The organism is Pseudanabaena sp. PCC 6802 (assembly GCF_000332175.1).
Taxonomy (GTDB): Bacteria; Cyanobacteriota; Cyanobacteriia; order Pseudanabaenales; family Pseudanabaenaceae; genus PCC-6802.
Map to the genome: position 1 here is coordinate 674,278 of NZ_KB235910.1, position 57,671 is coordinate 731,948.

General features: G+C 47.7%; 50 protein-coding genes, 1 tRNA gene and 1 pseudogene (1 of these 52 running past the window's edge). 36 read left to right on the plus strand and 16 right to left on the minus strand.

What is annotated here, in order from left to right; translation table 11 throughout:
• Positions 1 to 149 (plus strand): annotated as a pseudogene (locus PSE6802_RS32465) (IS256 family transposase); the annotation flags it as partial.
• Here the strand turns inward: PSE6802_RS32465 and PSE6802_RS31705 are convergent.
• The gene (locus tag PSE6802_RS31705; RefSeq protein ID WP_225902636.1) at positions 138 to 1,127 is read right to left on the minus strand and encodes a transposase; all 990 of its coding nucleotides are present in this window, start codon (positions 1,125 to 1,127) and stop codon (positions 138 to 140) included. The pseudogene PSE6802_RS32465 and the gene PSE6802_RS31705 overlap by 12 nt on opposite strands.
• An 88-nt stretch (positions 1,128 to 1,215) precedes the next feature.
• Between PSE6802_RS31705 and PSE6802_RS0103425 the strand changes: the two genes are divergently transcribed.
• The 6 genes from PSE6802_RS0103425 (at position 1,216) to PSE6802_RS0103450 (ending at position 8,886) form a co-directional block, all read left to right on the plus strand.
• Entirely contained in the window at positions 1,216 to 1,524 is a 309-nt protein-coding gene (locus PSE6802_RS0103425; RefSeq protein ID WP_026103028.1) for a DUF5991 domain-containing protein, read from the plus strand.
• Positions 1,525 to 1,825: 301 nt separating this feature from the next.
• A complete protein-coding gene (locus PSE6802_RS27575; protein ID WP_019498664.1) occupies positions 1,826 to 3,430 on the plus strand; it encodes a protein kinase domain-containing protein in 1,605 nt (534 codons plus the stop codon).
• Between the two features lie 50 nt (positions 3,431 to 3,480).
• Positions 3,481 to 5,127, plus strand: coding sequence for a protein kinase domain-containing protein (locus PSE6802_RS30735; protein WP_019498665.1), 1,647 nt, complete (start codon positions 3,481 to 3,483; stop codon positions 5,125 to 5,127).
• 163 nt (positions 5,128 to 5,290) lie between these two features.
• Positions 5,291 to 6,616 carry a DNA cytosine methyltransferase gene (locus tag PSE6802_RS0103440; RefSeq protein ID WP_019498666.1) on the plus strand — a complete coding sequence of 442 codons (1,326 nt, stop codon included), beginning with the start codon at positions 5,291 to 5,293 and terminating at the stop codon, positions 6,614 to 6,616.
• The gene (locus tag PSE6802_RS0103445; protein WP_019498667.1) at positions 6,609 to 7,424 is read left to right on the plus strand and encodes a hypothetical protein; all 816 of its coding nucleotides are present in this window, start codon (positions 6,609 to 6,611) and stop codon (positions 7,422 to 7,424) included. Before PSE6802_RS0103440 ends, PSE6802_RS0103445 begins: the two co-directional genes overlap by 8 nt.
• Positions 7,425 to 7,677: 253 nt before the next feature.
• On the plus strand, positions 7,678 to 8,886 hold the full coding sequence (locus PSE6802_RS0103450; protein ID WP_019498668.1) for a glycosyltransferase family 2 protein: 1,209 nt from the start codon (positions 7,678 to 7,680) through the stop codon (positions 8,884 to 8,886).
• Between the two features lie 73 nt (positions 8,887 to 8,959).
• On the opposite strand, the gene PSE6802_RS0103455 is transcribed toward PSE6802_RS0103450, so the two are convergent.
• The gene (locus tag PSE6802_RS0103455) at positions 8,960 to 9,664 is read right to left on the minus strand and encodes a LuxR C-terminal-related transcriptional regulator (RefSeq protein WP_019498669.1); all 705 of its coding nucleotides are present in this window, start codon (positions 9,662 to 9,664) and stop codon (positions 8,960 to 8,962) included.
• A 99-nt stretch (positions 9,665 to 9,763) separates the two neighbouring features.
• Between PSE6802_RS0103455 and PSE6802_RS0103460 the strand changes: the two genes are divergently transcribed.
• Both PSE6802_RS0103460 and PSE6802_RS0103465 read left to right on the plus strand, forming a co-directional pair.
• Positions 9,764 to 10,441 carry a DJ-1/PfpI family protein gene (locus PSE6802_RS0103460; RefSeq protein WP_019498670.1) on the plus strand — a complete coding sequence of 226 codons (678 nt, stop codon included), beginning with the start codon at positions 9,764 to 9,766 and terminating at the stop codon, positions 10,439 to 10,441.
• A gap of 1 nt (position 10,442) precedes the next feature.
• The gene (locus PSE6802_RS0103465; RefSeq protein WP_019498671.1) at positions 10,443 to 10,844 is read left to right on the plus strand and encodes a DUF6220 domain-containing protein; all 402 of its coding nucleotides are present in this window, start codon (positions 10,443 to 10,445) and stop codon (positions 10,842 to 10,844) included.
• A gap of 43 nt (positions 10,845 to 10,887) precedes the next feature.
• Here the strand turns inward: PSE6802_RS0103465 and PSE6802_RS0103470 are convergent, their stop codons facing one another.
• Positions 10,888 to 12,201, minus strand: coding sequence for an IS4 family transposase (locus tag PSE6802_RS0103470; protein ID WP_019498672.1), 1,314 nt, complete (start codon positions 12,199 to 12,201; stop codon positions 10,888 to 10,890).
• A gap of 365 nt (positions 12,202 to 12,566) precedes the next feature.
• Here PSE6802_RS0103470 and PSE6802_RS0103475 point away from each other — a divergent pair, with 365 nt between their 5' ends.
• The 3 genes from PSE6802_RS0103475 to PSE6802_RS0103485 all read left to right on the plus strand — a co-directional run bounded on the left by PSE6802_RS0103475 (position 12,567) and on the right by PSE6802_RS0103485 (position 16,827).
• On the plus strand, positions 12,567 to 14,561 hold the full coding sequence (locus tag PSE6802_RS0103475) for a DNA polymerase III subunit gamma/tau (protein WP_019498673.1): 1,995 nt from the start codon (positions 12,567 to 12,569) through the stop codon (positions 14,559 to 14,561).
• Positions 14,562 to 14,617: 56 nt separating this feature from the next.
• Positions 14,618 to 16,414 (plus strand): serine/threonine-protein kinase, encoded by a 1,797-nt coding sequence (locus PSE6802_RS0103480; RefSeq protein WP_019498674.1) that lies wholly within the window; start codon positions 14,618 to 14,620, stop codon positions 16,412 to 16,414.
• Between the two features lie 92 nt (positions 16,415 to 16,506).
• Positions 16,507 to 16,827, plus strand: coding sequence for an ISAzo13-like element transposase-related protein (locus tag PSE6802_RS0103485; RefSeq protein ID WP_162139194.1), 321 nt, complete (start codon positions 16,507 to 16,509; stop codon positions 16,825 to 16,827).
• A 271-nt stretch (positions 16,828 to 17,098) separates the two neighbouring features.
• Here the strand turns inward: PSE6802_RS0103485 and PSE6802_RS0103490 are convergent.
• Positions 17,099 to 17,171, minus strand: a tRNA-Ala gene (locus PSE6802_RS0103490).
• Between the two features lie 144 nt (positions 17,172 to 17,315).
• On the opposite strand from PSE6802_RS0103490, the gene PSE6802_RS0103495 reads away from it, so the two are divergent.
• The 8 genes from PSE6802_RS0103495 (at position 17,316) to PSE6802_RS0103530 (ending at position 25,888) form a co-directional block, all read left to right on the plus strand.
• Positions 17,316 to 17,759 carry an ATP-binding protein gene (locus tag PSE6802_RS0103495; protein WP_019498676.1) on the plus strand — a complete coding sequence of 148 codons (444 nt, stop codon included), beginning with the start codon at positions 17,316 to 17,318 and terminating at the stop codon, positions 17,757 to 17,759.
• Between the two features lie 454 nt (positions 17,760 to 18,213).
• A complete protein-coding gene (locus PSE6802_RS0103500) occupies positions 18,214 to 20,421 on the plus strand; it encodes a RelA/SpoT family protein (RefSeq protein WP_019498677.1) in 2,208 nt (735 codons plus the stop codon).
• Positions 20,422 to 20,860: 439 nt separating this feature from the next.
• Positions 20,861 to 22,348, plus strand: a complete 1,488-nt coding sequence (gene gltD / locus PSE6802_RS0103505) for a glutamate synthase small subunit (RefSeq protein WP_019498678.1) — start codon at positions 20,861 to 20,863, stop codon at positions 22,346 to 22,348.
• 111 nt (positions 22,349 to 22,459) lie between these two features.
• Positions 22,460 to 22,669, plus strand: coding sequence for a hypothetical protein (locus PSE6802_RS0103510; RefSeq protein ID WP_019498679.1), 210 nt, complete (start codon positions 22,460 to 22,462; stop codon positions 22,667 to 22,669).
• Positions 22,670 to 22,931: 262 nt separating this feature from the next.
• Positions 22,932 to 23,213, plus strand: a complete 282-nt coding sequence (gene clpS, locus PSE6802_RS0103515) for an ATP-dependent Clp protease adapter ClpS (RefSeq protein WP_019498680.1) — start codon at positions 22,932 to 22,934, stop codon at positions 23,211 to 23,213.
• Complete coding sequence (locus PSE6802_RS0103520) at positions 23,210 to 24,022, plus strand: CPBP family intramembrane glutamic endopeptidase (RefSeq protein ID WP_019498681.1); 813 nt, start codon at positions 23,210 to 23,212, stop codon at positions 24,020 to 24,022. The genes clpS and PSE6802_RS0103520 overlap by 4 nt, the downstream gene beginning before the upstream one ends.
• A gap of 48 nt (positions 24,023 to 24,070) precedes the next feature.
• Positions 24,071 to 24,916, plus strand: a complete 846-nt coding sequence (locus tag PSE6802_RS0103525; protein ID WP_019498682.1) for a hypothetical protein — start codon at positions 24,071 to 24,073, stop codon at positions 24,914 to 24,916.
• Between the two features lie 132 nt (positions 24,917 to 25,048).
• The gene (locus PSE6802_RS0103530) at positions 25,049 to 25,888 is read left to right on the plus strand and encodes a SirB1 family protein (protein ID WP_019498683.1); all 840 of its coding nucleotides are present in this window, start codon (positions 25,049 to 25,051) and stop codon (positions 25,886 to 25,888) included.
• Positions 25,889 to 25,898: 10 nt separating this feature from the next.
• On the opposite strand, the gene PSE6802_RS0103535 is transcribed toward PSE6802_RS0103530, so the two are convergent.
• Positions 25,899 to 27,524 carry an MBL fold metallo-hydrolase gene (locus PSE6802_RS0103535; RefSeq protein ID WP_019498684.1) on the minus strand — a complete coding sequence of 542 codons (1,626 nt, stop codon included), beginning with the start codon at positions 27,522 to 27,524 and terminating at the stop codon, positions 25,899 to 25,901.
• Positions 27,525 to 27,755: 231 nt separating this feature from the next.
• Between PSE6802_RS0103535 and PSE6802_RS35605 the strand changes: the two genes are divergently transcribed.
• The 3 genes from PSE6802_RS35605 to PSE6802_RS0103550 all read left to right on the plus strand — a co-directional run bounded on the left by PSE6802_RS35605 (position 27,756) and on the right by PSE6802_RS0103550 (position 29,645).
• Positions 27,756 to 28,589, plus strand: coding sequence for a septal ring lytic transglycosylase RlpA family protein (locus PSE6802_RS35605; protein WP_019498685.1), 834 nt, complete (start codon positions 27,756 to 27,758; stop codon positions 28,587 to 28,589).
• Between the two features lie 44 nt (positions 28,590 to 28,633).
• A complete protein-coding gene (locus PSE6802_RS0103545; protein ID WP_019498686.1) occupies positions 28,634 to 29,071 on the plus strand; it encodes a peroxiredoxin in 438 nt (145 codons plus the stop codon).
• A gap of 121 nt (positions 29,072 to 29,192) precedes the next feature.
• A complete protein-coding gene (locus PSE6802_RS0103550) occupies positions 29,193 to 29,645 on the plus strand; it encodes an acyl-CoA thioesterase (protein ID WP_019498687.1) in 453 nt (150 codons plus the stop codon).
• A 234-nt stretch (positions 29,646 to 29,879) separates the two neighbouring features.
• Here the strand turns inward: PSE6802_RS0103550 and PSE6802_RS0103555 are convergent, their stop codons facing one another.
• Positions 29,880 to 30,437: a hypothetical protein gene (locus PSE6802_RS0103555; protein ID WP_019498688.1), complete on the minus strand. Its 558-nt coding sequence runs from the start codon at positions 30,435 to 30,437 to the stop codon at positions 29,880 to 29,882.
• 403 nt (positions 30,438 to 30,840) lie between these two features.
• Between PSE6802_RS0103555 and PSE6802_RS0103565 the strand changes: the two genes are divergently transcribed.
• Complete coding sequence (locus PSE6802_RS0103565; protein WP_019498690.1) at positions 30,841 to 31,515, plus strand: DUF2301 domain-containing membrane protein; 675 nt, start codon at positions 30,841 to 30,843, stop codon at positions 31,513 to 31,515.
• 226 nt (positions 31,516 to 31,741) lie between these two features.
• Here the strand turns inward: PSE6802_RS0103565 and PSE6802_RS30740 are convergent, their stop codons facing one another.
• Positions 31,742 to 36,679 (minus strand): PAS domain S-box protein, encoded by a 4,938-nt coding sequence (locus PSE6802_RS30740; protein WP_019498691.1) that lies wholly within the window; start codon positions 36,677 to 36,679, stop codon positions 31,742 to 31,744.
• A gap of 470 nt (positions 36,680 to 37,149) precedes the next feature.
• On the opposite strand from PSE6802_RS30740, the gene PSE6802_RS0103580 reads away from it, so the two are divergent.
• Positions 37,150 to 37,587 carry a Spy/CpxP family protein refolding chaperone gene (locus tag PSE6802_RS0103580; protein WP_019498693.1) on the plus strand — a complete coding sequence of 146 codons (438 nt, stop codon included), beginning with the start codon at positions 37,150 to 37,152 and terminating at the stop codon, positions 37,585 to 37,587.
• 178 nt (positions 37,588 to 37,765) lie between these two features.
• Here PSE6802_RS0103580 and PSE6802_RS0103585 read toward each other — a convergent pair whose 3' ends face one another.
• Positions 37,766 to 39,061 (minus strand): type IV pilus twitching motility protein PilT, encoded by a 1,296-nt coding sequence (locus PSE6802_RS0103585; RefSeq protein WP_019498694.1) that lies wholly within the window; start codon positions 39,059 to 39,061, stop codon positions 37,766 to 37,768.
• A gap of 343 nt (positions 39,062 to 39,404) precedes the next feature.
• On the opposite strand from PSE6802_RS0103585, the gene map reads away from it, so the two are divergent.
• Complete coding sequence (gene map / locus PSE6802_RS0103595) at positions 39,405 to 40,259, plus strand: type I methionyl aminopeptidase (RefSeq protein WP_019498696.1); 855 nt, start codon at positions 39,405 to 39,407, stop codon at positions 40,257 to 40,259.
• Positions 40,260 to 40,301: 42 nt separating this feature from the next.
• Here map and PSE6802_RS0103600 read toward each other — a convergent pair whose 3' ends face one another.
• The gene (locus tag PSE6802_RS0103600) at positions 40,302 to 40,733 is read right to left on the minus strand and encodes a hypothetical protein (protein ID WP_019498697.1); all 432 of its coding nucleotides are present in this window, start codon (positions 40,731 to 40,733) and stop codon (positions 40,302 to 40,304) included.
• A gap of 251 nt (positions 40,734 to 40,984) precedes the next feature.
• On the opposite strand from PSE6802_RS0103600, the gene PSE6802_RS0103605 reads away from it, so the two are divergent.
• From PSE6802_RS0103605 to PSE6802_RS0103615, 3 genes are all read left to right on the plus strand, one after another.
• The gene (locus PSE6802_RS0103605) at positions 40,985 to 41,773 is read left to right on the plus strand and encodes an ATP-binding cassette domain-containing protein (protein WP_019498698.1); all 789 of its coding nucleotides are present in this window, start codon (positions 40,985 to 40,987) and stop codon (positions 41,771 to 41,773) included.
• A gap of 104 nt (positions 41,774 to 41,877) precedes the next feature.
• A complete protein-coding gene (locus PSE6802_RS33100) occupies positions 41,878 to 42,048 on the plus strand; it encodes a hypothetical protein (RefSeq protein WP_156815394.1) in 171 nt (56 codons plus the stop codon).
• Between the two features lie 74 nt (positions 42,049 to 42,122).
• Positions 42,123 to 42,338 (plus strand): Nif11-like leader peptide family natural product precursor, encoded by a 216-nt coding sequence (locus tag PSE6802_RS0103615; RefSeq protein ID WP_019498700.1) that lies wholly within the window; start codon positions 42,123 to 42,125, stop codon positions 42,336 to 42,338.
• 324 nt (positions 42,339 to 42,662) lie between these two features.
• Here the strand turns inward: PSE6802_RS0103615 and PSE6802_RS27595 are convergent, their stop codons facing one another.
• A complete protein-coding gene (locus PSE6802_RS27595; protein WP_019498701.1) occupies positions 42,663 to 43,265 on the minus strand; it encodes a pentapeptide repeat-containing protein in 603 nt (200 codons plus the stop codon).
• Between the two features lie 154 nt (positions 43,266 to 43,419).
• Positions 43,420 to 46,026: a bifunctional aconitate hydratase 2/2-methylisocitrate dehydratase gene (gene acnB / locus PSE6802_RS0103625; RefSeq protein WP_019498702.1), complete on the minus strand. Its 2,607-nt coding sequence runs from the start codon at positions 46,024 to 46,026 to the stop codon at positions 43,420 to 43,422.
• 354 nt (positions 46,027 to 46,380) lie between these two features.
• On the opposite strand from acnB, the gene PSE6802_RS0103630 reads away from it, so the two are divergent.
• Positions 46,381 to 46,719, plus strand: a complete 339-nt coding sequence (locus PSE6802_RS0103630; RefSeq protein WP_026103033.1) for a P-II family nitrogen regulator — start codon at positions 46,381 to 46,383, stop codon at positions 46,717 to 46,719.
• Positions 46,720 to 47,045: 326 nt separating this feature from the next.
• The gene (locus tag PSE6802_RS0103635; RefSeq protein ID WP_019498704.1) at positions 47,046 to 48,428 is read left to right on the plus strand and encodes a PrsW family glutamic-type intramembrane protease; all 1,383 of its coding nucleotides are present in this window, start codon (positions 47,046 to 47,048) and stop codon (positions 48,426 to 48,428) included.
• Positions 48,429 to 48,473: 45 nt separating this feature from the next.
• On the opposite strand, the gene PSE6802_RS0103640 is transcribed toward PSE6802_RS0103635, so the two are convergent.
• From PSE6802_RS0103640 to PSE6802_RS0103650, 3 genes are all read right to left on the minus strand, one after another.
• On the minus strand, positions 48,474 to 48,968 hold the full coding sequence (locus PSE6802_RS0103640) for a Dps family protein (protein ID WP_019498705.1): 495 nt from the start codon (positions 48,966 to 48,968) through the stop codon (positions 48,474 to 48,476).
• A gap of 240 nt (positions 48,969 to 49,208) precedes the next feature.
• Positions 49,209 to 49,472: a ParB N-terminal domain-containing protein gene (locus PSE6802_RS0103645; RefSeq protein ID WP_019498706.1), complete on the minus strand. Its 264-nt coding sequence runs from the start codon at positions 49,470 to 49,472 to the stop codon at positions 49,209 to 49,211.
• A gap of 197 nt (positions 49,473 to 49,669) precedes the next feature.
• Positions 49,670 to 50,422 carry an SDR family NAD(P)-dependent oxidoreductase gene (locus tag PSE6802_RS0103650; protein WP_019498707.1) on the minus strand — a complete coding sequence of 251 codons (753 nt, stop codon included), beginning with the start codon at positions 50,420 to 50,422 and terminating at the stop codon, positions 49,670 to 49,672.
• A 284-nt stretch (positions 50,423 to 50,706) separates the two neighbouring features.
• Here PSE6802_RS0103650 and ftsY point away from each other — a divergent pair, with 284 nt between their 5' ends.
• The 4 genes from ftsY to PSE6802_RS0103670 are packed head-to-tail and all read left to right on the plus strand — an operon-like array spanning position 50,707 to position 54,359.
• Positions 50,707 to 52,356 carry a signal recognition particle-docking protein FtsY gene (gene ftsY, locus PSE6802_RS0103655; RefSeq protein WP_019498708.1) on the plus strand — a complete coding sequence of 550 codons (1,650 nt, stop codon included), beginning with the start codon at positions 50,707 to 50,709 and terminating at the stop codon, positions 52,354 to 52,356.
• A 32-nt stretch (positions 52,357 to 52,388) separates the two neighbouring features.
• Positions 52,389 to 53,759: a PP2C family protein-serine/threonine phosphatase gene (locus tag PSE6802_RS0103660; RefSeq protein ID WP_019498709.1), complete on the plus strand. Its 1,371-nt coding sequence runs from the start codon at positions 52,389 to 52,391 to the stop codon at positions 53,757 to 53,759.
• Between the two features lie 47 nt (positions 53,760 to 53,806).
• Positions 53,807 to 54,061 carry a hypothetical protein gene (locus PSE6802_RS0103665; RefSeq protein WP_019498710.1) on the plus strand — a complete coding sequence of 85 codons (255 nt, stop codon included), beginning with the start codon at positions 53,807 to 53,809 and terminating at the stop codon, positions 54,059 to 54,061.
• A gap of 10 nt (positions 54,062 to 54,071) precedes the next feature.
• Positions 54,072 to 54,359 (plus strand): BolA family protein, encoded by a 288-nt coding sequence (locus PSE6802_RS0103670; protein ID WP_019498711.1) that lies wholly within the window; start codon positions 54,072 to 54,074, stop codon positions 54,357 to 54,359.
• Here PSE6802_RS0103670 and PSE6802_RS27600 read toward each other — a convergent pair.
• Positions 54,356 to 54,805 (minus strand): VOC family protein, encoded by a 450-nt coding sequence (locus tag PSE6802_RS27600; protein ID WP_051050558.1) that lies wholly within the window; start codon positions 54,803 to 54,805, stop codon positions 54,356 to 54,358. The genes PSE6802_RS0103670 and PSE6802_RS27600 overlap by 4 nt on opposite strands.
• A gap of 41 nt (positions 54,806 to 54,846) precedes the next feature.
• Positions 54,847 to 55,485: a Uma2 family endonuclease gene (locus PSE6802_RS0103680; protein ID WP_019498713.1), complete on the minus strand. Its 639-nt coding sequence runs from the start codon at positions 55,483 to 55,485 to the stop codon at positions 54,847 to 54,849.
• Between the two features lie 92 nt (positions 55,486 to 55,577).
• On the opposite strand from PSE6802_RS0103680, the gene polA reads away from it, so the two are divergent.
• Positions 55,578 to 57,671, plus strand: the 5' portion of a protein-coding gene (gene polA / locus PSE6802_RS0103685) for a DNA polymerase I (protein WP_019498714.1). Its footprint extends 717 nt past the window's final position; the window shows 2,094 of its 2,811 coding nt (coding positions 1-2,094); it begins with the start codon at positions 55,578 to 55,580; its stop codon lies off the right edge, out of view.

A 57,671-nucleotide genomic window follows, 5' to 3' on the forward strand; every position in this document is an offset into this window, starting at 1 on the left:
AGGCTGTCTTCCCCGATGAGGAATCTGTCTTCAAGCTCATGTTCTTGGCCATGCATAACATTGCCAAGCGTTGGACTCGCCCCCTTAAGGATTGGAAGGCAGCGTTGTCATATTTTGCTATCCTATTCCCAGGACGTTTAAATTACTGACCTTATTTCTCGCTTACACAAAAATCTGAGCACTCTCAAACGCTTGCGTCCATAGCGTTTCAGCCGTATCACTTTCGTAAATGCCCACATGGTCTTACTTTGACCATTACGACAGGCGATCGTCACAGCCCGAAAGCTCTGAGGATGCTGAGACCGTAACAGGGTGGCGACAGCATCAACTCGTTGCCACTGGTTATCCCAAAGGATATGTCGCGATGATTCAATTTCGCTGACCCAGTGCTTGCCCTTACTTTCAATCAAACGCGTCAACTCCAGGGTCAATACGCCGTTGTCAAAAGCATAGTGGGCGTTGGGGAACTGTCCCTCTGTTTCCAGTTGTTCCACGAGGTCTCGCACGATTTCCGTGCGTTTACGATACTCCAGCCGATTGCTCTGGTAGCTGATTAACTCGCTCAGACGCGCCATTACCTGCGCCATCTCCGTGTAACTCTGTTGTGCGCTCATCTGCAAATATGCTTTCTCTGCCTCCTGCCAATTCGGTGGTTGCACTACCACGTCTAACCCATCGATATACTCCCGATTTGAGATTACTGCAGTCACCACTGTTTGGTAGTTGCTCATGCGATGCTCTACATAATCGTAACTGCGTTTGACTCCAAAGATTTCTTTGCCCCGTTCGTGATGTGCCAACGTCCAATCCAGGCTGATTACCTCTTTCCCCTTGCCTTGATGCTCCGATGATAATGTCTCCCGATGCTTTTGCATTAACTCTTCGCTATCCCACCCTGCCTCAAACACTGCCTCGTGCATTGCCCGTCGGCTCACGGCTTCTCCCTCTGGCCACACTATTTGGCTGTGGATCCCTTGTAATGTCTTGTTGGGACTTAGAATCAAACCATTGACATATCGACTGACGTGGTTAAATCCCTCTTCGCGACAAAACACGCTGCGATATGCCTGCATCCCTTTAGCTATGGTTGGTGCTACTCCTACCAGCCTGAAAAAAGGTAATAACATTGGCAAAACAAGGCTTTTTCGTCGTTTATTCCTTCATCTTAGCCTTTTGTTGCCCTTTTTAGACCTTACCTGCTTAACCTTCCAAGTCGTGAACTACAAGATCGCGATCGCTAAGCGCGGCAATAGCTATGTTGCTGATGTCGATCGCGATGGTTTTCAAACCCTGGAGCGCCTATCAGCAGAAGTACGCTCCACAGGGAGCGATCGCATAGGGCTTTATTTCACCAACTATCGACCGGATAACGTACGGGAAATTTACAAGCCTGGCGAGCTGTTGCTACAACTAGAAAAGTTACCGAATAGTCCTACTAAGGTAATTTGGGCTGGTATGCTCGGTCTATTACAGCAACAGGAATTGGTTCCGACGGATTTGGTCTTTGTGGCGCAGAAACCCTGAAACTAAGTTGGGGCTAAAACCAATCCAAATTGTTTGCTGAACCGTAGGAATAATAGAATGCAATTTAAATAAACTTAGCAGGCTGACGTTTTTTCATACTGCGATCGCTCTATCTCAAGCATTTCAGAAACTAATCGCCTAGAGTGAATGTAGTAATACCAAATCCGCGTTAATTATCCCTAATATTGACTGGCGACTAAAGTCGCGGCTGCACGAGCAAAGTTTGCCTGTGCGGACTTCCAGTAAAAGGGGGCTAAACAAGATTTGGTATAAACCCAAATTAACCTGGCACTGACTATTTATGATTGGCACCATACTACGAGGACGCTACGCAATACTGCAACAACTAGGAACTGGTGGGTTTGGCGAAACCTATGTAGCTGAAGATCGCGACTTACCCGGATCGCCTAAATGCGTAGTTAAGCGGTTAAAACCACAGTCTAAAGATCCCTTTGTCTGGCAGACGGCAAAACGCCTGTTCGATACCGAAGCGGCAGTACTATATCAATTAGGCAGCCACGCTCAGATTCCCAGACTAATGGCACACTTTGAGGAAGATCGGCAGTTTTATCTGGTGCAAGAGTTTATCGAGGGGCGGGATTTAAGCCAGGAGTTGTTGCTCGGCGTGCAGTGGAGCGAGGGGCAGGTGCTGACATTTCTGCGAGATACCTTGGGAATTTTGGAATTTGTCCATCAGCAAAATGTGATTCACCGCGATATCAAGCCCGCTAATATTATTCGACGCTTTAGCGATGGCAAATTAGCGTTAATTGATTTTGGTGCGGTCAAGGAAATCCGATCGCTAATGACAACAGTGCAGGTACAGTCTGGCAGCTCGGTTGCAGTCGGCACGCCCGGATATATGCCTGGCGAGCAGGCTATAGGCAAGCCCCGCTTTAGTAGCGACATTTACGCTTTGGGCATGACGGCAGTGCAAGCTTTAACGGGTATGCCCCCAGAGCGTCTCAAGGAAGACATTACCACGGGCGAACTGGCATGGCGACAGCACGCCCAGGTAAGCGAGGCTACAGCAAAGGTAATTGACAAGATGGTGCGATCGCATTTTCGCGATCGCTATCAGTCCGCCAGCGAAGTTCTCAGCGACCTGGGACAAAAGGTATCTGAAACGGCGGTAGATAAGCCTCAGCCGTTTAGACTAGTGCCTATCCTGGCAGGTTTGGGCATCATCGGTACGGTAATTGGTATAAGTTTCGCTGCGCCTAGATTTGTGGCGCACAACATCCAGCCCACTCCTCCGGTTACCACAACCACCTCAGCCGCTCCTAACCCTACTCCCACAGTAACTGCACCTACTACTTCGCCCAAGGCCGATCCTGCGACCGATGCCATCATCGATCGCGGAGCAGATTTATGGAACAACCGCAAATATGCCGAAGCCCTGGTTGAGTTCGATCGAGCGATCGCGCTGAACGATAACTACGATCGCGCCTGGAGTTGGAGAGCTTCTGCTCTAAATTCCCTCAAACGCTATGAAGAGGCAATTAACGCCGCCGATCGCGCGACTGCTTTGAATGCCAGCAATGCCTATGCCTTATCCAATCGCGGCTTTGCCCTTGAAAAACTCAAGCGTTACGACGAAGCATTGGCAGCCTACGATCGAGCGGTAGAAATTAATCCTAATCTAGATTTTGCGTGGAAAGGGCGTAGTACCCAGCTTATTTCTCTAGAGCGTTATAACGAAGCGCTGGAGTCTGCCGATAAAGCGATTAGACTGAATGCCAAGGATGCCTATGCTCTTGTCAATCGCGGTTTTGCCCTCGAAAAACTGCAACGCCATGACGAGGCGCTGAAAACCTATGAGCTTGCTGTGGGGATCGCACCAAACGATGCTGTTGTAGTCGGCTACCGCGATCGCCTGGAGCAAAGGTTAAAAACTAAAGGCTAAAAACTAAAGGTTTTAAATGTTGTAAATTGAAATAAACGTCACTGACTATTATGATTGGCACTATACTTCGAGGACGCTACGCCATACTTCAACAACTAGGCACTGGCGGGTTTGGCGAAACCTATATTGCTGAAGATCGCGACTTACCTGGTTCGCCTAAGTGCGTAGTTAAGCGTTTAAAACCGCAGTCTGCAGATCCATTTGTCTTGCAGACGGCAAAACGCCTGTTCGATACCGAGGCAGCGGTGCTGTATCAACTGGGCAGCCACGACCAGATCCCCAGGCTGATGGCGCACTTTGAGGAAGATCGACAGTTTTATTTGGTACAAGAGTTTGTGGAGGGGCGAGACTTAAGCCAGGAGCTTTTACCAGGTGTCCGTTGGAGCGAGGGACAGGTGCTGGCATTTCTGCGAGATATCTTGGGGATTTTGGAATTCGTCCATCAGCAAAATGTGATTCACCGCGATATCAAACCCGCTAATATCATTCGCCGCTATAGAGACAGCAAATTAGCCCTAATTGATTTTGGCGCGGTGAAGGAAATCCGATCGCTGGTGACAACAATTCAGGCGCAGTCTGGCAACTCAGTTGCGGTCGGCACGCCCGGATATATGCCTGGCGAGCAAGCGGTGGGCAAGCCTCGCTTTAGTAGCGATATTTACGCTTTGGGCATGACAGCAGTACAAGCTTTAACAGGTATGCCCCCAGAGCATCTCAAGGAAGACATTACCACTGGTGAAGTGGCATGGCGACAGTACGCCCAGGTAAGCGAAGCAACTGCCAGGGTTATCGATAAGATGGTGCGATCGCATTTTCGAGATCGCTATCAGTCAGCGCGTGAGGTACTCAGCGACCTGGGACAGACGGTGGGAACAACGACAGTAGAGAGAACCCAACAACCCTTTAAGCTCGTACCTGTACTGGCAGGCTTGGGCATTATCGGCACTGTCATAGGTGCTGGTTTAGCCGCCCCTAGATTTTGGACGCAGGCCAACATCCAACCCCCCATTACGCCAGTTACAGCATCCCCTTCCCCTTCTCCTAACACTCCAGTTACTCCCGTTGCCGTCACCCCAACACCTACTCCCATATCTTCGCCGACTGCTCCACCAGTCAAGGCTGATGCTGCTACCGATGCCATCATCGATCGAGGTGCAGATCTGTGGGATAACCGGAAATACGCCGAAGCATTGGTTGAGTTTGATAAAGCGATCGCGATAAATGGTAATTACGATCGCGCCTGGAGTTGGAGAGCTTCGGCATTAAATTCCCTCAAACGCTATAACGAAGCATTGGAGGCGGCAGACAAGGCGATAAGCTTGAACCACAACAATGCCTACGCTTTATCCAATCGCGGCTTTGCGCTCGAAAAACTCATGCGTTATGACGAAGCGTTGGCAGCTTACGATCGAGCCGTAGAAATTAACCCCAATCTCGATTTTGCTTGGAAAGGACGTAGCGCTCAGCTTAATTTTCTAGAGCGCTATAACGAAGCGTTGGAAGCAGCGGATAAAGCGATTAGCCTGAATGCCAAGGATGCCTATACTTTTGCCAATCGCGGTTTCGCGCTCGAAAAACTGATGCGAGAAGATGAGGCGCTGGAGGCATACAAGCAAGCCGTGCGAATCGCTCCAAACGATGCTTTCCTAGCTGGTTACCGAGATCGCTTGGAACAAAGGTTAAAATCTAAGGGCTAAAATCTAGAACTCTTAAGGTGGTGCAGTGCCCACCTGCGTATGGGCGACGCTCGACTTAGCGATCGTCGCCATCAGCCTTTAAAAAAGCTGAAAGCTGACCGCTGAAAGTGATTTGCTGGTAAGCTATTGCTAAACATGAGCTAGTTGTTGGGAAACAAAAGACATGAAGCGACCGATCGCCATAGATTTGTTTGCTGGAGCAGGAGGGCTAAGCCTCGGATTTGAGCAAGCGGGATTTGATGTCGTCGCTGCGGTTGAAATCGATCCTATCCATGCCGCCATTCATCAGTTTAACTTCCCTGAATGCGTGGTAATTCCTCGTTCAGTTATTGGTTTGACTGGCAATGAGATTCGCAAAGCGGCCAGGATTGGTAATCGCAGAGTTGATGTCGTATTTGGTGGTGCACCGTGTCAAGGGTTTTCGCTCATGGGACAAAGAGCGCTTGACGATCCTCGCAATGCATTAGTCAGAGAGTTTGTGCGCATTGTCTCCGAACTCCAAGCTAGTTACTTTGTGTTTGAGAATGTCAAAGGGTTAACTATAGGAAAGCACCGTCAGTTTCTTGAAGAAATTATTACAGCTTTTGAGGAGATTGGATATAATATTCTCCTCCCTTGGCAAGTCCTTAATGCTTCTGGTTATGGAGTTCCACAAGATCGTCAACGTCTCATTTTGATGGGGGCACAAAAAGGGAAACAGCTTCCATCCTATCCAATTCCTACTACACGCGCAGCGGGTAGCACTAAAGGTGATCTACCTATGGGGCCATCCTGTTACGATGCATTATCTGACTTACCAGAAGCCGAAGAGTTTATTGCGTTGATTAACAGTGATGAAGTAAAGACTAATGCTTGGGGCAAGGCAAGCAAATATGCCCGCATAATGCGCTGTAATGATGAAGATGCCTGGAGTTATGGATACAAACGCAAATGGGACTCTAAACTTCTAACTTGTAGTATGAGGACTGAGCATACTCAAATTTCACGTTTGAGGTTTGCTAAAACTGAGCCAGGGAAAGTCGAACCTATATCAAGATTTTTCCGACTACCTAGCAACGGGGTATCAAATACACTACGGGCAGGTACAGATTCAGCGCGCGGGGCGTTTACGAGTCCAAGACCAATTCACTACGATCGTGCCCGTTGTATCACCGTGCGAGAGATGGCGCGCTTGCATAGCTTTCCTGACTGGTTTAGATTTCATGAGACTAAGTGGCATGGAGCTCGTCAAATTGGGAATGCTGTCCCCCCAGCTCTAGCTCGCGCTGTTGCAACTCAAATTATACAAGCAATGAATGTCAAGCCAGAACGTCCAGAACTCATATTAAAGCTAGGCGATCTGCCACTGTTGCGACTAGATATGTCCCAGGCATCGAGTTATTGGGATATTGTTGTACCAATTGCTAAGCGAGATCGTAAAAGCGGAGTAACGAAAAGGACACAGGAAGAAATAGAAATGAGCAGTATTAACGAGGCTGCATATGGCTAAACGCCTAGGGGAAAAGCAGTCAAGATATAAATCTCTAGTAAGCAAAGTTTTTCTAGATCGCTACAGAGAAGGTCTAACAGAGGTTCCTTTCATGCGTAGTGACTTGGAATCAGCGGCGCAGGATTTAGGGATTGAACTGCCTAAGAATATTGGAGATGCGTTGTACTCTATTCGTTATCGAACGCAGATGCCAGACGAAGTGTTAGCAACCCAGCCCGAGGGTAGGGAGTGGATTATAGAGGGCAAAGGAAAGGCAAGTTATGCGTTTAGTCTAGTTAGCATTAATCGTATCGTACCAAATGAGGCACTAGTAAAAATAAAGATTCCTGACGCAACTCCAGAGATAATTGGCGCTTATGCGCTTTCAGATGAACAAGCTTTGCTTGCTAAGGTTCGCTACAATCGATTAATCGATATCTTTCTCGGAATTACAGGTTACTCACTCCAAAACCATCTACGCACAACAGTTAAAAAAATAGGCCAGATTGAGATCGATGAAATCTATGTAGGAATTGATCGGCAGGGACGACAGTATATTTTACCAGTGCAGGCGAAGGGAGGGAACGATCAGCTATCAGCGGTGCAAACCAAGCAAGACATACATTGCTGTCAGCAAAAATTCTCAAATCTTATATGTCGTCCTATCTCTACACAATTTATGGCAGATGATGTAATTGCGATGTTTGAACTTACATTAGATGACGACCAAGTGAGGATTATTGATGAAAGACACTACAAATTGGTTCCAGCTAATCAAATTTCAACTGACGATCTAAAGTCCTACTGGCACAGAAATAATCCTCTTTAGACTAAATTTTGAGATCGTATTGGGTTATCCAAAAAGATTATAGAATCATTCTATCCAGCGTTATTACAGCTAGCTATAGTTGTCGCCACTAGGTTCGGGACGGAGTGCATGGATGGAACACCCCAGTGGCTCTAGGAGGAAACCCCAAGATCGCCCTGCCTCACCTGTGTGGCACAGCCCTTGTCTTAACAGATTTGTCTACAGCTATATAACTGCGGTCAAGGTGAATTGCTTTACAATAGTTAATAAAAACATGTACTTAGCCTTGCTCCTGCTTATTTGCTTATCTCTGTTTGCCTCACTGGTCGCGATCGCCATATTCAGCAAACGCTTGCAAGCCTCTATGGCTCAAGCCCCTAATCTAGCGCCCGTGGCGAGCGACGTACGCGATACCTCATCGATCGGCGTAGTCATCCCTGCCTATAACGAAGAAATTAATATTCGAGACTGCGTGCAGTCAGTTTTGCAGAGCGATCTAGCCGATCCTACCAAATTAGAGGTTTGGATTGCCGATGACGAGTCTCAAGATGCCACTGGCACGATCGCTCGGGAATTAGCGGCGATGGATGCAAGGGTCAAAGCGATCGCCGTACCCCCGCGTCCAAAGGATCGAGTATGGCGCGGCAAGAATTGGGCCTGCGCTAATGCAGCTCCCCATGTGACGAGCGAATATTTATTATTCATCGATGCGGATGTACGGCTAGAGCCAGGTGCGATCGCGGCGGCGATCGCTGAATCAAAAGCACATCAGAGCGATCTATTTAGCTGCGCGCCGGAAATGATTTGTGGTTGTTTTTCGGAGTGGCTGGTGCAACCAATTATGATGAGCATCCTGGCGGTTGGATTTAACTTTGAAGCGGTTAATGATGCCAGAGATCTAGAATCTGCCTTTGCGGCTGGCCCATTTATGCTATTTAAGCGGAATGCCTACGAAAAAATTGGCGGACACCGCGCGATTGCTGGCGAGCTAGTTGAGGATTTAGAACTCGCACGGTTAATCAAAAAGAGCGGTTTAAGATTGCGCTATATTCTGGGGTTGGGATTAATTAAAGTGCGGATGTATCAGTCATTTGCGGCGCTATGGGAAGGGTGGACCAAGAATTTCTATATGGGGTCGCAACGCAATCTGGGAGCAACGCTGTACTTCGCCTTAGCCATGACTTTGATATTTGTCATGCCCTGGTTAGGGTTAATCTCATCAACTATCGGTTATCTATTATCGGTTGATGACGCGAAGGGATTCTCACTCCTGGCGATCGCGATGTCATTAGTTGCGATCGGGTTGCAATATTATTTGCGTTCCAGTGCCGCTAGAAGCTTCAAACAACCTTTGCGTTACTGGTGGTTGGGGTGGCTGAGCGGTGCCCTCGTGGTGGCGATCGCGATCGCATCGGTTATTAAAACTGAAACGGGTTGGGGTTGGACGTGGCGGGGACGCTCTCTGGCAGTGCCGACCAAATAGAGCAAGCGATGCCATTCTTTCTTACAGGATTTCAGGCCGATGGTTCACAGCAAATTCTGTTACCCATCTGTTCTCATTGTACCTGCCTAAGTCCTGATTCTGGTGTAGAGAGTTGTGCAACCATTTCTGTACGCGACGAAACTCTAAGTTTACGAAACATTCGCTTCAAAGCCTGCTTGACAGAATTCTCGGTAATCCAAAGTTCATTCCCGATCTCTGCGTTGGTTCGCCCTGAAGCAACCAAGTTGGCAATCTGTAACTCACGCGGCGTTAATCGATGGGTACTAAACGGTTGGTGCGGAGGTTTTGAAGTTACGCTTTGTGCGAATCGCACGGTTGCAGTCCACGCGGATAGATGCAAACAAATAGCACTCAGATCGGCTAAATCTTGGGCATCAAAGGCAGGCATCGATCTTTCGCGGGTACATCCCACTGAACCAACGACTTGACCGCGCTCGACGATCGGTCCTGCCATCACATGCCAGTGATCCGGACGCGGACAGATTAATTTCCAAGTCTTGGGCGTGGTCACCAATCCTTCATGGACGGGAGTATGACGTTCTGCGATATAACGCGCCACAGGATTATGTTCCAAAGATAGGGCAAGGTTGAGAATGGGTTGAAACTTTCGATCGGCTTTTAGCCGATCGAAGAAAAAGATGCCCGAGCGCTTGGCAGCAAAGTACTCCCCAAGTTTTGGTGCAAGGTGCGATCGCAAATCATCCTCATCCTTTGCTTGATAAATTTCTTCAAATAACAGCTTCAAGGAAACGATCATAGTGGTGAAAAGAGTACTCGATCGAGTACTAGGCATGCTGGGTTGCTATCCCTAGTATAAGGATAGCTTCAGTTCCAATTGCTACAAGGAGATTAATTTATGACTGACTCACAAAAACACATCATTGGTTTGGTCTTTTATCCTGGCATGACATCACTGGACATTGTAGGTCCCCATCAAGTTTTTAGTGCGCTTCCCGGTGTCGAACTGCATCGGATCTGGAAAACGCTAGACCCGATTACATGCGATGACGGATTGGTAATTTTGCCGGATACCACCTTTGCAAATTGCCCGCCCCTGGACGTGATTTGTGTCGGTGGCGGTTTAGAGCAACGTTCAGTCGTAGACGATCCAGAGGTGCTGGAGTTTTTCCGCAAACAAGGCAGCACTGCCAAGTTTATTACTTCTGTGTGTGGCGGGTCGGAGTTTCTGGCGAAGGCAGGGCTGCTACAGGGTTATCGAGCAGCCACGCACTGGGGAATGCGCGAACAACTGATGGCAAATCTGGGTGTTGAGGTTGGTACCGAGCGCGTCGTTGTCGATCGCAATCGCATCACGGGTGGAGGCGTAACAGCCGGGATCGATTTTGGTTTAACGATCGCGAGTATCCTTTACGATGAGGAAACCGCCAAGATTGTGCAATTATTACTGGAGTACGATCCCGCTCCTCCGTTTGATGTCGGTTCGCCCGAAAAAGCGGGACCTGAGTTGGTCAAGAAAGCAGTGTTATTTATGCAGGGGTTGTCAAGTTTAGAACTTGCAAAATCAGCAAGCTGACATGACTATAACTTCGGAAACAGAAGGGGATGTTGCTGCTGCAAGCTGGGTAAAACTTGGGTTTTACGCGACTTCCATCCTCTTTAACGTTTGTCTAATTGCTCAGGTATTAACGGTTGGTGTTGCCTACTTCAGCGATCCGGCTTGGTGGACTGTTCACGTGTGGCTCGTGCGAGGGTATGGTGGCCTGTCGTTAATATTGCTGGCAGGGTCATTAATTGCTCCATTCTCAGACAGAGTTCGCTCGCTCGCCGCAAGTCTACCTGTGCTGCTTGGACTTCAGTTTTGCAGCATTCATCTCAAAACTTCGCTTCACTTAGAGGTACTTCATCCTCTGATTGGCTTCATATTATTCTATGTTTCCTCAAGCCTCGTACACCGTGTATCGCGTGAGTATATATAGCTATAGCCAATAGGCTTAGGACAGGGGGTGTGGGGCAGTGGTGTCAAGTTAAGGCATCCGCCCAGATGTCAAGGGAGTGCGCCTGAATCTGTCGCTGTCGTTTCCGCTTTGATTTAACCAGGCCAAAGGATTTGGCATAAGTGACCAGGAATGTTACAAGGTCGGTTGCACGACCTTGTTGACGAGCACGGGAAAAGTGATAGAAACTGCGGAACACCATTTCCACTGAAATGCATTCAAGGGGTTGGCGCAAGGCAACTGCGACTTGAGCGCAGAGATCCATCAGTAGCACGTAGAAGATCCAAGTACTATAAAGCTGAATTTTGACGCCATTGCTACCGCAGACCCACAAGTATGATAAACCTAACAATCGCTTCGTGAGCAAGAAGGCATCTTCAATCTGCCAACGCCGTCGATAGAGGTCGCAGACTTGTTGAGGGGAGAGGCGAGTCGGTTCCAGGACATTGGTAAGATAGGTGTACCAGGTTTTGCCCCACAAGACGGAGACCAAGCGCAGTGGATGGGTACAGGGATTAGAGCGATACTGTCCTAATTCGATCAGTTCATCGCGATAGAAATTGCCCTGACTCAGAACGCGAGTGACTTTGTAGGCGCTCTTTTGCCGCAAGCGGGTGACAAACCATTTCTGGGTTTCGGTGAATGTATCAAACCAGACGAAACTAAAAAACCCTAAGTCAAACACCAACAGCCCATCCACGGGCAATCGCTCCAACAGTTGCTGACTCCAGGTTTTATCATTGGCGTGTTCATCTGGGGTGTACCAAATCCCTAAAGGACGCAAACTCCAGGCATCCACCAACGCCATCATCTTACCCCCTAAGGGGAATTTCTGGTTGCGCAGGCGCTCCAGCTTCTTTGCTAACGCTTCGAGAACCGACCCATCTGCCATGGCCACGGTTGTAAAGCTTGCCTGTACCTGTCCCCATGCCTGCGGCACCAGCGCTGAATTTGCGGACACGGGCAACCGCATCAGTACTTGTTCCCACATCTGCACAAACAAAGCCGCAGGCAGCGTACGCAAGCGCTCTGACAGGGCTTGCTTCGTCACTCGCTTTGCCTCCACCCATAACAAGCCATCCTGTTCCAGCAAGCGCAGCACTTCACTTAGTCCGCCGATCTGTCGATACACTAGGCTCAACACGATCGCACACATCACGGGCAACGTTAACACTCGCTCGCGCAACTGTCGAGTTTTGTCTCGCACCGTTTTGAGATTAGCAAATGTCCCTGGACTCAACCAATCCCGCAGTCGCGCTTCTAACTCTTCATTGCTCGGCGCGGGCACGCTCACTCGTCGCCGCAAATCTGGATTCCCATATCGATGTTTTGCCTTCATAGGGGTAACCACAAATAGGTCTGATTTCAGCCTAAATCCGTTTGAGCTACCCCTTGACAATGACTATCTTTTCTTAACTTGACACCACTGGGGTGTGGGGGCGCAGCCCCCACACCCCCTGTCCTAACAGATCTGTCTACGGCTATAAAACATTGAGGTGAATGGCGAGCTATAGCGTTTTTCAATTGAGAACAGGTTTTATTGACGGGGTAAAAGGGGGCCACCCCTTCTTGGGGGCATTGCCCCCAAACCCCCTTCTCGTTTTCATCTGAAAACCGCTATATGCATGATGGCAATGGAATTGCGATCGTAAACTAGAAGAAGCATAGATACTGTATAAGGCAGTCTTTGAGCGAATTCGCCATATGGGTTATGAGCCTTTACACCATAAATACCGCCCGCAAACCTTTGCCGATCTGGTTGGGCAAGAAGCGATCGCCACGATCCTAACCAATGCGATCGAAACACAGCGCATTGCGCCTGCCTATTTGTTAACTGGGGCTAGAGGCACGGGCAAAACCTCCACCGCTCGGATTATGGCAAAATCGTTGAATTGTCTCAGTTATGATGCGCCCACCCCCACACCTTGCGGTCAATGCGAACTATGCCGCAGCGTAACCATCGGTAATGCCCTCGATATTACCGAAATTGATGCCGCCAGCAATACAGGCGTTGATAATATTCGCGAGTTGATCGAACGCGCCCAATTTGCCCCAGTTCAGGCTAGGTATAAAGTTTATGCAATTGACGAGTGTCATATGCTTAGCACGGCAGCATTTAATGCTTTACTCAAAACTTTAGAAGAACCACCCGATCGCGTTGTTTTTATCCTCGCCACCACCGATCCGCAAAGAGTATTACCTACGATTATTTCGCGTTGCCAAAGATTTGACTTCCGGCGCATACCACTTGGGGCAATGGTGGGACATCTGCAAAAGATTGCCGATCTCGAACGCATTGCCATTAATCCCGAAGCGATTACTCTGGTAGCACAGATCGCTCAGGGAGGTTTGAGAGATGCGGAAAGCCTCCTCGATCAGCTCAGTCTCACTGAAGGTGAAATTACAACCGAGGCGGTATGGGATTTAGTCGGCACCGTTCCAGAACGAGATCTGTTAACGCTGCTAGAAGCAATCGCTCAGGATAACTCTATCCAGGTGCTGGAACAATCCAGGCAAGTAATGGATCGAGGTCGCGAGCCATTAATCGTATTGCAGAGTTTGGCAGGAATGTATCGCGATTTATTGATTGCCAAAACTGCCAGCGATCGCCGCGATCTGGTCGCTCTCACCGCCGCCAGTTGGGATAGATTGCAACAACTCGCAGCGATATTTCCCATTTCTAATATTTTGGCTGGACAACAGCATTTACGCAGCGCCGAAGTACAGGTTAAAAATACCACTCAGCCGAGATTATGGTTGGAAGTAACTTTATTAGGTCTTTTACCATCAGCACGTGCGGTCGCAAGCGATTCTAGTAACTCTAAAGCGATCGCGCTACCATCCCCCCCATCAGGGCAGGCACAGAAAGGGCAGACACAAGACTCTGCCCCTGCAGCAAACCATCCCCCCGAAAACCAATCCCCGATCCCCAACTCCCAACCCCCAGTACTCCAACCTCCAACCCCCGCTCCCACATCAAAAGTCGATGCGGTCAATTCCGAGCGTGCCAGCAGTGCAGAGATTCCCCAAACGGATTCCGAGCCACCAGTATCCATATCGCCAGATTCCACGGCTGCCATCCCCGCTAGCCAGACCGAGACTGAAGAACCTCTACCTCTCGCTCCCGATCTAGAAGCCCTATGGCAGGAACTGATGCTCGCCTTACCCCCTGCGCCCAGGGGGTTGCTGGCCGAACATGGCAAATTTATCGAAGTAACCGAAACCAAAGTCAGAATCGGATTAAAAAACATCACATTTAAGAATATCGCAGAGACCAAACGCGATGACGTTACCAAATCCTGCGAAAAAGTGTTTAACCGCCCCATACAGGTAGTATTTGAAGCGATTGGAGCCAAAGCGATCGCCAGGAAAACCATGCCCGCCTCCCCCTCTGCAACGCCCGCTAACCCACCACCCCCATCGTCCCCATCAGGGCAGGTACAGAGAGAACGGGCACAGGGAGGGCAGGCACAAGGCACTGCCCCTACGCCCTTACGTCCACCAACCCCCAATAATCCTCCCAATAATCTAAATCCCAACCAAACCCCAGCCCCCAGCCCCCAGCCCCCAGCCAATCCTCAACCAACCTCCTTCACGCTAAAATCCCCCGAGGAACGAGCCATTCAAAATATTGCCGAATTTTTTGGCGGACAGATTATCGACCTTGACAGCGAGCCGGATGCAGGGAGTAAAGCATAATGCCGAAGTTACTGGCAGGTATGAGCTAAGATACTTAGCAGTCAACCTTTGTTGTTATGATTTCTACACTCTTAGATAACCGCTACCAAATTATTCGAGTATTGGGTACGGGTGGCTTTGGTGAGACTTTTTTAGCTGAGGACACCAAAATGCCCTCCAGTCGCTATTGCGCGATCAAGCAACTGAGAGCGATCGCCGATAATCCCCAGGTATATCAACTACTTCAGCAGAGATTTTTACGCGAAGCAGCCGTGCTGGAAGAGTTAGGTGAAGGTTGCAGCCAAATTCCCTGCTTATATGCCTACTTTACTGAGAACGAACAGTTCTACCTGGTGCAGGAATGGATTGAGGGGCAAACTTTGTTGGAAAAAGTAAAGTCTGAGGGCAGACAGAGTGAAGATTTCACGCGACAAATCCTGATTGACATTCTGCATATTTTGAACTACATCCACAGTCGTGGGATCATCCACCGCGATATCAAACCAGATAACATTATTCTACGCAACTGCGATCGCCAGCCAGTTTTGATCGACTTTGGAGCCGTGAAAGAAACTGTGGGTGGGGGAGCAATACCTCACGCGACAAAATCAATTATTATTGGTACGCCTGGATTTATGTCTTCAGAACAGTCGATGGGCAGACCGACCTTCGCCAGCGATCTCTACGGTCTGGGCATGACTGGCATTTACCTGCTTACAGGTAAAATGCCGAGGGATTTAACTACCGACCCTGAAACTGCCGAAATTGTCTGGCGGGGGCAAGCACCTGGCATCAGCGAGTCACTAGCGCGAATATTGGAGAAAGCCGTGCAGTTTTATCCTCGCGATCGCTATGGGAATGCCAAAACCATGCTGAGCGATTTGGAAAATGCTAGCGAGCCTGGCTTTGTGCCCTTACCTTCACAGGTGCCAACTATGGCAATACCGATTTCAAGGAAGAGCCAGAGTACTGGTGTGGCATCGCGTCAATTTACGCCAAAGCTATTAGTGGCTCAATCCGCATCCAGTCCCGTACCGAGTAGAGCTAGAAGATCTAAGCAGAAAATCGCGATCGCCACTTTTCTCAGTTTAGGCATCCTGTTTGGTATTGGTGCGGCGATCGTCCTGCCGTTTCTGAGAACGCTCCAAACATCAAATCCTATCGCTCAGCAAAATCCTACAATAAAACCAGTCAAGCCCATTGCGATCGCGCCTACTTCTTTCTATTTCCTCGCTGATTCTGCCTATGCGGACGAGAGCAGTGCCAAGCGCCATGTCGAAGCTCTGAAAGCGGACGGATTCGATCGAGCTGGAATATTTAAGTTATCCGATTATCCCAATTTAAAACGGGGAAAAGCAAATACTCAGGTATACGTGGCGAAATTCCAAGATCGAGATAGCTGTATCGCGCAATTGGAACTTTACGTCACTCGTCATCCTAACGCTTACTGTGCCCTGGCCAGTACCGATCCTACCAGACCGATTGAGAAAGTAGCAGGTAGTTCGGTGCTGCCCCCCAAACCAGAGCCAGTTATAGCTCAAGCAAGTACATCTCCCGAGCAGGCAGTGCGAGAATACTACGATCTGATTAACCGACAAAACTACGCGATCGCGTGGGAGAGGTTGTCACCTGGCTTTCAACAAGCGAGGGCAAAACATGGATTTAAAGGTTCTTATCTATCCTGGTGGGGTGAAATAGAAAGAGTGGAAGTCAGTGATGCCAGCCTGGTGTCTCGCGGCGCGGATCTGGCAAAAGTGAATGCCGAACTGACTTATTACAAGAAAAACGGCGATATCATCCCCGAATCTCTGCAAATCTTTTTACGATGGGATACATCTCATGGTTGGCTATTTGATGATACAAGAGTAAGATAATCTAGCGCTCGGCAACTGACTATTAGCAGTCTGTTTCCCCAAAATTGCATCAACCGGAGAAAACTAATGGAATCACAGATAAAACTATTGCTTTGGCAATAATAGGAATCGAAATTCGCATTGCCCACTACCCTCCCTATACCTCCAAGTACAATCCCATTGAGTACCGCTTATTTCCCCATCTCTCTCGTGTGTGTCAAGGTGCGATCTTTGAGAGTGTCCAGACTGTTCAAGACTTAATGGCAAAAGCAACTACTCGCACAGGACTGAATGTATTTACGACCATACTCGACAAGAGCTATCAAACGGGGCGAAAAGTGGCTGAAGACTTCAAATCCAACATGAAGATTGTCTTTGATGAATTCTTGCCGCAATGGAATTATACGGCAAAGCCAGAATTACAAGTTATTTAATCCACGTTCCTAAGCAACCGCCCTGCCAGTAGCGTTATCGTCAACACCCACCGCTAGGGTGTAGCGCTTGCCCTGCCAGTGCCATCGCAGTCGTAACCTGCCTTCGTGGTTTTCTATAGTTACCTTCATTTCGGGGTAATTTTCGGGGTAATTTTACTAACCCAAACAACCCTTAAAAGCCTATTTTCGTTAGCTTATTGACAGCAAAAACGACCTTCAAGAGTTCTTTGCAACTCCCAAAAGTCTTATCTGTAAACGGTTCCCCAACCGATGGAGCTAAGCGGATTCGAACCGCTGACCCTCTCAATGCCATTGAGATGCGCTACCAACTGCGCTATAGCCCCAATTAAACCAGCTTATGTACGATCTCATAAATCTGGTATTTGTGTCAAACTTTTATTTATATTTGACGTACTGTAGTATTTTTTCCTATATCTGTGGTTAGAATGGTAATATAAAGTCAGCACTAACCTAGGAGTTAAGGTCGCGTGATCGTCACACCTCTCCGCCCAGTAGGGCAAACATGGAGTACTCTCAGTTTTGCTTCCACTCTATACCTAAAACCAGTTCTCGATCTCTTACTTGCTGAAGTCCCCCAAATTTGGCAAGCGGAGCTCCGCCTAGGGCTACAAGAAGCCCTTGTTAATGCAGCTAAGCACGGAAATCACCTCGATCCTGCTAAGCAGGTAATCGTGAAGTTTTCAATTGTAGCTCAGCAGTATTGGTGGGTTATTACCGATCAAGGATCTGAATGCGGCTGTTATGAAGTTGTTAACACTGAGTATTCCGAGGTTCCCTGTTTTGAATCTGAGTGCGGTCGAGGCTTTTATATCTTGCGGCAGATATTCGATCGCGTGCAATGGGACAATTCCATGCACGAACTACAATTGTGCAAGCAAATACCCCGCTATAGCGCTCCGACTATTTGTTAATAGTTTGCGCCCATGAATTTCGTTAGTGGGCGCTAGCGAGTAAATTCGCGTCGGCAAAAGCAAAGCCTGCCTCCGCAGGCTATATATACCAAGGATTCTGGCCATCCGCACAGGCGATTTTCTTTCTTGTAGCTGCGATTGCTCTTCGAGAAGCCGCTTTGCATGCCTCTAAAATAATAGCAATTGGAACGGTAACCACGACAGATCGAACGGGCTGAAGGGGTAGAGCCTCTTCGCGGGGGCGCTGCCTCCACCCCCCATCCATAACCACAACAATTTAAATTGGCATAAGCTAGGTTGTCGCGATCGCTTTGTAGGGGATTATTCCAACCTTGAATTAAATTGGTAGAGATCGTCTTTAGTAATTTTTGCTAAGTTTAAGATAGGATTATGAAAATACTTAAAGCAACTTTAAGTATTCTATAATAATTTATTTTTCACTAGAAGCTAATACATGAGCCCTGTTGCCTGTCTGACTGATGTAAGTGCTTGGATGCCAGCTTGGCTAAGGGAATGTTGGGAAAAAGTAGAAGCTAGCGACCCAGAGGCTTTGGAGAATAGTGGGTTGGTCTGTCGGGCTTTCCATTTTGCCCACCAACTGCATGAAGGACAGTGTCGCGCTTCCGGCGAACCGTATATCATGCACCCCATTGAGGTCGCTACCATATTACGCAATCTGGGGGGGAGCGAGGCCACGATCGCTGCTGGGTTTCTGCACGATGTAGTTGAAGACACAATTGTTACTGCTGACGAAATAGAGGCAAAATTTGGCTCAGAAGTACGTCAATTGGTCGAAGGGGTGACCAAGCTCTCTAAATTTAACTTTGAAAGCAAAACTGAGCGTCAAGCCGAAAATTTTCGCCGCATGTTCCTCGCCATGGCGCAGGATATTCGCGTCATTGTGGTGAAACTGGCAGATCGCCTGCATAATATGCGAACGCTAGAATACCTCAAGCCCGAAAAACAGATAACGATTGCCCGTGAGACCAGAGATATATTTACGCCTTTAGCAAACCGCTTGGGGATTTGGCAGATTAAGTGGGAAATGGAGGACTTGGCATTTAAATACCTCGAACCCGAGCAATATCGGCAAATGCAGAGCTTAGTATCGCAAACGCGTAGCAGTCGCGAAGATCAAATTGAGCGGGTAATTGAGGCTCTGCGATCGCGGCTCAACCAGGCTGGTTTCTGTGATTTTGAAATTAGCGGCAGACCAAAGCATTTGTATAGCATCTATAAGAAGATGCAGCACCAGCAAAAGGGATACGACGAGATCTACGATGTATCGGCAGTCAGGATTATTGTCAATACCAATGAGGAATGCTACAGGGTATTAGCGATCGCCCATGATTGCTTCCGCCCAATTCCAGGGCGCTTTAAGGATTATATTGGCTTGCCAAAGCCCAATCGCTATCAATCTTTACACACCACGGTGATTGAAAGCAACGGTCAGCCTCTAGAAGTACAGATTCGCACTTGGGAAATGCACCACATTGCGGAGTACGGCATTGCGGCACACTGGAAATATAAAGAAACCAATTCCAGCCAACCGGGAATCAAGAGCGAGGATGAAAAGTTTGGCTGGCTGCGGCAGCTAGTGGACTGGCAACGAGAGCTTAAAGACGACCAGGAATACATTGACTCCCTCAAAGAAAACCTATTTGATAGTGAGGTTTATGTATTTAGTCCTAAAGGCGATGTTTATTGTTTGCCACGAGGTGCTACGCCCGTAGACTTTGCTTATCGCGTCCATACGGAAGTAGGCAATCATTGTGCGGGTGCGTTGGTAAACAACCGCATGGTACCCCTGGATCGTCAGCTACACAATGGCGATATTGTCACGATCCTGCGTCAAAATAACGCTCATCCCAGCCTGGACTGGATTAATTTTGTCGCGACCAGTAGCGCCAGAAATCGCATCCGGCAGTGGTTTAAGCGATCGCACCGCGATGAAAATATCGCACGGGCGCGAATGATGCTGGAAAAGGCGCTGGGCAAGAACAGTCTAGAGGCTTTGATTAAGTCCGAGCAAATGCTGAAAGTGGCGGAGCGCTGTAACTATCACAGCGTCGATGATATGCTCGCAGCGCTGGGGTATGGCGAAATTTCGCTCAACATGGTCGTCAATAAACTGCGTGAAAATCAAGTTGCCAGCAATCTTACCGTTAAGCTCCCAAATCAACCATTAGCAGTTAGTTCTAAGGCTCCCATTCTGGGCATTGATGGTATGTTGCATCACATCGCGGGCTGTTGCAAGCCTCTGCCCGGCGAGCCAATTATTGGTGTGGTCACCCTGGGTGGTAGTAGGGGAATTTCCGTGCATCGTCAGGACTGTAGCAATCTCGATACTATCCCCGGCGATCGCCTCATTCCCGTGAATTGGAATAACGAGGAAAATGACAACCGACCGCTCACCTATCCAGTCGATATCCAGGTGGAAACTATAGATCGAGTGGGAGTACTCAAGGATATTCTGACTCGTTTGTCTGACAACAAAGTGAACGTGCGTCAGGCTCAGGTAGAAACTCAACCTGGTAAAGCCGCTTTAATCAATCTCAGCGTTGATGTTAGGGATCGCCAACAGTTTGAGAAAATTTGCAGTCAAATTACTAAAATGGGCGATATTCTCTCCGTGCGTCGCTTGATTCAATCAGACAATTGATGATGAATGCAAGGACATACACTAAGCTAGCAAGACGGTACGACCTGATTTATCTAGGTATCTTCACATTTGGTTCGGTTGACTATGCGATCTGCGATCTTGATTTTATAGCTATAGCCAATAGGCTTAGGACGGGGTGCAGCCCCCCACACCCCCTGTCCTAACAGATCTGTCTACAGCTATATTAGGTTCGTATGGGGATTCTAGTATTACAGAGATCTCCGGGACGGGTTTACAGTCGTCCGTGTTGGCAGGAGTCAGTAAATTTATTAGCAGACCTGAACACGGCGAAAATGTCTTTATATTTATTTAAGGCGATCGCAGCTTGCACTCAGTGCTTCCAGAATCGTTGGCTGGTAAGATCCAATGCAGTTTAGGCGATCGCTAAAACATCCAGGGGCATGGAGAAATAACGTAAATTTGTAGGTAAGACAGGATCATGGGCAAACCAACAGGCTTTATTGAATATCTACGGGAAGTAGCAGCAGAACTTTCACCACGCGATCGCATCCGTAACTGGGATGAATTTCACCTGCCGATGCCAGAAGAAAACCTGCGCAATCAGGGCGCTCGTTGCATGGACTGCGGTACGCCATTTTGTCATACGGGTACGCTCATCAGCGGTATGGCCAGCGGTTGCCCGATCAATAACCTCATCCCCGAATGGAACGACCTTGTCTATCGCGGACTGTGGCGCGAAGCGCTGGAGCGGCTGCACAAAACCAACAACTTCCCCGAGTTCACCGGACGAGTCTGTCCTGCTCCTTGTGAAGGCTCCTGCGTTCTGGGTATCCATAACCCACCCGTGACGATTAAGAACATCGAACATTCAATTATTGACAAAGGTTGGGAAGAAGGCTGGGTAGTTGCCGAACCACCCGCCAAACGAACTGGCAAAAAAGTCGCGATCGTAGGTTCTGGCCCTGCGGGATTGTGTGCCGCCGCTCAACTTAACAAAGCCGGACATTGGGTTACAGTCATTGAACGTGAAGATCGCCCTGGCGGTCTTCTGATGTACGGCATTCCCAACATGAAGTTAGATAAAAAAAAGGTTGTCATGCGTCGCCTTGAAATCCTGGAGAAAGAAGGCGTAAAGTTTGAATGCGGCATCGAAGTTGGGAAGGATTTGCCCGTTGCCAAATTAATGAAAGAATTTGATGCGATCGTGTTATGTACTGGCGCTACCAAACCGCGTGACTTGCCGATTGAAGGGAGGCAACTGCACGGTATTCACTTCGCGATGGATTTTCTCACGGCAAATACAAAATCACTATTGGATTCCAAACCCAGGCAGGATTTCATTTCCGCTCAAGATAAGGATGTGGTAATTATTGGCGGTGGCGATACTGGCACGGATTGCGTGGGAACTTCAATTCGTCATGGTTGTCGCAGTCTCGCGCAACTGGAGATCATGCCACGACCGCCGATGGAACGGGCAGCAGATAACCCCTGGCCGGAGTGGCCGAAGGTCTATAAGCTCGATTACGGTCAGGAGGAAGCTGCTGCTCAGTTTGGCGCTGACCCGCGCTCCTACGTTACCACAGCAACTAAGTTTGAAGGTGATGCCGATGGTAACGTTGCCGCAGTCCATACTATTCAGGTCAAATGGGAAAAAAATGAGAACGGTCAGTTTGTCCCGCAACACGTACCAGGCACCGAGAAAGTTCTACCAGCGCAACTCGTCCTTCTAGCAATGGGATTTCTCGGCCCCGAACAACCGCTACTTGATGCGCTCAATATCGAACGCGATCGGCGCACTAATGTCAAAGCTGAATATGGTAAATATGCTACCAATATTCCTGGTGTTTTTGCTGCGGGCGATTGTCGTCGAGGTCAGAGTTTAGTAGTTTGGGCTTTTAATGAAGGACGCGGTGCGGCACGCGAATGCGATTTATACCTGATGGGCAGTACCGATCTACCTTATTGAGAAAGCTCGCTTAATAGAATTTAATGCCTAGACGCAAAAAACCTCTGTAAAAACTGTCAGAATGGCTACACTAGATATAGATTCCTGAAATTTAGACATAAGGAAACTTCCATGCAGATTTCACCTCAAACTGCCTACGATAATCTCTCGTTGTTAGACAGCGTAGACGTATCCCAAAGTGCCTTTTATCGTCAATTAGCCCAGGAAGTGCTGGCCGATCCCGATATTAGTCTTTCCTGGCGGCAGGCGATCGCAGATCGCCTGAATCGGGCAAATCATCAGCTAGCTCACCGGCCAGCAACTGACGAAGACAGTTATTGACTCATCTGGCAAATGAGTAAAAAAACTTAGACAATCTCAACTAAAGTTTATATAATGGGAGGAAGAAAGTACTATTTCAAGTCCATGTTCGTGGCTGAAATGAGTCAAGATTGTCAGCCTAGTTAAATTGCGATCTAAACTTTACCCCTTAACAATTCCGTCAAGGGATGTATTGTTGCGACCATTGAAGCAAATCTAGGATGGAAATCGCCATTAACTTTCATAAAACCCTTAAATTTGCCAGATTCGGGAGTTTGCAACTATGTCTACAGAAACTATAGAACGTACTTCAACCACCCGTAAAATTGCACCGCGCTATCGAGTACTGCTGCATAATGACGACTTTAACTCGATGGAGTATGTGGTGCAAACGCTCATGCAAGTGGTAAACGGCATGACGCAGCCACAAGCAGTGGACATTATGATGGAGGCACATACCAACAATTGCGCCCTGGTGATTACCTGCGTGATGGAACACGCCGAGTTTTATTGTGAAGGGCTGCAAAGCAAAGGGCTGATCAGTACGATCGAACCAGAATCGTGAACGTTACTAAAATAGCCAGCTATGCAGCCCCAGCCCGACTGGGGCTATTTTTGGGCACTTTATTAACGATCTGGTTGCCGATCGCTGCCCCCCTTTATCTAATCTGGGGCGAACCCACTGGCACGGGTTTGGCCATCCTGTTGTATATCGAATTCATTGCCCTGATCTGGTGGTGGGGCAGAAATGTCGAGCAAAAGGCGCGCCCCTATGCCTATTACGGACTGGTATTTAGCTGGCAAAACTGGCAGGAATGCGCGATCGGTATTGGCTTGGGCGGAGCGAGTTTGAGCTTGCTGATGTTGCTAGAGTTAGGTTTGGGATGGTTCAGTTGGCGAACTGGAGCAGACTGGCAGCACGCGATCTTACCTGGGCTACTCACGAGCATGGGCGTGGGCTTTGCCGAAGAGCTACTGTTTCGGGGTTGGTTGCTAACGGAATTAGAGAAGGACTATGGCAACGGGCGATCGCTTGTCCTTAACAGCAGTATCTTTGCCCTACTGCATCTAAATTTTGCCAAGTTGGTAGAAAGCTTCGCAGTCATGGGCACACAGCTCCCAGGATTACTTCTACTAGGCATGGATCTAGTCTGGGCAAGGCGATCGCGATTCGGCAGGCTGGGGCTGGCGATCGGTCTGCACGGCGGACTCGTGTGGGTATACTACGTTATCAACACTACAAAACTATTGGTACCGACTAAAGCGGTTCCAGAATGGGTGACTGGTATTGGCGGCAACCCGATTGCTGGCATGATGGGAATATTGTTTTTAGGGGCGATCGCATTTATCCTAAACATTCTAAAGAGAGCATAGGACTTTTAGCGTAAGATATTTAAGTTGGGCTCTAGTTGCTTCGTCTCCATGACTGTTACTAAACTGACGATCGCCGACAAACAGGAAATAGTGCGCTTGTATTGCGAAACCGAGACAACTACAACTCAGTTGTCGGAGCAGTATGGTATAAGTGCAAGTACAGTATTGAGGCTATTGCAGGAGTTTTTAGCCCCAGAGGAATACAAACAGTTGGTTAAGCAAAAACAGTCAAGATCGAAGCGAGTTATGAAAGGGCACAATTCTATAGAAGAAACCAGTCAACTGAACTTGATCGACTCAGATCTGGAGCTTATGCCCATCTATGAAGATTTACCAACCCGAGCAGCCGATTTAGATTCCGAGCGTGCCAGTACAGTAGCGAGTAGCTTAATACCAAGCGATATAGCAGATATAGAAAATATTGCGCCAGATGAATTAGCAGCAGAACTAGTTGGCGATGAGTTTGATGATGAGTCAGAGCTGCTTGATGAAGATGATGAAGACGAAGAGGAAGATGAAGATAGTGCTGAGCTAGGTGATATCACTGCTGTTCTAGACAGCGCTCATGTCAAAATCGATCCTAATCTCACTATTGCAATTCTGCCACTGGTAGAGGCAGATTTGCCCGATACCTGCTATATCGTGATTGATAAAGCCTCAGAAATTGTTGCCAGACCGTTACAAGATTTTCGGGATCTGGGCAAAATACCGCCCCACGAGCAACAGGCACTGACAGTTCCAGTATTTGATAACCATCGTATTGCCCGCAGGTTTTCCAGCCATAACCAGCGTGTAGTTAAGTTCCCTAGCGATTTAATTTACAGTACCCATAACAGATTAGCCCAGAAGGGGATTACACGAATGTTGTTTGACGGTCAAGTGTTTGCTTTGTAAAAGCTTGAGTAAAAGTTCCGGTAACAATTTTGCGAGAAATGTAAAAACCTCTCAAATTGCCAGACAACCGGCTGTTTGCGATCGCTAGATTCTTTGAACCACATAATACTGGCCCCCGACAATATGACTACCATGTCTACCTTGAGTCTATCCCCTGCCCAGCAAAAATTTTGGTATGTTTCTCGAATCCCTGACTCGGAATTAACGATCGCTCATTTAGTGGAGGCAGGTTTGGCAATATCTTGGGAAGAGTACCCAAACATCGATCTGTCTAGCTATCGTGAAGTGCTCGATCGCATGGCAGCAGATCTACAGCTAAGGATAAAAAGCATAAACTATCCTTTAAAAGCGATCGGTGAAATTAATCGCTATTTATTTGAAGAACAAAATTTCAGGGGCAATGAAAATAACTACTACGATCCGCGCAATAGCTTTTTGACAGATGTGATCTCTCGTCGCCTGGGCATTCCAATTACGCTGTCGATCGTGTACATGGCAATCGGCGATCGCATTGGTTTTCCCTTCGAAGGCGTGAGTCTACCAGGACATTTTATTATTCGACCGCAGCGTTCTGATATTGAAGTATTCATAGACCCCTTTAACAAAGGTGAGATTCTCTTTAAAGAGGACTGTGCCGCCAAGATAGCTCAAATTTACGGACAGCAGGCGGAACTGAGGCCGGAGTATCTCGAGACGGTGGGCGTGCGCCACATTTTAGAAAGGATGCTGATGAATCTCAAGCTGATCTATCTCAATCAGCAAAAGTTCCATAAAGCGTTAGCTGTGGTGGAAAAAATCCTCATGTTATGGCCGAACGAATCAAGTCAGGTACGGGATCACGGTCTATTGTGCTATCAGTTAGAGCGCTATGTCGAAGCCCGTAGCGATCTGGAGACCTATATAGCTCTCAGCCCCCACGCCCAAGACTCTCAACTGATTCAAGCCCTAATTGATGAGATGAAGCAACTGTAAAACTAAGAACTCATCTTTTAAATTTGTCGGCATCAGCCTGAAAAGCAGGACAATAACCGTCGGCATTCACCCGCAACCAGCGCAAAGGCGATTCTCGATTTTGGCAATGTTGGTCTCTGTAGAAGCGACAGTTAACGCACGATCGTACGCTAGAAGTTGCGGATAAAGTTTCCGCATTTAGTAACTCGCGTTGACTAATACCTCGAATCACCAGGTTATCTCCCTGCCACTTTGCTTCCACCAGACCTGTATCTGCGAAATTGAGCCAACGTCGATCTTCCGTAATTTCAATAGGTAAAGTCAGCATCACAGTAGAATCTAATTCCGCCAGCTCGCCTTCATAGGGAGAGAGAACTTCAGCATCTTTGCGATCGCTCCCCGCGACCGCAGCATTTAGACTGCTACCAACAGGAAGTTCTATTTTTTTGCCCGCAGAGGCGCAATGCACGTGGTAGCGGTTACTTAATTCTTCTAGATTCGCTAAATCTGAAAGGCGACTGGGGCTGCCGTGTACGAATACTACATGCTGCGGTTTGAGATTATGGATTAGTTGAGCCGTACCAGCAACATCACTATGTTCCGCTAGTAGATATGTTTGATAGATAATGCGATCTGTTTCCAAATCTACCCGTAGTGGCATCATATACTCCTCATCCGCGCAGTCAAGGACTAGCCATTGGTGTGGGGTAGATTGCAGCCAGCTATACCAATCCGTATCGCGATCGGCAAGAACAACGCTTGGCTTACCAAGATCTGTAAGATTGGTGCTGGCCAGGTGCCCGATGCGAGGGCGCACTTTGTAATCCCAAAATAGCGACTGATGCTGGGCAAAATTCTGCACGGAATTGGGCAAATAGTCCAGAATTTCTAAATATCGATCGCACCCTAGCCCCACCTGGTTGTCAACCCAAATATCGATATCTTTACCCGTGAATTGATGGTGACTGCGCAACAGCATTAGTATTTCCTGCCCCAACCCTAGTTTTGGCACGGGTAACAGGACAGAGCGCTCCGCCGCGAGCGCCTGCAAAATTGTGGCAACTAACAGATTTTCCTGTTTGCGTCGATGTGGATGCCGATCTACTCCGAAACTCCCCTCAACGATTAAGACATCCGGCATTAGACCGCGAAAATGCTCTATCGACAGTCCCTCCGTTAAGCGCGAATTAGACAGGAAAAAGTCGCCCGTGTACAGGATCGTGTATTTGCGATCGGAGGCTTCATAACTCAGCAAAAAACTAGCCGCACCGGGCAAATGACCGGAAGGCAAAATTTGCACGAACAGGTCGGGTTGAATTTGATAGGGTATGCCCCAAGCTAGAGGAACGAGAAATTCATCTGTGGGTAAATACGGTGCCGACCAGATTAAAGGTAGTAATTTGGCAGTAACCTCACTGGTGTAGATGGGCATTTCAGGCGCGATCGCATGCAAGCTTGGGATGCTGCGCCCGTGATCGTTATGGGCATGACTGCACATCAGTCCAGCCCAGCGGACGCTTTTATTCACTGCAATTAGATCGCGAAGATCCTTTAGCCCGCAATCCAGCAGCAGCCAGTATGGCCCTAACCGCACTTGCAAGCATATACCTTCACTATGCTGCCCCACCCCAAAGGGTAGACATTCTAACTCAGCCACGCATTTTGGGTATTGACGCAATACCTTAGAGCTTCATCTTAAATAATTTAATAATTAAGACCAAAACATTATACACGGGGGATTGCAGCATGTTTGCAAACCATTTATCGATCCCCAATCGATCCCCGATTTTACTTAACTATACCTCAGGGGTGATTTTTCACCCCTTTCGATCGCCTACCCTTTTAGAGAACCAAAGTAACTTTTACCTAGCAATAACTGAAGCATTTCATGGGTACTATAGCAATGATATGGGTGGCCTCAATTGGCTCTCTTTTGCCCATAAACCTTAATACGATTACATCTATTTCTTCGATCTCCTCACTAAAGTCCGCACCTGTAATCGCTAACAATATCAGCAAAATCGCGCTTGCAATTAATGAGGTTAACCCTCAAAAAATCTTTAACAAACATGCAGTTAGGGTAACTCCAACCACATTTAATGATTGGAATATTTGGGTAAATAACAAACTGATAATCAAGCTCAAAAATCCCGTAGAAGCAGGCATAATTGCTGCTCAGATCGATAAATTATTAAAGCTCCCGAACTTCGATCCCGATCGGATTCAACCCTTGCAAGAGGATGGAAAAGATGTGGTTCAGATAGCTAAGATCGGCAAGAAAGGTTTACTCAAATTTCCAAGTAAATTAGATATTTCAGGTGCGCAGCTAATTAAATTTGTAAATAACCTGCGTGTTGCTACTGGTGCAGAACCATTGCAGCTATTTGAAGTCCATGGTAGGGTCTACGAGCTTGCTTATACCAGTCAGAGAATAAAGGGTTTAGCTTCCTGGTACGGCCCATATTTTCACGGACGCATGACAGCAAATGGCGAAATATTCGATCAGCACGAGCTGACTGCAGCGCACAAAAGCTTACCGTTTAATACCCGTTTAAAGGTAACCAATCTGGATAATGGCAGATCTGTAATTGTTCGCATTAACGATCGCGGGCCATATTATGGCGATCGCATGTTAGATCTTTCAATGGCAGCCGCCGAAGAGATCGGCTCCCATAGCAGCGGAGTTGTACGGATCGAAGCTGTTGTATTGGCACAAAACTAATCGGTGTTAAAATTGTCCCTAGTAAATTAAGTACTTATACTTTTATGGCTCTATCGGTTGGCGACACAGCCCCTGCTTTCACCGCCAAAGACACGAATGGCAAAGTGACTTCCCTATCTGACTTTGCTGGTAAAACAGTGGTTCTGTACTTTTATCCGAAGGACGATACACCTGGTTGTACGAAGGAAGCTTGCAGTTTCCGCGACTCCTACGCTGAGTACAAGGGTAAAGACATTGTGGTGCTGGGGGTAAGTGCGGATGACGAATCCTCGCACCAGCAGTTCGCGGAAAAGTTTAATTTGCCGTTTCCTTTATTGGCTGATGTCGATCGCTCGATTATCAAAGCCTATGATGTCGATGGAGGCGGCTATGCCAAGCGCGTTACCTACACGATCGATCCCACAGGTACGATCTCCCATGTTTATACTTCGGTAAAAACCGAAACCCATGCCAGCGATATCCTCGCCGATTTGGGTCTGTAATAATTCTGGCGGTCATAACTCGATCGCTTGCATGACGGATAGGGGGCAGACACATAGGTCTGTCCCTGCATCATGTATGGGGTATGGTGGTTTAATGTCATGCATGAATGAACCAAATTGAATGCCATTTACTTTTTTGCGGATCGTCTGTTTTAGGGATACCGATGCGGCAGGGGTTGTGTATTTTGCCAATGTACTATCTATGTGTCATGAAGCATACGAAGCTTCTCTAGCGGCAGCAGGTATAGATCTCAAAACCTTTTTCAGCCCGACACTCCAACCAAATCCGATCGCTATTCCCATCGTCCATGCCAGCGTAGATTTTCGGCGACCCATGCATTGTGGCGATCGCCTGTCGATCGAATTATCTCCGCAACAACTAAGCGAGCATTCGTTTGCCATAGACTACGAGATTTGTGCTCAGAGCGATCGAGCAACTGATGAAATACCGAACGCACAGCGACAAGTTTTAAGTAAAGCTACAACTCGCCACACTTGCATCGATCCTGTGGCAAGATCGAAACAAGATCTACCGCCAGAAATTAAACAATGGCTGCAACGTTGGTCTGAGTAATAATGATGCCAGACTGCAAGCCTTCTATTTGTCTCATCTTAAGCGGGTTTAGATTGTCATTATTTGAAAAGAATTGACATGATTGTAACTGCGATCTATTATATTGATGGATGCAGCAGACATGTCAAGTACATGACATCCCGTTACCTTTTAAGGTCGAGGCAAGCCCGGTAAAGACGTTCTGAATACCAAAAATAAAATTTTGGCGAAGGCTCCTTAAGGAGCCTTTGTTATTCACAGCTTTGGCAATTTCTTATTTTTCAATAAATTATTAGCGATGACGAAAAAGCTGACTTTCTTTATTCTGCCTATACCTTCATATCTAGGATAAGCACTTTGTACATGTAATCTCAGCTTTTTACTTTCCTTGAATACACTGAAAACAACGAAATAATCAACCTCAATACCCTTCGAGTCTACAACTTTTGTAGTTGCAAATTTGCCATAACCTGCATGACATACTAAAGTTGTGCTCTCCCCTAGCGCTTTGATAATGTTAGGTAACTGTTTCGAGAGGTGATATCTCTCAAAATTAAAAGGTCTAGTCTCTCTTGGTGAACTATACGTCAATAGCTGTAGCTCTTCTTCAGTAAGCTCACTCGATTCTTTGGTGAAGCAGTGCAAGCTGTAGGTCACTATAAATTTGTAGGTAATTGGGTTTTTCTCATCTCTATCATCAAGATATTCAGCCCAGTGGGCATTTAGATGCGATAAATCGTAAATTACTTCCCTTAATGTAAAATTTCTCCAACATTTAATTTCTGTTACGACAGTATTAAATCTTTCACCCATGCGCGCATAATATAACTAAAATAATTGTAGTGGCGATGTATTGCCAATTCTCATTAAAAATGCTGCATAGGTTCGGTAAATTTTTTGTAGCAGACTATCGATATCTACTGTGGGGTAGCAAAAGCTAATTGCATCTAACACGCAGTTTAGCAATCTAAATGAATGCTTTGGGATTTCATGGCAGTTCAATTTAGAATGGTTACTTGCCCTATTGTTGATATAGCGGTTTTCAGATAAAAACGAGAAGGGGGTTTGGGGGTTCCCCGCTAGATCCACTGCCGTGTTCCACCCCTTCACCCCATAAACTAAACCCTTTCTCAATTGAAAAGCGCTATAAGTCTTAGTTCTTCTTTCTTTGAGTGAAAGCAAATAACCAATAATTATTATTGATGAGGCACAAGAGATGAACGCATCGAAGCAAAATAATATGGAATCGCAAGTTTATCAGGGGCAGTTTGGCGAGTTCACAATTACCGGTAGCGATCGCCGCGATGTTGTCATCTATCGAGCGGCATTGGCAGTAGCTGCACTCTGTTTTAGCAGTGGTGGCCTGCTCTTTCTGTGGCAAGCTGATGGGGTAGATGTAAATGTATTGCATTTACTGACCTGGTTGTATGGTCTATTTTGCATTGCTTTAGGGGTAGCGCTGGCAAAAATTCATATCTACTTAGCGGCTCTGCATAAAGCACTCCAGGCATTTTGGCTAATTGGGTGTATATCGTCGATCGCTCTCGTTTTTACTAATCGCGAACCTTTGGCGATCGCTGTCTACCAAAATCCCACGATGCTTTTGGGCATAGGGTTCACGTTTGCAGCGCTCACGGGAATTTATTTTAAGGAAGCATTTTGCTTCAATCGCTCTGAAACCAAGATTCTCACCGTCCTCGTACCATTCTTGCTGCTAGGACATATGAGCGGGATGCTTTCAGTAACTTGGGAACGCATACTCTTAGCCACCTGGATCGCTCTATTTTTGGTCTTTGCTTTCCGTAAAGTAATTCAGGCAATTCCACCAGATATTGGCGATAAATCGGTTTTCGCCTACTTGAAGGAACAAAAAAACTCGGTTGCGACCTAATCCAAAGGAAACCTCAGCAGATCTGGAACGATCAATAATATAGCCATGGACAGATCTGTTAGGACAGGGGGTGTGGGGGCTGTGCCCCCACGCAGGGGTTTCACCCCTGCACCCCGTCCTAAGCCTGTTGGCTATACTATATATGCTAATTGTCGCTTCAATCTCCAGATCGTCTTGGAGATGTCGTTTGGGAGTTTTGCCATAAATACAGTTTGTGGAAATCGCCTTATGGGATCTGGGCAAAGTTACAACCTTCTCCTACAAAGGCTTGCACGTAGTTGAGGGATTCTTCTAGCTTTGTCAATAAAGCATCAGGGTTGTCTAGTGCCTGCTGACGAGCTTGTTGTTCTAAGGACTCCGCAGGGATTTTCATGCTTGCAATCCCCAGGCTAGCACTAGAACCTTTAATCAAATGAGCCTCCTGTTCGATCTTGGTGTAGTCATTAGCAGCGATCGCAGCTTTTAGCGCCTCAAAATGGAGTGGAATCGTCTCAACAAACGCCTGAAGCAATTCTTTTTGAAATTCCTCATTACTGCCAGAGACTAGATCGAGATAATTCCTATCGATCGTTATCTGCGCCCTATCGACAGGAACTCCTTCTTGTGCTAAGGCAACAAGCACAGGTTCTTCGATATGCTCCTCTATCTCTATGCCATTTGCCCCGTCAGAAATATTGCCTGACAAGATTGTCGTTTCCCATTCTGCCAGCTTAGCCGCTAACTCCTCTTTGCGGATAGGCTTGCTGAGGTAGTCATTCATGCCAGCTTCAAGGCATCTGACCCTATCCTCTTTCATCGCATTAGCCGTCATTGCCACAATTACAATATTTGACTGCGGACGATCTAGTTGACGGATTTGACGTGTAGTTTCGTACCCATCTAACTCTGGCATTTGGCAGTCCATCAAAATCAAGTCATAATTAATGCGATCGAGTGCTGCTAATACCTCTTGCCCATTGGCCGCGATATCAGCTTTGTAGCCTAGATTTCTCAACTGATTGATGGCAACTTTTTGATTAGTTAAGCTGTCTTCAGCCAGCAAAATTTTAAGGTTGGATATGTTTCTAGTCGTTTGGGGCGATCGCGCCACAGGCTTTACCCGATCTTCCGTGACAAGTGCTGCGGAGTCTGAAAGTAAGTGCTTCAGGCAATCTTGCAGGCGCGATCGTTTGACAGGTTTCAGGAGATAGGCGGAGAAACCAAGCTTCCGCCAATGTTCGATCGCTCCTCTCTGTTGTAGCGAAGCCATCATTACGAGTTCGATCGACTGTAACTGTGGGTCAGATTTAATTTGAGCGCTTAGCGTTTCGCCATCCATATCGGGCATATGCATGTCGAGGATAGCAAGATCGTAGGGATGACCTGAATCCGCTGCTTCGCGCAGGCGAGCAAAAGCTTCAGAGACATTATTGGCGATATCCACTTGCATTTGCCAATTTGATAGCTGATAGTGCAAAATCTGACAGTTGGTGTGACTGTCATCCACCACCAGAACTCTCTTATCTTTGAGTTCTACTTCACTAAGTTTGGGATCGCCTAAATCTTGCTGAACTGGTTGCTTGCCCAATGGAACAGCAAACCAGAACCTTGAACCTTGACCTAAAGCGCTCTCAATTCCGATCTGTCCGCCCATCAGTTCGACTATCTGCTTGCAGATGGCTAACCCCAGGCCAGTGCCGCCATACTTGCGGGTCGTAGAAGCATCCACCTGGATAAATGGCTGAAACAACTTTTGTTGGGCAACGGGCGAAATCCCAATGCCAGTATCCTGCACAGAGAACTCAACTATGGCAACATCCGCCGCCTCTGTCTGTAATTTGGCGCTAATTACCACCTCACCCGCAGCAGTAAATTTGATAGCATTGCTAACCAGATTAACAATCACCTGACGCAGTCTGCCAATATCCCCCCTAACTCCCAATGGCACCTCGTGATAAATTATCGTATGTAATTCTAAGCCCTTAGCTTGAGCCGTATTAGCCAGCATATCCGCGACTTCGTCAATGCAGGCGTTCAAGTCAAAATCAAGTACGTCCAATTCCATCTCGCCTGCTTCGAGCTTGGAGAAGTCAAGAATCTCATTGATTAGAGTTAAGAGATTCTCTCCGCTACCTCTAATCGTTTCTGCAAAGTCACGTTGTTCTGAGTTAAGAGCTGTATCCAGGAGTAACCCAGTCATCCCCAGGACTGCATTCATAGGAGTGCGGATTTCATGGCTCATGGTAGCAAGGAAAGCGCTTTTCATCTTTGTTGCCGCTTCGGCCTCACGGCGTGCCTGTTCTAACTCCATGTTTTGCCGCGCTAGTTGCTGGCGACGTTGGATTTCCTGCTCCAGCAGGCTAGCTTGATCGAGTGCAATGCTAACCTGGGTAGCCAGTTGACTGAGAATATCGATCTCAAAGCTACGCCAGTGACGCGGGTTAGAACATTGATGCACGATCAGTAACCCCCACAAAACATCACCTTCTAAAATTGGCACGACCAAATAAGCCTTTACCTGAAAGCGATCGAGCAGGTCTCGATAGCAGGGAGAAAGGTTAGTTTGCGCAACATCATCGATCGCTACTTTTTTCCCCCGTTGATATTTTTGCCAGGCTCCCTCATGAAAGCAAGTATCTTTAACATTTGCTTCTAACGCAGATGTCAGGCCACTGCCAACAGATTCCACGACCGCTCGACCATTCCATTCGGAATCGAATTGATAGACAAGTACGCGATCTGCTTGCAGGAATCGGCGTACCTCTGTCACCGTAGTGTTCAGGATCTCTGGAATGTCAAGGGATTGACGAATGCGCAGCGTAATCGCGGACAATAATACAGATCTCCAGTTTTGCATCCGCATTTCGTTCTCAGCTTGCTTGCGTTCTCTGATATCGCGTACGACCGTGGCCATACAGATTGGTTCTTTAGTTTTCGGATCTTCTACCAGAAAAGCAGTTTGCTGCACGTCGATCGATTCACCAGTTTTAAAGTGCTGGATCTGCATTTCACCTTCCCAAAATCCTTTTCGCCTGATTGCAGGTAAAACCTGTTCGACAAACTTTTCTTGCATATTTCTAGGCAGGTAGGCTGCAATTTCTGTGGGAATCTCAGTTGTATTATCCAATCCTACTAAATTACATCCTGCCGTATTCAGGAAAGTCACTTCCCCATCCAGAGATGCCATGGAAATAAAGTCTTTGCTATTTTGAATGAGAGAGACAAATTTCTGCCGCTCTGATTCAGCTAATACGCGTTGAGTGATGTCATAGAGCGTACCAGATACGCCAGTGACAGTCTCATTTTCATCCCAGGTTAGGCGCACTTGAACTTCAAACCAGCGAATTTCCCCAGTTTGAGCTAGGAAGCGAATTTGATGGCGGAATTCGTATCCTTCTTGTTCGACAAAGGATTTAAAGCAAGCGAAAACAATAGGACGATCTTCAGGATGGATGTAGTTAAAGAGTTTATTGCCAAGAGTCTCAATCAAAGAAAAGCCCAGAATCTCTGTCCAAGCAGGATTGAGAAATGTCCAGTTGCCTTCTAGATCGGTTTGAAAGATGACCTCTTTTACACTATCGACAACCGAGCGATACTTCCGCTCGCTCAGTTTGAGCGCTTTTTCCGAGTGCCTGCGCTCGGTGATATCCTGCCCAGTACCGATAATATACTCGATCGCCCCATCTCGATCGAGCAGTACTGCATTTGACCAGGCGATCAAGCGGCGATCGCCCTTGTTAGTTACCCAATAGGTTTCATAGGAATTGGGAAAATCACCTGGCTTGAGATTAGAAAATACAACCTTGACTGAATCGGCTTCTTCAGGCAGTAAAAGCACATCCCAGAAGTATTTATGCCGCACCTGGGCAAACGTATAACCTGTAGTGAGCTCGCAGTTACGATTGAAGCGGACAATTCTGCCTTTCAGGTCGAGTACGACTACCAAAGAAGCTGCTGCATCCAGGACAGTAGCAGTAAAATCGCGCTCCTGCTCTAGATGGTTCTCAGTTGCCTGTCTCTTGATAACTTCTTTATATGTGAGATAGAAAACTCCTACTAATATGCCAAACTCTAAGATCAAGCCAGCTAACGATTTAATAACTGCCTCATTATTCTCTTTAACAATACTACTTTCCCAGGCAATCAGCTCGCGTTCCTCTGCTGCGTATGTTTGAGCTATTTGTTGGCGCATAAAAACGGCTGAAGATCTCAGGTCGTAAATTGCCAACTTTTGCCTCGCTGCTTCCAAACCGCGCGTTTGTTTAAGTACGACCAGGTTTTGGATCTCAGCGTCCAGTTCCGAAATTAACCGTGTGAGATTGCCGATCGCGCCCTTTTGTTGTGCAATGGCTGCTGTGTTTTGTTCTAGCGCCTGAGTAGTTTGTCGGATTTTAGCAACAAGCTGTTTGTAATCGTGTAGCAGATCTTCTCGTCCGTCCAAAACATAGCGATGTCTGAGCAAGTCGGCCTCCCTCAAATTTTGGAGAACGCTATCGATCTGCTCCAAAGTTTTATGCTTGTTTTGAAATTTGAGGGATGTGTCTGCCAAATCAACAAGGTTGCGATAAGCAAAAAAACTGACGGCAGCAAAGACTGACGTAGCAAGCCCAATCCCCACGGCAATTTTAGCTAGGAAACGGGAATTTTTTTGGGGAGAATACTCCCGTTTGAGCGCCGTGCGATCCAGTTCCGAAAGATCCCGACGCTGTGCCAACCGATATGCGATCTGGTGTGCTAGTAGCTTCAGCGAGTTAATTTGTTCCGGAGTTAGTTCCCTTGGAACGCGATCGATTACACAAAGCGTTCCTAAGGCATGACTGTCACTCGTGACTAGCGGTACGCCAGCATAAAAACGAATATGTGGGTTGCCAGTAACGAGGGGATTATTGGCAAAGCGCCGATCTTGCCATGTATCAGGAATGATAAAAACATCGGACTCCAGAATGGCATGAGCGCAGAAAGCAATATCTCTTGGCATTTCCGTTGCTTCTAAACCGACTCTGGACTTAAACCATTGTCGATCGCGATCGATCAAACTCACCAAAGCGATCGGGGTTTGGCAAATGGAGGCAGCAAGTTTGGTAATATCATCAAAACCATCCTCGGGAGCGGTATCCAGAATCCTGCACCGTAACAGGGACGCTAGTCGCTCGGATTCATTGTTAGGTTTAGGTGCAGAAGTCATAGCCAGTCTTAGTTTCTTAGCTATTTATACGCATGGCCTTAGAATTCCCCAAGGCTATTAGCTATAACTATAGCTACAGCCAGCCAGATCTAACACAGAGTGCAGAGGTAGCCCCCTGCGCGAGCGCACAGCCCCGCCCCCCTGAACTAGCACATATCTGTCTGTGGCTATAGATCTTATAGCGGTTTTCAGATCGGAAAGAGTAGGGGGGTTGGGGGCGTTGCCCCCAAGAAGGGGTTCACCCCTTCACCCCGTCCCCAAAAACTGTTCTCAATTGAAAAACGCTATAACTATTAGCAAAATTAACATTTACAAACCTGATTATGGCAGATCTAACAATGCGATCGCTACTACTGCGATCGAGATCGCTTGCCTACGGAGAATTCGCAATTAATATGAACCTTTGAAAGTTTACTAGTGTCTAAATCTAACGTAAGCATTCACGCATACTCCAGATAGGAACTTAAACTATGTTTCGTAATTTCAACCGTGGTTTGGCAATCGCAATTTTATCGGTAGCGGCGGCGGGGGTTGCTATCCCCACTATCGTTGCGGCTCAATCTTCGCCTTCACCTACGTCTCCATCGCTAACCAAGCCGCAGCGACGCGGTGGCATGTGGGAGCAACTCAATCTCTCCGAGGCCCAAAAGCAACAACTTAAGACAGTGCACGATAACGCCAAAAAGGAGATTGAAAGCGTACTGACAGAAGAGCAACGTGCTAAACTCGCTGAGACCAGACAATCGGGCAATCGTAAGGGGGCATGGCGATCGCTCAATCTCACAACCGATCAAAAGCAGAAAATTAGCGACATTCGCAAGCGTTCTAAGGAACAAAGCCTGGCGATCTTGACTTCAGAACAACGCACTCAACTAGAACAGATGAGAGCGAACCGCCAACCCAAATAATCTCAGCGTCAACGAACTCCATTCAGAGTTCGTATTCCTTCAGAAGGATACGAACTCTATCCAGTACACCAACACAAAAGTTTTGGAGGGGGGTAGAGGGGGTGAAACCCCCTTCTGGGGGCAAAGCCCCCATTCCCCCATGTTGCAAAATTTATGATTTGCAACGCTAGATTATCGCCTACACTCTACCTCGCAGCATTTGCGCCATTTCATTCGGTCTGGGTGAGTTTTCCACCGCCGTTTCCTCCGTAATGCGACCGTCCTCGTACAGCTTGTAGAGCGATTGATTCATCGAGCACATACCATCAAAGGTGCTCTTGGGAATAATCGCTTCAATTTCATCTACTTCAGCCCGCTTGATGTAGTCTCTAATCGCGTCGGTGTTAATCATGATTTCATGCACCGCCGCTCGCTTTCCATCGGTCGTACGTACGAGGGTTTGAGCAATAACCGCTACCAATGTTTCAGCTAATTGATCGCGCATCGGACCCTGTTGATCTGGCTCGTAGAGATTGAGAATACGCTCGATAGTCTTGATCGCGCTGTTGGTGTGCAAAGTGCCAAATACTAAGTGTCCGGTTTGCCCCGCTTTGAGTGCCGTGTTCACCGTTTCCTTGTCCCGCATTTCCCCAATCAGAATGATATCGGGGTCTTCCCGCAAAGAAGCCTTGAGCGCATTGTCAAACTTGTGGGTGTGAATGCCAACTTCGCGTTGCTTGATGAGGGCTTTCTTACTTTGATGTACGAATTCAATTGGATCTTCAATCGAGATGAGATGCTTTGGCATTTCCGTATTAATAAAGTCAACCATCGCAGCTAGAGTAGTTGACTTACCGGAGCCAGTCGGCCCAGTTACTAAAATTAAACCCTTGTGCGTGTAGCACAACTCCCGAAATACTTCTGGCAAACCCAATTGCTCGATCGTCAACATTTTCAGCGGAATAATCCGCATTACCATGGCTGGACCTCTCAGGGTTTGGAAAACGTTAATCCGACAGCGGGCAAATTCATATTGGGTCGCGCCGTCAAACTCAAGCGTGTCCTTAAAGTGTTGAATTTGCTTGTCATCCATCACTTCAGCCAGCCACGAGAAAAATGTGGCTTCATCGGGAACTGGATAATTGTCTTGAATTACCATCAACCCCCGCAAGCGGAATCGTACCTGCTCGTTGGCACCAAGGTGAAGGTCAGAGCATCCTTGCTCAAAGGCATCCTTGACTAACTGCGCTAGCGAGGGTTGCCCAGCATGTCGTGGGTTGACATGGGGCACCTGTAAAGATGGCGGTGGCCCCGGACGCACAGCAGCACGAGGTAGTGGCGTTGCTGGTGACATGGCATTCTGCGGACTCTGCTGCCTGGTGTTAGCATTTTGGGTACTTTGCTGCCTAGTAGGATTTTGCGTACTTGGTTGTCTACTAGTGCTGGCATCCAATTTAGTAGACTGGGGCTGCGCGGGTGGTGGAATGGGTGTCATAGTAAAGATTCTCTGTACGTACGGTTGGGATCCTACCTGGTGCAACTTGTGGTTGGAGAGGCAGGCTAGATTGAGTTATAGGATAACCTTCAGTATTTTATAGCCGTAGACAGATCGGTTATTACAGGGGGGTGGGGGCTACGCCCCCACGCAGGGGTGTGGAACCCCTGCACCCCATCCTAAGCCTATTGGCTATAGCTATAAGTTCGCTTTAATATTGGCTAACCTTAACTGGTTAGTGCGAGCAACTAAATCTGAGGTTACCCAAAAAATAACCATTTCTGTTACTTGATAGGTTAGAAATATATTAGCCGTAGTAGAATCTATAACCAAAACCGAATTCATGAACATTCTTTCCGCTCTGCGATCGCAGTCCAGCCAGTCTAAGCAGGACAAGTCCGCAACTGCTACCCAGTCGGGTCCCAGACCATCTAAAGGTATTGAGCTTAAATCTAAACGCGAAGTGGATCTGATGCGGGAGTCCTCGGCGATCGTCGCCACTGTCCTGAAAGAGATCTCTGAAATCATTGAGCCTGGCATGACTACCCTCGATCTAGATGCTTATGCTGAGAAGCGCATTCGCGAGATGGGAGCGGTTCCGAGTTTTAAGGGCTACCACGGTTTTCCAGCCAGTATTTGTGCCAGTGTCAATCAGGAGGTGGTTCACGGTATCCCCAGTGCTAAGCGCGTCATTAAGGCTGGCGATATCGTCAAAATCGATACGGGTGCGTATAAAAATGGCTTTCACGGCGATTCTTGCATCACCATTGCCGTGCCGCCCGTGAGCGATCGCGCTGCCAAGCTAGTGCAAGTAGCGGAAGAAGCACTATTTAAAGGGATTGCTCAGGTCAAAGCGGGTAAATATTTATTAGATATAGCTGGCGCGATTCAAGATCACGTCGTAGCGCATGGCTTTACTGTCGTGGAAGATTTTACCGGGCATGGGGTCGGGCGCAATCTGCATGAAGAACCTTCCGTGTTTAACTTCCGCACCCACCAGCTACCAAATGTAAGATTGCGAGCGGGGATGACCCTAGCGATCGAGCCAATTATAAATATGGGTTCTAAGAACGTGCGGATTCTGCGCGATAAGTGGACGGCAGTAACCGTTGATAACCAGCTATCCGCCCAGTTCGAGCATACGGTACTGGTCACAGAAGATGGCTACGAGATCCTCACCGATCGCAGTAAAGTCTAGAAACTAAATTGCCTCAGGCTTTACCTGAGGCGATCTAGTTTCTTAATTATTGCGTTGCGCGGCTTCCTCTAGTCTCGTGATGATGCTACTCAAATATTTATTAGTGACGACAGGTGCTCGGGCGGGAATTGAGTCCAGGTTGGGGAAACAGCCAAGGTCGTGACAGGGGCAAACTGGTATGTCTCGCGGCCCCGCACTTAAACAGGGAACCAGCATATCGCAACGGGCGCAGACAATCGTTTCCCACTCTGGGCGCAGCAAATCTTGCACGTTTTCATTAGTACCTTCTAGGTAAACATCCCCCGAACCAGGATCGGACATTTCAGCCCAGAGGCGCTCGAATTCGTCAGAGTAACCTTCCCCCTTAATAACGCGATCGATCGCCACCAATCTATTTTGGTTGCTGATGAAAACACGCTTGCCCATTTGCAACCACTGGGCAAAGTATTTTTTTACCACGTCATAATTAGACATATAGAGTGCTTAGATCGATTAGATCGATTGATAATTAAGTCACTTGAAATAAGTGCTACTCACTTACTAATATAGGGCAGGAATTATCCGGCAAACCTTGATTAATTCTGTTGATTTCGGCGCGATCGCATTAAGTCATGCACCAACTGCAGGATGTGCTGGACAGCAGACATATTGCATCATTAACTTCAAGATTGGTACGTTCAGTAGCTAAATCCCTCATGTACTGCATTCAGCCTAGAGGATAAACTATGGAAGTTATGTCAGAAGCACAGCTTAGCGATCGCTTAGCTCCCACGACCGAGCCGTCGGTACAGGTTCGCAATCTAAACTTTTTCTTCGGTACTGGCGAGTTACGCAAGCAGGCTTTATTTGACATTAATTTGGAGCTTTATCCCGGACAAATTGCGATCCTGACTGGGCCATCTGGTTCGGGTAAAACAACCTTGCTAACCTTAATTGGGGCATTGCGCAGCGCCAGAGAAGGTAGCCTTAATGTCCTCGGACAGGAAATTACTGGTCTCGGTAAAAGTAAATTGATCGAGGTGCGTAAGAACATCGGGTTTATTTTCCAAGCCCATAACCTGTTTGGTTCTCTCAGCGCCAGACAGAACGTCCAGATGTCAGTCGATCTGTTGCGTTATTCCAGCCAAAGCTCTAGGGAGTTAGCAGCCGATATTTTAGGTAAGGTGGGTTTGGCGGAACGGGTGGACTACAAGCCCAAAGCGCTTTCAGGCGGACAGAAACAAAGGGTAGCGATCGCTCGCGCTCTTGTGAATAAGCCAAGACTAATCCTTGCAGACGAACCAACAGCCGCGCTGGATAAAAAATCAGGCCGAGATGTGGTCAACCTCATGCAAACGCTTGCTAAAGAGGAAAACATCACGGTTTTGATGGTGACGCACGATAATCGCATCCTTGATGTTGCCGATCGCGTCATCAACATGGTAGACGGTCGCCTGGAATCCGATACCAATCTGCAAGATTTTGTCTCATCCCGCAGCGGCATTACCCCGGATGGGCGCATGTTCATGCTGTAAATCCTGTGAGGGAAGGCACAGAGGCGCTGCCCTCAGGTATTTTGTTTGCGAGAAATCTCCTTGAGAATGCTCAATATTAAACCGGATCGGACAAGCCTAGCTTTTTGCAGAAATCCTTGCTGTATGCGGCAAATTCCCAACTCCGTGTAAAGTTTGCAGCACAAGCGATCGCTCTCCCTTCATACCGCTTGCTAATTGGATTGCGTGCAATTGGGCGCTCGCAAGCCTTGAAAGAATCGCAAGCCTTGAAAGAATCGCAAGCCTTGAAAGAATAGTATAATTTGATTGAAACATACAATGTTTTTCCTGTTCAATATACGAGCAGCTAGCGAGAATAGGAATTTCAAATATGGCTTTAGATCAACTAGAGGGTTTTTTAAAGAAAATGCAGTCTGAGCCTGCACTTAAAAATGAGGTACTCGCAGCATCAACTGCAGATGATGTTGCGCGAATAGCACTAAAGCTTGGCTTTGAATTTTCAGGTGATGAATTATTGAGAATGTCAGGTAAAAAATTTGGCAGTGTTACTGTTATAAAAACAGAAACTCCTGGAGAGTACAATTAAATGCTTTGTAAACGTTTGATTGTACAAGTATAGGAAGAATAAACGCCATATTTGCCTCAAATCAAGATTATCTTGACCCGAGTTGTACGCCCTCTTTAGGACTTACAAATATAGCTATAGCCAACAGGCTTAGGATGGGGTGCAGGGGTAGAACCCCTGCGTGGGGGCGCAGCCCCCACATCCCCCTGTCCTAACAGATCTGTCTATGGCTATATATGAGGCAAATATAGCAATCCTAAGTCAAACGTGAGATCGAATTCAGGCAGCAAAAGGCTTATACCTTCATAGTTCTCACGAATCATTTCGGATTGCTATATATGAGGACTAAACCGGATCGGGTAAGCCTAGCTTTTTACGGAAATCCTTGCTGTATGCGGCAAACTCCCAGTTTCGCGCTGCCTTTACTTGCTCGGGCGTGAGGTTTAGGGCGTCGCTCAGATTGGCATCCATAAGGTCGGCATTGGTGAAGATGGCATTCTTCACATTGGCTTTATTAAAACTGGCATCCGTCAGGACAGTATTACTAAAATTGGCATTGGTAAAGTCAGCCATGCCTAAATTAGCCCGAAATAGGTTAGAACCACTTAAATTCGCCCCAGCTAAGTCCGCTTCCCACATATCGGCGTTGCTCAAATTAGCATCTGTAATCGATATGCCTCTGAGATCGGCATTGCTCATATTGGCATCGATCAAGTAGGAGCCATTCATATTGGCTTTGGTCATATTCGCGACTCTAAAATTGCAGCCCCGCAGGTTAGCAAAACTGAGGTTAACGGAACTGAGGTTAGTACCTCTGAGATCGGCGCTTCTGAGCCTGACCCCTTGGAAATTTTCCTCTGAGAAATTTCTTTCCCCCGATGCATAACGGGCGAGTAGTTTCTTGGCTGCATTTGCTAATTCGTCTGTTTTGATCGAAGTACTAAACATGAAATTTATCCTGAATATTTAATCAAGAACTGAGCTGTTAGCCGTCAGCTTTTTGACAGCGTACGATGGGAGATAAGGACTTCTTATTCCGCTAACAGCTAAATCCTGGCATCTCGCAGCCTCTATCATAATAAGCTGTTAAGCCGATTTTGCACTACCGACTAGCAGGCGCGGGCATTCCCAAAATATCCTCAATGCGGGGCATTTGTTCTAAAGGAATGACGCGACCTTCATCGGCAAACCCCTCGATCTGGTCAAAATTGAGATACTTATACAGATCACTAGCCAAGGGATCGATTTTATTTGCCACGATCGCTTTGTATTCCTCCACAGTGGGAATGCGACCGAGAAGGGCACAAACAGCCGACAACTCCGCCGAGCCTAGATAAACGCGGGCATCCTTGCCCATGCGGTTATTAAAGTTGCGCGTAGAGGTGGAGAATACGGTCGTGCCGTCGCCAACGCGAGCCTGGTTGCCCATGCACAGGCTACAACCGGGTACCTCAGTTCTGGCTCCGGCCAAGCCGAAAGTACTGTATATACCTTCTTCCTTAAGTTGATGCTCGTCCATGCGCGTGGGCGGGCAGATCCAGAGCCGCACTTTAACGGGCGGTTCTTTTTCTAATACCCTGGCCGCAGCGCGGTAATGACCGATATTGGTCATGCAGGAACCAATAAATACCTCGTCAATGCGATCGCCTGCCACTTCAGAAAGCAACTTGACGTTATCGGGATCGTTAGGCGCGGCAACAATCGGCTCCTTAATTTCATTCAGGTCGATCTCGATAATTTCCGCATATTCGGCATCATCATCGGCGGACATGAGCACGGGATCGGCCAACCATGCTTCCATTTTGGCAACGCGACGCATAATCGTTTGGGCATCTTTATAGCCGCGTGCCACCATATTTTTGAGCAAGGCTACATTGGAGCGCAAATATTCGGACACAGTTTCAACGCTGAGTTTAATCGTGCAGCCAGCGCAGGAACGCTCGGCTGAGGCATCAGTTAGCTCAAATGCCTGCTCTACCTTCAAGTCGGGCAGACCCTCAATTTCTATGATGCGACCCGAAAAAATATTCTTCTTATTTTGCTTTGCCACCGTCAGCAATCCCTTTTGGATGGCGATGTAGGGAATGGCATTAACGACATCGCGCAGAGTAACTCCAGGCTGCAACTCGCCCTTAAAACGTACCAAAACTGATTCGGGCATGTTCAATGGCATCACGCCCAGGGCAGCAGCAAAAGCTACCAAACCAGAGCCAGCGGGGAAGGAAATCCCCAAGGGGAAGCGGGTATGCGAGTCGCCACCCGTACCCACAGTATCGGGCAGTAGCATCCGGTTGAGCCAGGAGTGAATGATGCCATCGCCGACATGTAGCGCTACACCACCCCGCGTCGAGAAAAAGTCAGGTAACTCGTGGTGCGTTTTAATATCAGTGGGTTTGGGATAGGCAGCCGTATGGCAAAAGCTCTGCATCACTAGATCCGCACTAAAGCCCAAGCAGGCAAGTTCCTGCAACTCATCGCGAGTCATGGGGCCTGTCGTATCCTGCGAGCCTACTGTAGTCATCATCGGTTCGCAGGCTGTACCCGGTCGCACGCCTGGCAGCCCACAGGCTTTGCCTACCATTTTCTGCGCCAGAGTAAAGCCTTTACCCGTGTCAGCCGGATCTTGGGGACGGGTAAATAGTTCGCTCACTGGCAGTTCCAGAGCATGGCGCACTTTATCCGTAAGGCCGCGCCCAATAATTAGGGGGATGCGACCGCCAGCGCGGACTTCATCGGCGATCGTGCTGGGTGCGAGTTCAAATGTGGCGAGAGTTTCACCTGTGTCACGATCGGTAATTTTACCCGCACGGGTATGAATGGTAATTACCATACCTGTTTCCAGTTTGGTGACATCGCATTGAATAGGTAATGCACCAGCATCTTCAGCCGTATTAAAGAAGATAGGCGCGATCGCTCCACCGAGAATCACTCCACCGGAGCGCTTATTCGGAATGTAGGGAATATCTTGACCGATGTGCCAGAGGACGGAGTTGATAGCCGACTTGCGCGACGAGCCCGTGCCGACTACATCACCGACATAGGCGACGGGGTAGCCATTTTGCTTGAGTCGAGCGATCGTCGCAAGGGAGTCGGGTAGTCTGGACTCCAACATGCTGAGCGCGTGGAGTGGAATATCAGGGCGAGAGAATGCCTGCGATGCTGGAGATAGATCGTCTGTATTGGTTTCCCCTGGCACTTTAAACACGTTAACGGTAATGGTTTCAGCTAGGGGTGGACGACTCGTAAACCAGGTTGCCGCTGCCCAGTCGTCAATTACCTGCTTGGCATGGGGATTCGTATCCGCTAATTCCAGAACCTGATGCCAGGTATCGAACACCAGGAGGGTTTTGCTCAGAGCTTTGGCCGCCTCGCCACCTAGAGCCGCATGGGACAGCAGATCCACCAGGGCTTGCACGTTGTAGCCGCCAACCATCGTGCCTAGTAATTCCACTGCTAAAGCTGGGGAAACTAGAGGGGATTGAATTTTGTTGTGGGCGATCGCGCTTAAGAAGCCAGCTTTGACATAGGCAGCGCTATCCACCCCAGGCGGAATGCGATCGCGCAGTAATTCCAGCAAGAATTCCGCTTCTCCATCGGCTGGCTGCTGCAGTAGCTCGCACAGGTCAGCAGTTTGCCGAGCGTTAAGGGGTAACGGCGGGATACCAAGTTGCGCGCGTTCGGCAACGCGATCGCGATAGGCTGACAGCATATTTGACATGATTCTTAAACTAGTGGACGAATGGTATTGAAGCTACGGGTTGAGTCTAAATAGCTCGTTGCTAATTTGGGAATTATTAACCAAAAACTGGCAAATTAACATTTAGCTCTATTATCGGATACTATTATCTACAAAGTTTTAGCTCATGCGGAACAAAAACTATTTCCTGCAAATAGTAATTTGAGTCACAAATTATTAGCCTTATAGCAATATCAAAGCTGGCTTGAGATGGGTATGAGGGGCTGCACCCCCAAACAGGGGTTCCCATCCCTGCACCCTACCCCAACCAACCATATTATTAGCTATACAAATACATACAGTTCAAACTGCAATGGAGGAGTTAACTTGAAAAAGGTTGAAGCAATTATTCGTCCTTTTAAACTTGATGAAGTCAAAATCGCTCTAGTAAATGCTGGAGTAGTAGGTATGACAGTATCGGAAGTACGAGGCTTTGGTCGCCAAAAAGGACAAACAGAGCGTTATCGTGGTTCGGAATACACGGTTGAGTTTTTACAAAAACTGAAAGTAGAAATTGTGGTAGAGGACGATCAGGTGGAAATGGTTGTGGAGAAGGTTATCTCCGCTGCTCGTACAGGTGAAATTGGTGATGGCAAGATCTTCGTCAGCCCAGTTGAGCAAATTTACCGCATCCGTACAGGTGAAAAAGACTTAGAAGCAGTCTAGGAGATTTCTGGCAAAGAAAATACCCGTAGGGGCAGCGCCCCCGTGCCTGCCCTCAATCAATCGGGGCGATCCCCTTTGGGATGCGTGCCGCCGCAGGGGGGGTGCCCCTGCAATTATCGGTATATTTTTGCATGGTAATCTTCTAGTAGTCTGAGCCGAACATTAAAATCGATCTAAATATAAGAGGCTCTTCTTGCTGCTATGCAGAAGAGTTTTTTATTTTATACTTTTTATGCTTAACGTTTAGGGCATTGTTGTTAGTATCAACACTCAAAACTGATGGACTGACGCTTCGATCTGGGTAATGGGTAAATGCTGTAAAACACATGACTAATGGTCGCTCGCCTCAAGGCTTTCTTATTCGTATTTCCTCTACAACTGATAGCGATCGCGAGGTAATCTCTCTGTTCGACGATATCGCGATCGTAATTGGGCGCGATCCCAGGTGCGATGTCGCGATCGATCCAGAACTTTATGGTTCGGTATCTAGACGGCATGCTGAGATCAGGGCCAACTTCAATTTTGGGGTACGCCGTTGGGAAATCTGCGACCTTGATAGTGCCAATGGTACGTTTATCAACGGTCAGCGCCTGTCCGGGTGTCAGGTTTTGCAAATTGGCGATCGCATCACGCTCAGTCAAAAAGGCCCGATCTTTGAATTTCAAACAGACGATCGCAGTTATGCAACTCGACTCGAAGCTAATTCCGGTAGTCATCAGCCCACGTCTTTAACTCTGACGCAACTGGTGCCGATCATCTCAACTGGTGGCGATCTGTTCCACAAAGCCTACCTCGTTCCAGCGATCTTCACCGTCTTGTCTGTCGTCCTGCTGTTTGCCTCCTTAGGCAATACATGGCAGTTTAACCTGGTGCTGTCTGTTTATATTAGTGCGGCGGCCTACTACTTTGTCTACCAACTTTGCCAGAAACCAAAACCCTGGTGGGTATTGCTAGGCGTTACGCTCACAACAATCCTGATTATACGCAGCCCCATCCTCAGATTGTTTATCTGGTTCTTTCGAGAAATCCTGCCTGGCAGTCCACCTACAGGGGATACAAACTTCCTGATCGTACTGGTCAACATGTTCTTCGGTACCGGCTTGATGGAAGAACTGTTGAAGGCTCTGCCAGTACTGGCGGTATGGGGCATTGGCGATCGACTGAAACAGCCCTGGCGCGATCGCATCGGTGTATTTGAGCCTCTAGATGGCATTCTGCTGGGCACTGCTTCCGCCGTAGGGTTTACCCTGCTAGAAACCTTGGGGCAATACGTACCATTGGTGACGCAAGCAGCCGGAAACGAGGCTGGCTTGCAAATTTTGATCCCGCGAGTATTGGGTTCTGTGTCTGGGCATATGGCCTATAGCGGCTATCTGGGTTACTTCATTGGGTTGAGCGTTCTCAAGCCTACGAAGCGGTGGCAAATTCTCGGAGTCGGTTATATAAGTGCTTCTTTGCTCCATGCCCTTTGGAACGCCTTTAGCACTTTAGGGGGAGTCAACCAGCAAAACTTCTGGCTGTTATCGTTTGTCGGTATCTTGTCCTATGCTTTTCTGGCCGCCGCGATTCTTAAAGCGCGCACGTTCTCGCCCAAGCGCAAAACTTCAAGCGGCGGCGGTACGAATCCCGCAGGGAATCGCCGCCGCCGTCCAGCCAGAAACCTGAACCAAACTATCGCTAGTCCAGATCTGGATTCCGACAAGGAATAGCGATCGCTTAGGAGCGATCGGAACGTCCCTACATCCTAATCTCCACTATTCCAGCAGGCTGCGCAGCATCCAGGCCGTTTTTTCATGCACCTGCATCCGCTGAGTCAGCAGATCTGCCGTAGGTTCGTCGTTTGCCTTGTCTACTACAGGGAAAATGGAGCGGGCTGTCCGCACCACCGCTTCCTGCCCTTCCACCAGTAAAGCGATCATCTCTTCCGCTTTAGGTACGCCCTCCGTTTCTTTAATGGAGGTGAGCTTGGCATAGTCCGAGTATGTACCTGGCGCTGGGAATCCCAAAGAGCGAATCCGCTCGGCAATTAAGTCAACTGCAAGTGCTAGTTCCGTATATTGCCCCTCAAACATGAGGTGTAGTGTATTGAACATCGGCCCAGTGACGTTCCAGTGGAAGTTGTGGGTCTTGAGGTATAGGGTATAGGTGTCAGCTAAGAGCCGAGACAACCCATCGGCAATTTCCTTTCTATCTTTTGCATCAATCCCCAAGTCAATTACCATGCTTCCCTTCACATTATCTTTACCCATATGGTTTTCTCCTAACTCAAATAATTTTGATTTATACCAAATCCTGTTTAGTTACCCCTCTTTACTTGAAGTCCGCCTTTGCGGACTTTGCTTGCCTAGCTGCGACTTCAGTCGCCAGGCAATATGTAGGAATAATTAACATCGACAAGAGCCTGTAGCCCCACGCAGCACCAGTAAACCTAGCGACCGATCGAGCCTTTCCAGTCTATGCACAAATGACTGTTTTGGTAGCATCGACCGCTACGCCAGATGCATTCTCAACACCGATCGCGGTGCTCGGCGTACATTACACAGAATCGTTTCGTGGCCTAACCGCGTACAGGCTTCATAGCGATGGCATCCCGAAAATCCATAATATTCACCGTCTACTTCCAGTACGTCTATAGGCTCTTGCAAGCCAATTTCCGCGATCGACCGCATCAGTTTTTCCACTTTAGAGGTATCGTTCTGTCGATATAAAGGTCGGCGAATTTGCTGTATCGGAATTGCTTGAACTCTGATCATCACTTTCACATTTATTTACTGCATAAATCATACTCATAACGAGTACGAGTTGTCAACTATGCAGATATAGCTATGGCCAATAGGCTTAGGACGGGGTACAGGGGTAGAACCCCCTGCGTGGGGGCTGCGCCCCCACACCCCCTGTCCTCACAGATCTGTCTACGGCTATATTTTGCATAAACGCACTGCCTTGAATATCAAGTGAGGTTCAGCCCCCCATCTACAATCAAAATCTCGCCCGTAAGATAGTGACTGGCAATAAGCATAGAAGCTACTTGCGCGATCTCCTCCGGTTGCGCTCCCCGTCCCATCGGCGATCGCTCCTCCCAAAGCTTTCGTGCTGCTGTCCAGTTCTCGCTCATCGGAGTCTCGACTAAACCCGGTGCGATCGCATTTACGCGAATCATTGGTGCAAGGCTCAAAGCAAGCAGACTTGTCATATGGTTAAGAGCAGCTTTGCTAGCGGCATATGGGATTGAGGCCCCCTTAGGGCGAATACCTGCATGGGAACTGATATTAAGAATGCAACTGGGGTATTCGCGACTTGATGCCTGGCGTAAAGCCGTTTCAGCCTCTGCAATGAGCGTCCAGGGCGCGATAACGTTGACCTCGTAGAGATCTCGCCAGATCTCTGCTGAAGCTTCCTTAAGAGAAGCATGTGGAATCGTGGCGCTAATGCCCGCATTATTTACCAATACATCCAGCCGATCGTGCTGCGACAACACCTTGGCAATCAAACCGCGAGCTTGACTTTGGTCTGCCAGATCTGCTTGTGAATAAGACGAACCAGGGTAAGCTTTTGCTAATGCTTGCCCAGTTATTACTGAAGACTTGGAATGAAAAGCAATGACAAATCCGTCCTCAGCAAGTCGGTTGGCAATTGCCAACCCTATGCCAGATGTTGAACCAGTGACGAGGGCAACCCTCTTGTTGCTTTTAAATTCGGTCATTACGTTTGCTCGTAGCTTTTGCTGACCCATAATTATGTGGTTTTATGCCTGAAATAATTCGTGGTATAGCTATAGTCAACAGGCTTAGGACGGGGTGCAGGGGTGAAACCCCTGCGTGGGGGCGCAGCCCCCACACCCCCTGTCCTAACAGATCTGTCTATGGCTATAGGTCTTAAAGATAAAGAGTCGAAGAGATTAAACTATCTATTATTTAGTCCGGGTTTGGCATAAACTGGATTGATTATGCTTTAGATACGGCAGTAGGTAAGGTAAGCAATATAAGCATGACATTTAACTGGTTTAGACGGGAATATGACGAAGAAGAGGGGAACGCGAAAGAAACTACCCCTCAAGGCTCTGCTGAGAAAGTAGCAGATGATAATCCTACGCCCGTTGCATCGACTGCTGCTTCTACCCAATCCCAAGAACTGCTTAACTGGGCAAAGGCTGCCTATAGCAATATTCAAAAGCAACAGGTTCACCAAGCTCCTCTTCCTACTGCCGCCCAGGCGGAGTCAACACCTTTAGCTGCACCAGATACATCAACCGTAGAAATACCTGGTTCGGATGCTGTAGGTGCCGAATCTGAGCCGACAGTTGCAGCAATTCCCGAGCCAGTTTCCCAGATCGCCGCAACCACAACAGAACCTCAGGCTGTCGATACAGATCGAACTACCCCACCAGAATCATCTACACCAGAAGAAATTCCAGCCGTAGAACCTCCACCAGAACCCACAGAGGCATTGCCGTTTTGGGCGCAGTCAGAAGCCGATCGCCAGGCCCGCATCGCAGCACTGGCAGCTAACGCGATCGCCGAACCGACACCTGCCACACCATCTAAACCCGTAGAGTCGATCGCCCCACCGACACCTTCACCCATAAAAACCTTACCAACAGAAGTAGAGCCAGCGATCGCTTTTGATGAAGGATTCCTCTGGTCGGCAGAAATTCTCGCCGCCCAAGGGCGCAAACCTGAAGATATTTCCATCGAAGAAATTACCTGGCTCAAGCAACTCCGACAGGGGCTGAATAAAACCAGATTAAATCTGGTGAACCAACTCAAGTCTCTAGTCGGTCAAGGCCCTCTAAATGCAGAGGCTGTAGATGAAATCGAAGCTTTACTCTTGCAAGCGGATGTGGGAGTCGCAGCAACGGATCGCATAGTCGAGGCTTTGCAAACCAAACTGAAAGCGGAAGTTTTGCCACCCGAGGCCGGAATTGCATTTCTCAAACAAATCCTGTGTCAAATCCTGGATGCTCCTCTTGCTAGTCGAGGCAAGCAGAAATTTAGTCCTGTATTTGCACCTAAGAAAAATCAGCTCAATATCTGGTTAATGACAGGAGTAAATGGGGCGGGGAAAACCACCACAATCGGTAAAATTGCCCATATTGCCCGAAAATCTGGCTATAGTACCCTGATCGCCGCCGCAGATACATTTAGGGCAGCAGCAGTACAACAGGTTCAGGTTTGGGGCGATCGCGCTCAAGTAGAAGTAATTGCCAATGTCGGCCAAAACACAGATCCCGCAGCAGTAGTTTTTGATGCTATTATGGCTGCGCAAGCACGAGGTACGGAACTGCTTTTAGTCGATACTGCTGGAAGGCTCCAAAATAAAAAGAACCTCATGGAAGAACTCAGCAAAATTCGGCGTATTGTTGACAAAAAAGCATCAGATGCTAATGTAGAATCCCTACTAGTTTTAGATGCCACGCTAGGACAAAATGGATTGCGCCAAGCAGAGGTTTTTGCTGGCTCCGCCGGGATCAGTGGTGTGGTTCTCACTAAACTAGACGGTACTGCCAAGGGAGGTGTGGCGCTGGCAGTTGTCCAACAGCTTAATTTACCCATTCGATTTATTGGTGCTGGCGAAGGCATTGAGGATCTCAGACCATTTTCTAGTTACGAATTTGTCGAAGCGTTATTAAGTAGTTGAAGTTAACCCAACCTAACTATTTGGTTTCTTCTATGTCCGTATCACCTATCCGTCGACAACCGCCACAAGTTAAAGGGTCAGTTCCTGGCTCTACAATTTTGGTGGTTGACGATCTCAAGGAACTCGTGACGCGGCTTAATCAGGAACAAGCCAAAATTCAAGAGTTACTCAGTTTCTTGGGCTTTGCTTTAAGAAGCTTTACAAATCTCAATCAATTTTTAGAACTAATTCCCTTGATTGCCAGCCGCGTTACGGATGCTGATGGTGGAGCGTTAATTCGGTTTAAGTCCAGCGGGCAGATGCTCTTAGAGTCCTTACATTGCCCCGACAGTGGCTTTAATGGCATGAAGTGCCGCCAACTGCGATCGGTAATTGAGCGGGCAATTCAAGAGGTGATTTCTGGTTCCAATGCCGCACTGGACGATATGGTACGCAGCTACCTCGGGCCAGGTGTGAAACTGTTTGGTACATCAGTTTTAGTCAAAAATGTCGTACAGGGTCGGCTGTATGTATTTAGTCGCAACCCAGAATATGCCTGGAGCGAGCAGCGCCAAAAATTAATGCGCCTGGTAGCAGACCAAACTGCTGTTGGCATTGAGAATAATAACTTGACGGCAGAACTCCTTAAAAAGGAAAGGCAAGACAGAGAACTGGAGATTGGGGCTGAAATTCAGCATCAGTTACTACCGCGCAGTTGCCCTGTAATTGAGGGAGTAGAATTAGCTGCCAAGTGCCTCACGGCTAATCGGGTGGGGGGAGATTACTACGACTTTATTCCCATTAATAAGGGAGAAAAATGGGGAGTGGTAATTGGTGATGTGATGGGTAAGGGAGTACCAGCGGGGCTAATCATGACTATGACCCGTGGTATGCTGCGAGCGGAAGTACTGAACGGGCATACCCCAGGTAAAATCCTGGAGCATCTCAACCAGGTGATGTATGAGGATCTGGAGAGATCGCATCGCTTTGTCACCATGTTTTATTCCGAATTTAACCCCAGGACAAAGATCTTGTCGTTTAGCAATGCGGCACACACTCCTGCCTTGTGGTGGCGATCGCAAACGAATACGATCCATGCCCTCGATACTATGGGGGCAATTATCGGTCTGGAAGTGGGTGCCAAATATGAAGAATCGGAAGTAAAGCTACAGGCTGGGGACGTAGTTCTTTACTATACGGATGGTTTTACCGAAGCTGCCAATCCTAATGGCGATCGCTTTGATGAGGAAAACTTGTACCAGGTACTAAAATGGGCCTGTAAACATTGCGTGCCAAAATCGCCCGACATTAGTCGTCCTCAAGCTATACTCAATTATATTTTTGAGCAAGTACAAGACTTCGTTGGTAAGGATAATCATCATAGCGATGACATCACCTTAATTGTTTTAGAAGTGAAACCATAGGGTATCCTCAAGCTAACTTAGAAATATAACCAAGCCAAATTTAAGCCATGATCGACGTAGCTCACAACCTGATTGCCAACCTTGATATCACCAGTCTCCATCTAGGACATATGCATGTTGGGTATCTCGATTTGGATTGGGATTTTTTACTGGCTCAGGCAAAACAAAACACCCAATTCAATCAAGATGTACTTGCTGACATGACTAAGGGATGGAATAATTTTGTTAAGTCAGGACAAGTATGGGCGCTAATTATTGGGCTAGTACTGGGATATCTATTTAGAAGTGTAACTGCTGCTTGAGAGTTGTCGTATGGATACACAGGCTAAGATCGTAAAAATTTTGCAAGATCGGCTTGATGCCGAGCATGTCGAGCTTGAAGATGAAAGCCACGCGCACAGACACCATCGAGGTAGAATGCACGCCCCTGCAGGTAGCGGTCATTTTAATCTGATTGTAGTCTCGCCGCAGTTTGCGGGTAAAACCCTTATGCAGCAGCATCGTCTGGTATATGACGCGCTCGCAGCAGAAATGCAAACCACGATTCATGCCCTCTCAATTAGAGCCTATACACCTTCGCAGTGGGCAGAGATAAATTAGAGTAGAGAGGTCAGCGGTCGCACTACTGAGGGAGAGTCTTTCTCAACTGTTAGTCCAATTTCCTGTCCGTAGGAAAGCTCAAGCGTATGACCGTCTGGATCTTGCAAGAAAGCCCAATAGCCAACGGGGTATCCAGCATCTTGAGGCTCTTCCAGCAGGATTCCTGCTTGCTTAGCGCGATCGCATAAAGCATCCATATACTCGCGGCTCTCGCAACCAACTCCAAGATGGGCGAGGGGTGATAGGATGGGATGTACGGATTCTTTCTGGATCAGGACGATTGCGAAAGGGCGGGTGCGATCGCAAAGCCAAACCACCTTAACCCCCGTGTTGGCATCAACGCGGCGGTGAATGACATGCATACTGGCGTAAGTGGCATAAAAGTCGATACTGCGTTCTATATCTGACACGGGGAGTGCGATATGAGTGAGTCCAATATCAATCACAGCTTTATCCTCAAAAATAGAATGCTTAGAGGTTCGCCAGGTTATTGCAACTGCGACAATAGCCAAGCACTTACCTGTCCGTGATTGGTTTGGCGCGTACGTCGCAAAGCCTCATTCAAAAAAGTTATACTTAATCCTGGTAAGACAACAGACTCAGTGATGCGGCGGCTGCCACCATTGGCGATCGCAAAGGCAATTACTTGAGCATTTTGGACATCGACAATCCAATACTCATCTACACCTAGATCCTCGTATAGTAAACGTTTTTCACCTTTATCATCAGCCAAAGAAGTATTGGCGATTTCAATTACCAAATTGGGAGCAGGATGCAAGTCTAAATCGATAACGCCAGTCCCCCAAGGGATAGCATCAGCATTGGAGCCAATATAGTAGGACACATCCGGTTGACATTCCTTGCTACCCGTTTTGCGGTAAGAACAATTGTCCTTGCCATTGAGATCGATGCCTTTAATGCCAGCAAAGAGGTGAATGGCATAAATAATAATCGTATGGTCGCTGGCGTGCTCGTTTCCTATTGGTACCATTTCAATTCTTAACTTTCCTTGGTAATAGTAACCTTTAGCTTTTTCGCGATCGGGATCCGAAATAACTTGCATGTATTCATCCCAGGTGGCTGGCACCCATGCATCCGTTGGTAATTGTATCTGTAATTTACCCATAGCTGGCTGCGTAGTTAAGACGTTTGAGGATGTCTTGTCCCGAACTATAATATCTACCTTAGCGTAAGTAGCGATTATCGGGACAGAGCAAAATGACCAAACCTACATTCTTACTTGTTGATGGCCATTCATTGGCATTTCGTTCCTACTACGCTTTTGCCTACCGTGCTGAGGGCGGCTTGCGCACGTCAACAGGCATACCAACCAGTATCTGCTTTGGTTTCCTCAAGTCATTACTCGAAATTTTAGATCGAGAACAGCCCGCTGCCGTGGCGATCGCATTCGATCTCGCCACGCCCACATTTCGCCACGAAGCCGACAGTACTTACAAAGCCGGACGACCCGAGACCCCAGAAGATTTCATTCCCGATCTAGAGAATTTGCAAAAAATTCTGGCGGCGATGAACTTACCAGCCTTTACACTACCTGGCTTTGAGGCCGATGACATCATTGGTACGCTATCTCAACGCGCTAGTCAAGAAGAATACGCAGTGAAGATTTTGAGCGGCGATCGCGATATGTTCCAGCTAGTCGATACCGACAAACAAATTTCCGTACTTTATCTAAACCGCGCCGATAAAATCAATGAATTTCATGCCGCTGAAGTACAGGAAAAAATGGGGATTCGGCCATCCCAAGTGATTGACTTTAAAGCACTATGTGGGGATAGTTCTGATAATATTCCAGGTGTGAGGGGTATTGGCGAAAAGACGGCGATCAAGCTACTAAATGAATACGACAATTTAGAGAATATCCTGGCAGCTATCCCAAGCATGAAGGGAGCGATTAAGAAAAAACTAGAAGAAGGGATAGATGCTGCCAGACATTCGCAATTCATGGCGAGCATAAATCTAGAAACTCCTATAGATGCTAGTTTGGAAGAATGCAAACTCACGGGATTCGATCGCGATCGCTTAATGCCATTATTACAGGATTTAGAATTCAAAGCCTTCATGAATCGGATTGATGATATTCAGGCAAAATTGGGCGGTGTAGTTATACCTAAGCCCGTGCCGGAATCAGAGAATGCTTCCGAAGAAGAAGGTGACTTATGGTTTGATTTTGCTGCGGCAGAAACACAAGCTGAATCGGCAATTTCCCTCAAAACTCTACAACTTGATGTCACAATTATAGATTCATCAGAGAAGTTAGCCTGGCTGCAACAGAAACTCCAATCTCTCGATCGTCCCACCACATGGGATACAGAAACTACGTCGCTCAGCCCTCACGATGCGGAATTAGTGGGAATTGGTTGTTGTTGGGGAGAAAAGATCGATAACGTTGCCTATATCCCGATCGCTCATGCTGCTGGCCAATGTCTCGAATTGCAGGAAGCGATCGCTACCCTGAAGCCCATCTTAGAAGACGCTCGGTATCAGAAGGTTTTACAAAATGCCAAGTTCGATCGCCTCATCTTTAGATCTGTCGGGATAGAGTTAAAAGGGGTCATCTTCGATACCATGATTGCCAGTTATGTCATCGACCCCGAAGCCAGTCATGGTCTGAGCGAGATGTCCCGCAAGCTGCTCGGACTTGAAACCACCAGCTATAAGGACTTAGTCGGCAAGCGCAAGTCAATTGCCGAAGTCTCAATTCCTGATGTTGCCAACTATTGCGGTGCCGATGTTTATACCACCTATTGCCTTTATCCTATTCTCAAGGCTCAATTAGAAGAAAATCCAGAACTGTTGAATCTATTTCAACAAATCGAATTACCTCTAGAACCTGTATTAGCTGCGATGGAGTGGTACGGCATTCGCATTGACAAAGAGTATCTGGCTAAATTTTCAGAGGAGCTAGAAACGGACTTAGAAGCGATCGCGACCAGTGCCTATACTAGCGCTGGCAAGGAATTTAATCTTAACTCCCCCAAACAGCTGAGTGAGATTTTGCTGGAACTTCTAGGCGATCGCTTTACCAAGAAATCCCGTAAAAGCAAGACGGGCTACTCCACCGATGTGGTGGTGTTAAATAAGCTGCAAGGCGAACATCCGCTGATCGATGCGATTCTGGAGCATCGCACGCTGGCAAAGCTCAAGTCCACCTACGTCGATGCTTTGCCAGCGCTGATTAATCCCAAAACTCAAAGAATACATACCGACTACAATCAGACTGTTGCGGCCACTGGCAGGCTTAGCAGTTCCAATCCCAATTTACAGAACATTCCGATTAGAACCTCATTCAGC

Excerpts from the sequence above, each read along its gene's own strand:
- PSE6802_RS31705 (WP_225902636.1), bottom strand. The coding sequence starts at position 1,127 with ATGTTATTACCTTTTTTCAGGCTGGTAGGAGTAGCACCAACCATAGCT.
- PSE6802_RS27575 (WP_019498664.1), top strand. The coding sequence starts at position 1,826 with ATGATTGGCACCATACTACGAGGACGCTACGCAATACTGCAACAACTA.
- PSE6802_RS30735 (WP_019498665.1), top strand. The coding sequence starts at position 3,481 with ATGATTGGCACTATACTTCGAGGACGCTACGCCATACTTCAACAACTA.
- PSE6802_RS0103440 (WP_019498666.1), top strand. The coding sequence starts at position 5,291 with ATGAAGCGACCGATCGCCATAGATTTGTTTGCTGGAGCAGGAGGGCTA.
- PSE6802_RS0103445 (WP_019498667.1), top strand. The coding sequence starts at position 6,609 with ATGGCTAAACGCCTAGGGGAAAAGCAGTCAAGATATAAATCTCTAGTA.
- PSE6802_RS0103450 (WP_019498668.1), top strand. The coding sequence starts at position 7,678 with ATGTACTTAGCCTTGCTCCTGCTTATTTGCTTATCTCTGTTTGCCTCA.
- PSE6802_RS0103455 (WP_019498669.1), bottom strand. The coding sequence starts at position 9,664 with ATGATCGTTTCCTTGAAGCTGTTATTTGAAGAAATTTATCAAGCAAAG.
- PSE6802_RS0103460 (WP_019498670.1), top strand. The coding sequence starts at position 9,764 with ATGACTGACTCACAAAAACACATCATTGGTTTGGTCTTTTATCCTGGC.
- PSE6802_RS0103465 (WP_019498671.1), top strand. The coding sequence starts at position 10,443 with ATGACTATAACTTCGGAAACAGAAGGGGATGTTGCTGCTGCAAGCTGG.
- PSE6802_RS0103470 (WP_019498672.1), bottom strand. The coding sequence starts at position 12,201 with ATGAAGGCAAAACATCGATATGGGAATCCAGATTTGCGGCGACGAGTG.
- PSE6802_RS0103475 (WP_019498673.1), top strand. The coding sequence starts at position 12,567 with ATGGGTTATGAGCCTTTACACCATAAATACCGCCCGCAAACCTTTGCC.
- PSE6802_RS0103480 (WP_019498674.1), top strand. The coding sequence starts at position 14,618 with ATGATTTCTACACTCTTAGATAACCGCTACCAAATTATTCGAGTATTG.
- PSE6802_RS0103500 (WP_019498677.1), top strand. The coding sequence starts at position 18,214 with ATGAGCCCTGTTGCCTGTCTGACTGATGTAAGTGCTTGGATGCCAGCT.
- gltD (WP_019498678.1), top strand. The coding sequence starts at position 20,861 with ATGGGCAAACCAACAGGCTTTATTGAATATCTACGGGAAGTAGCAGCA.
- PSE6802_RS0103510 (WP_019498679.1), top strand. The coding sequence starts at position 22,460 with ATGCAGATTTCACCTCAAACTGCCTACGATAATCTCTCGTTGTTAGAC.
- clpS (WP_019498680.1), top strand. The coding sequence starts at position 22,932 with ATGTCTACAGAAACTATAGAACGTACTTCAACCACCCGTAAAATTGCA.
- PSE6802_RS0103525 (WP_019498682.1), top strand. The coding sequence starts at position 24,071 with ATGACTGTTACTAAACTGACGATCGCCGACAAACAGGAAATAGTGCGC.
- PSE6802_RS0103530 (WP_019498683.1), top strand. The coding sequence starts at position 25,049 with ATGTCTACCTTGAGTCTATCCCCTGCCCAGCAAAAATTTTGGTATGTT.
- PSE6802_RS35605 (WP_019498685.1), top strand. The coding sequence starts at position 27,756 with ATGGGTACTATAGCAATGATATGGGTGGCCTCAATTGGCTCTCTTTTG.
- PSE6802_RS0103545 (WP_019498686.1), top strand. The coding sequence starts at position 28,634 with ATGGCTCTATCGGTTGGCGACACAGCCCCTGCTTTCACCGCCAAAGAC.
- PSE6802_RS0103550 (WP_019498687.1), top strand. The coding sequence starts at position 29,193 with ATGCCATTTACTTTTTTGCGGATCGTCTGTTTTAGGGATACCGATGCG.
- PSE6802_RS0103555 (WP_019498688.1), bottom strand. The coding sequence starts at position 30,437 with ATGGGTGAAAGATTTAATACTGTCGTAACAGAAATTAAATGTTGGAGA.
- PSE6802_RS0103565 (WP_019498690.1), top strand. The coding sequence starts at position 30,841 with ATGAACGCATCGAAGCAAAATAATATGGAATCGCAAGTTTATCAGGGG.
- PSE6802_RS30740 (WP_019498691.1), bottom strand. The coding sequence starts at position 36,679 with ATGACTTCTGCACCTAAACCTAACAATGAATCCGAGCGACTAGCGTCC.
- PSE6802_RS0103580 (WP_019498693.1), top strand. The coding sequence starts at position 37,150 with ATGTTTCGTAATTTCAACCGTGGTTTGGCAATCGCAATTTTATCGGTA.
- PSE6802_RS0103585 (WP_019498694.1), bottom strand. The coding sequence starts at position 39,061 with ATGACACCCATTCCACCACCCGCGCAGCCCCAGTCTACTAAATTGGAT.
- map (WP_019498696.1), top strand. The coding sequence starts at position 39,405 with ATGAACATTCTTTCCGCTCTGCGATCGCAGTCCAGCCAGTCTAAGCAG.
- PSE6802_RS0103600 (WP_019498697.1), bottom strand. The coding sequence starts at position 40,733 with ATGTCTAATTATGACGTGGTAAAAAAATACTTTGCCCAGTGGTTGCAA.
- PSE6802_RS0103605 (WP_019498698.1), top strand. The coding sequence starts at position 40,985 with ATGGAAGTTATGTCAGAAGCACAGCTTAGCGATCGCTTAGCTCCCACG.
- PSE6802_RS0103615 (WP_019498700.1), top strand. The coding sequence starts at position 42,123 with ATGGCTTTAGATCAACTAGAGGGTTTTTTAAAGAAAATGCAGTCTGAG.
- PSE6802_RS27595 (WP_019498701.1), bottom strand. The coding sequence starts at position 43,265 with ATGTTTAGTACTTCGATCAAAACAGACGAATTAGCAAATGCAGCCAAG.
- acnB (WP_019498702.1), bottom strand. The coding sequence starts at position 46,026 with ATGCTGTCAGCCTATCGCGATCGCGTTGCCGAACGCGCGCAACTTGGT.
- PSE6802_RS0103635 (WP_019498704.1), top strand. The coding sequence starts at position 47,046 with ATGACTAATGGTCGCTCGCCTCAAGGCTTTCTTATTCGTATTTCCTCT.
- PSE6802_RS0103640 (WP_019498705.1), bottom strand. The coding sequence starts at position 48,968 with ATGGGTAAAGATAATGTGAAGGGAAGCATGGTAATTGACTTGGGGATT.
- PSE6802_RS0103645 (WP_019498706.1), bottom strand. The coding sequence starts at position 49,472 with ATGATCAGAGTTCAAGCAATTCCGATACAGCAAATTCGCCGACCTTTA.
- PSE6802_RS0103650 (WP_019498707.1), bottom strand. The coding sequence starts at position 50,422 with ATGACCGAATTTAAAAGCAACAAGAGGGTTGCCCTCGTCACTGGTTCA.
- ftsY (WP_019498708.1), top strand. The coding sequence starts at position 50,707 with ATGACATTTAACTGGTTTAGACGGGAATATGACGAAGAAGAGGGGAAC.
- PSE6802_RS0103660 (WP_019498709.1), top strand. The coding sequence starts at position 52,389 with ATGTCCGTATCACCTATCCGTCGACAACCGCCACAAGTTAAAGGGTCA.
- PSE6802_RS0103665 (WP_019498710.1), top strand. The coding sequence starts at position 53,807 with ATGATCGACGTAGCTCACAACCTGATTGCCAACCTTGATATCACCAGT.
- PSE6802_RS0103670 (WP_019498711.1), top strand. The coding sequence starts at position 54,072 with ATGGATACACAGGCTAAGATCGTAAAAATTTTGCAAGATCGGCTTGAT.
- PSE6802_RS0103680 (WP_019498713.1), bottom strand. The coding sequence starts at position 55,485 with ATGGGTAAATTACAGATACAATTACCAACGGATGCATGGGTGCCAGCC.